The organism is Pseudomonas delhiensis, from assembly GCF_900187975.1.
GTDB classification, from domain to species: domain Bacteria; phylum Pseudomonadota; class Gammaproteobacteria; order Pseudomonadales; family Pseudomonadaceae; genus Pseudomonas; species Pseudomonas delhiensis.
Window position 1 is genome coordinate 1 of sequence record NZ_FZPC01000026.1, and the last position, 55,990, is coordinate 55,990.

Annotated in this window: 48 protein-coding genes and 1 pseudogene (1 of these 49 cut by a window edge); 22 read left to right on the top strand and 27 right to left on the bottom strand. The window is 69.6% G+C overall.

Features of this window, described 5'->3' with window-relative positions:
• From CHC02_RS22145 to CHC02_RS22160, 4 genes and pseudogenes are all read right to left on the bottom strand, one after another.
• Positions 1-575: pseudogene (locus CHC02_RS22145) on the bottom strand (RHS repeat protein); the annotation flags it as partial.
• Between the two features lie 14 nt (positions 576-589).
• Positions 590-2,053: a DUF6531 domain-containing protein gene (locus CHC02_RS22150; protein WP_167364818.1), complete on the bottom strand. Its 1,464-nt coding sequence runs from the start codon at positions 2,051-2,053 to the stop codon at positions 590-592.
• Positions 2,054-2,254: 201 nt separating this feature from the next.
• Positions 2,255-6,586: a DEAD/DEAH box helicase gene (locus tag CHC02_RS22155; RefSeq protein WP_089393566.1), complete on the bottom strand. Its 4,332-nt coding sequence runs from the start codon at positions 6,584-6,586 to the stop codon at positions 2,255-2,257.
• A 358-nt stretch (positions 6,587-6,944) separates the two neighbouring features.
• The gene (locus tag CHC02_RS22160; RefSeq protein ID WP_089393567.1) at positions 6,945-8,507 is read right to left on the bottom strand and encodes a sigma-54-dependent transcriptional regulator; all 1,563 of its coding nucleotides are present in this window, start codon (positions 8,505-8,507) and stop codon (positions 6,945-6,947) included.
• Positions 8,508-8,768: 261 nt separating this feature from the next.
• Here CHC02_RS22160 and phhA point away from each other — a divergent pair, with 261 nt between their 5' ends.
• The 3 genes from phhA (at position 8,769) to CHC02_RS22175 (ending at position 11,243) form a co-directional block, all read left to right on the top strand.
• Positions 8,769-9,557 (top strand): phenylalanine 4-monooxygenase, encoded by a 789-nt coding sequence (gene phhA / locus CHC02_RS22165; RefSeq protein WP_089393568.1) that lies wholly within the window; start codon positions 8,769-8,771, stop codon positions 9,555-9,557.
• Positions 9,558-9,693: 136 nt separating this feature from the next.
• On the top strand, positions 9,694-10,050 hold the full coding sequence (locus CHC02_RS22170) for a 4a-hydroxytetrahydrobiopterin dehydratase (protein WP_089393569.1): 357 nt from the start codon (positions 9,694-9,696) through the stop codon (positions 10,048-10,050).
• Entirely contained in the window at positions 10,047-11,243 is a 1,197-nt protein-coding gene (locus tag CHC02_RS22175; RefSeq protein ID WP_089393570.1) for an amino acid aminotransferase, read from the top strand. The genes CHC02_RS22170 and CHC02_RS22175 overlap by 4 nt, the downstream gene beginning before the upstream one ends.
• Before the next feature lie 55 nt (positions 11,244-11,298).
• Here CHC02_RS22175 and CHC02_RS22180 read toward each other — a convergent pair whose 3' ends face one another.
• Positions 11,299-12,330, bottom strand: a complete 1,032-nt coding sequence (locus CHC02_RS22180; protein ID WP_089393571.1) for an AraC family transcriptional regulator — start codon at positions 12,328-12,330, stop codon at positions 11,299-11,301.
• 114 nt (positions 12,331-12,444) lie between these two features.
• Between CHC02_RS22180 and CHC02_RS22185 the strand changes: the two genes are divergently transcribed.
• Positions 12,445-13,338, top strand: coding sequence for a TauD/TfdA dioxygenase family protein (locus CHC02_RS22185; RefSeq protein ID WP_089393572.1), 894 nt, complete (start codon positions 12,445-12,447; stop codon positions 13,336-13,338).
• A 312-nt stretch (positions 13,339-13,650) separates the two neighbouring features.
• Here CHC02_RS22185 and CHC02_RS22190 read toward each other — a convergent pair whose 3' ends face one another.
• Positions 13,651-14,550, bottom strand: coding sequence for a LysR family transcriptional regulator (locus tag CHC02_RS22190; protein WP_089393657.1), 900 nt, complete (start codon positions 14,548-14,550; stop codon positions 13,651-13,653).
• 109 nt (positions 14,551-14,659) lie between these two features.
• Between CHC02_RS22190 and CHC02_RS22195 the strand changes: the two genes are divergently transcribed.
• Both CHC02_RS22195 and CHC02_RS22200 read left to right on the top strand, forming a co-directional pair.
• A complete protein-coding gene (locus CHC02_RS22195; RefSeq protein WP_089393573.1) occupies positions 14,660-15,730 on the top strand; it encodes an AbrB family transcriptional regulator in 1,071 nt (356 codons plus the stop codon).
• Positions 15,731-15,803: 73 nt separating this feature from the next.
• Positions 15,804-17,027, top strand: a complete 1,224-nt coding sequence (locus CHC02_RS22200; protein WP_089393574.1) for a flavin monoamine oxidase family protein — start codon at positions 15,804-15,806, stop codon at positions 17,025-17,027.
• Between the two features lie 55 nt (positions 17,028-17,082).
• On the opposite strand, the gene arfB is transcribed toward CHC02_RS22200, so the two are convergent.
• Positions 17,083-17,496: an alternative ribosome rescue aminoacyl-tRNA hydrolase ArfB gene (gene arfB, locus CHC02_RS22205; RefSeq protein ID WP_089393575.1), complete on the bottom strand. Its 414-nt coding sequence runs from the start codon at positions 17,494-17,496 to the stop codon at positions 17,083-17,085.
• A 236-nt stretch (positions 17,497-17,732) separates the two neighbouring features.
• Here arfB and CHC02_RS22210 point away from each other — a divergent pair, with 236 nt between their 5' ends.
• The gene (locus CHC02_RS22210) at positions 17,733-18,656 is read left to right on the top strand and encodes a nucleoside-binding protein (RefSeq protein WP_089393576.1); all 924 of its coding nucleotides are present in this window, start codon (positions 17,733-17,735) and stop codon (positions 18,654-18,656) included.
• A gap of 169 nt (positions 18,657-18,825) precedes the next feature.
• Here CHC02_RS22210 and CHC02_RS22215 read toward each other — a convergent pair whose 3' ends face one another.
• Complete coding sequence (locus tag CHC02_RS22215) at positions 18,826-19,203, bottom strand: MliC family protein (protein WP_089393577.1); 378 nt, start codon at positions 19,201-19,203, stop codon at positions 18,826-18,828.
• Between the two features lie 102 nt (positions 19,204-19,305).
• Positions 19,306-20,715, bottom strand: a complete 1,410-nt coding sequence (locus CHC02_RS22220) for an amino acid permease (RefSeq protein ID WP_089393578.1) — start codon at positions 20,713-20,715, stop codon at positions 19,306-19,308.
• Positions 20,716-21,055: 340 nt separating this feature from the next.
• On the opposite strand from CHC02_RS22220, the gene CHC02_RS22225 reads away from it, so the two are divergent.
• The 3 genes from CHC02_RS22225 to CHC02_RS22235 all read left to right on the top strand — a co-directional run bounded on the left by CHC02_RS22225 (position 21,056) and on the right by CHC02_RS22235 (position 23,430).
• Complete coding sequence (locus CHC02_RS22225) at positions 21,056-21,841, top strand: AraC family transcriptional regulator (RefSeq protein WP_089393579.1); 786 nt, start codon at positions 21,056-21,058, stop codon at positions 21,839-21,841.
• A gap of 436 nt (positions 21,842-22,277) precedes the next feature.
• Complete coding sequence (locus CHC02_RS22230) at positions 22,278-22,451, top strand: DUF1427 family protein (protein WP_074977117.1); 174 nt, start codon at positions 22,278-22,280, stop codon at positions 22,449-22,451.
• Between the two features lie 22 nt (positions 22,452-22,473).
• Positions 22,474-23,430: a quinone oxidoreductase family protein gene (locus tag CHC02_RS22235; protein WP_089393580.1), complete on the top strand. Its 957-nt coding sequence runs from the start codon at positions 22,474-22,476 to the stop codon at positions 23,428-23,430.
• Between the two features lie 8 nt (positions 23,431-23,438).
• Here the strand turns inward: CHC02_RS22235 and CHC02_RS22240 are convergent, their stop codons facing one another.
• The 6 genes from CHC02_RS22240 to CHC02_RS22265 form a co-directional block, all read right to left on the bottom strand.
• Positions 23,439-24,224 carry an iron-containing redox enzyme family protein gene (locus CHC02_RS22240; RefSeq protein ID WP_089393581.1) on the bottom strand — a complete coding sequence of 262 codons (786 nt, stop codon included), beginning with the start codon at positions 24,222-24,224 and terminating at the stop codon, positions 23,439-23,441.
• Between the two features lie 62 nt (positions 24,225-24,286).
• The gene (locus tag CHC02_RS22245; protein WP_089393582.1) at positions 24,287-26,743 is read right to left on the bottom strand and encodes an EAL domain-containing protein; all 2,457 of its coding nucleotides are present in this window, start codon (positions 26,741-26,743) and stop codon (positions 24,287-24,289) included.
• A 511-nt stretch (positions 26,744-27,254) separates the two neighbouring features.
• The gene (locus tag CHC02_RS22250) at positions 27,255-27,857 is read right to left on the bottom strand and encodes a DsbA family protein (protein ID WP_167364819.1); all 603 of its coding nucleotides are present in this window, start codon (positions 27,855-27,857) and stop codon (positions 27,255-27,257) included.
• 39 nt (positions 27,858-27,896) lie between these two features.
• Positions 27,897-28,838 (bottom strand): oxygen-dependent tRNA uridine(34) hydroxylase TrhO, encoded by a 942-nt coding sequence (trhO, locus tag CHC02_RS22255; RefSeq protein ID WP_089393583.1) that lies wholly within the window; start codon positions 28,836-28,838, stop codon positions 27,897-27,899.
• 110 nt (positions 28,839-28,948) lie between these two features.
• Positions 28,949-29,257 carry a BolA family protein gene (locus CHC02_RS22260; RefSeq protein WP_089393584.1) on the bottom strand — a complete coding sequence of 103 codons (309 nt, stop codon included), beginning with the start codon at positions 29,255-29,257 and terminating at the stop codon, positions 28,949-28,951.
• Between the two features lie 13 nt (positions 29,258-29,270).
• On the bottom strand, positions 29,271-29,816 hold the full coding sequence (locus CHC02_RS22265) for a DUF2059 domain-containing protein (RefSeq protein WP_089393585.1): 546 nt from the start codon (positions 29,814-29,816) through the stop codon (positions 29,271-29,273).
• Between the two features lie 152 nt (positions 29,817-29,968).
• Between CHC02_RS22265 and CHC02_RS22270 the strand changes: the two genes are divergently transcribed.
• From CHC02_RS22270 to aqpZ, 4 genes are all read left to right on the top strand, one after another.
• Positions 29,969-30,982 (top strand): DUF2804 domain-containing protein, encoded by a 1,014-nt coding sequence (locus CHC02_RS22270; RefSeq protein WP_089393586.1) that lies wholly within the window; start codon positions 29,969-29,971, stop codon positions 30,980-30,982.
• Between the two features lie 97 nt (positions 30,983-31,079).
• On the top strand, positions 31,080-32,474 hold the full coding sequence (locus CHC02_RS22275) for a class II fumarate hydratase (protein WP_089393587.1): 1,395 nt from the start codon (positions 31,080-31,082) through the stop codon (positions 32,472-32,474).
• Complete coding sequence (locus tag CHC02_RS22280) at positions 32,467-33,090, top strand: NAD(P)H-dependent oxidoreductase (RefSeq protein WP_089393588.1); 624 nt, start codon at positions 32,467-32,469, stop codon at positions 33,088-33,090. The genes CHC02_RS22275 and CHC02_RS22280 overlap by 8 nt, the downstream gene beginning before the upstream one ends.
• 176 nt (positions 33,091-33,266) lie before the next feature.
• Positions 33,267-33,953: an aquaporin Z gene (gene aqpZ / locus CHC02_RS22285; RefSeq protein ID WP_089393589.1), complete on the top strand. Its 687-nt coding sequence runs from the start codon at positions 33,267-33,269 to the stop codon at positions 33,951-33,953.
• 371 nt (positions 33,954-34,324) lie between these two features.
• Here the strand turns inward: aqpZ and CHC02_RS22290 are convergent, their stop codons facing one another.
• From CHC02_RS22290 to CHC02_RS22305, 4 genes are all read right to left on the bottom strand, one after another.
• A complete protein-coding gene (locus CHC02_RS22290; RefSeq protein WP_089393590.1) occupies positions 34,325-36,883 on the bottom strand; it encodes a TonB-dependent receptor in 2,559 nt (852 codons plus the stop codon).
• 109 nt (positions 36,884-36,992) lie between these two features.
• On the bottom strand, positions 36,993-37,934 hold the full coding sequence (locus tag CHC02_RS22295; protein WP_089393591.1) for a FecR family protein: 942 nt from the start codon (positions 37,932-37,934) through the stop codon (positions 36,993-36,995).
• The gene (locus CHC02_RS22300) at positions 37,931-38,455 is read right to left on the bottom strand and encodes an RNA polymerase sigma factor (protein WP_089393592.1); all 525 of its coding nucleotides are present in this window, start codon (positions 38,453-38,455) and stop codon (positions 37,931-37,933) included. Before CHC02_RS22300 ends, CHC02_RS22295 begins: the two co-directional genes overlap by 4 nt.
• Before the next feature lie 145 nt (positions 38,456-38,600).
• Complete coding sequence (locus CHC02_RS22305; RefSeq protein WP_089393593.1) at positions 38,601-39,563, bottom strand: DMT family transporter; 963 nt, start codon at positions 39,561-39,563, stop codon at positions 38,601-38,603.
• A 221-nt stretch (positions 39,564-39,784) separates the two neighbouring features.
• Here CHC02_RS22305 and CHC02_RS22310 point away from each other — a divergent pair, with 221 nt between their 5' ends.
• Positions 39,785-40,744, top strand: coding sequence for a threonine dehydratase (locus CHC02_RS22310; RefSeq protein ID WP_089393594.1), 960 nt, complete (start codon positions 39,785-39,787; stop codon positions 40,742-40,744).
• Here the strand turns inward: CHC02_RS22310 and soxR are convergent.
• Complete coding sequence (soxR, locus tag CHC02_RS22315; RefSeq protein ID WP_089393595.1) at positions 40,717-41,205, bottom strand: redox-sensitive transcriptional activator SoxR; 489 nt, start codon at positions 41,203-41,205, stop codon at positions 40,717-40,719. The genes CHC02_RS22310 and soxR overlap by 28 nt on opposite strands.
• 72 nt (positions 41,206-41,277) lie before the next feature.
• Here soxR and CHC02_RS22320 point away from each other — a divergent pair, with 72 nt between their 5' ends.
• On the top strand, positions 41,278-41,646 hold the full coding sequence (locus CHC02_RS22320; protein WP_089393596.1) for an antibiotic biosynthesis monooxygenase family protein: 369 nt from the start codon (positions 41,278-41,280) through the stop codon (positions 41,644-41,646).
• 286 nt (positions 41,647-41,932) lie between these two features.
• Here the strand turns inward: CHC02_RS22320 and CHC02_RS22325 are convergent, their stop codons facing one another.
• The 4 genes from CHC02_RS22325 to CHC02_RS22340 form a co-directional block, all read right to left on the bottom strand.
• Positions 41,933-43,540, bottom strand: a complete 1,608-nt coding sequence (locus tag CHC02_RS22325) for an ABC-F family ATP-binding cassette domain-containing protein (protein ID WP_089393597.1) — start codon at positions 43,538-43,540, stop codon at positions 41,933-41,935.
• A gap of 495 nt (positions 43,541-44,035) precedes the next feature.
• Positions 44,036-44,467: an acetyltransferase gene (locus CHC02_RS22330; protein WP_089393598.1), complete on the bottom strand. Its 432-nt coding sequence runs from the start codon at positions 44,465-44,467 to the stop codon at positions 44,036-44,038.
• 141 nt (positions 44,468-44,608) lie between these two features.
• Entirely contained in the window at positions 44,609-45,220 is a 612-nt protein-coding gene (locus tag CHC02_RS22335; RefSeq protein ID WP_089393599.1) for a tRNA-uridine aminocarboxypropyltransferase, read from the bottom strand.
• On the bottom strand, positions 45,217-46,113 hold the full coding sequence (locus CHC02_RS22340; RefSeq protein ID WP_089393600.1) for a LysR family transcriptional regulator: 897 nt from the start codon (positions 46,111-46,113) through the stop codon (positions 45,217-45,219). Before CHC02_RS22340 ends, CHC02_RS22335 begins: the two co-directional genes overlap by 4 nt.
• A gap of 286 nt (positions 46,114-46,399) precedes the next feature.
• Here CHC02_RS22340 and speB point away from each other — a divergent pair, with 286 nt between their 5' ends.
• The 6 genes from speB to CHC02_RS22370 all read left to right on the top strand — a co-directional run bounded on the left by speB (position 46,400) and on the right by CHC02_RS22370 (position 53,555).
• Positions 46,400-47,359 carry an agmatinase gene (speB, locus tag CHC02_RS22345; protein WP_089393601.1) on the top strand — a complete coding sequence of 320 codons (960 nt, stop codon included), beginning with the start codon at positions 46,400-46,402 and terminating at the stop codon, positions 47,357-47,359.
• Between the two features lie 9 nt (positions 47,360-47,368).
• The gene (locus CHC02_RS22350; protein WP_089393602.1) at positions 47,369-47,773 is read left to right on the top strand and encodes a YybH family protein; all 405 of its coding nucleotides are present in this window, start codon (positions 47,369-47,371) and stop codon (positions 47,771-47,773) included.
• A gap of 25 nt (positions 47,774-47,798) precedes the next feature.
• The gene (locus CHC02_RS22355; protein ID WP_089393603.1) at positions 47,799-49,313 is read left to right on the top strand and encodes a purine-cytosine permease family protein; all 1,515 of its coding nucleotides are present in this window, start codon (positions 47,799-47,801) and stop codon (positions 49,311-49,313) included.
• Between the two features lie 139 nt (positions 49,314-49,452).
• Entirely contained in the window at positions 49,453-50,832 is a 1,380-nt protein-coding gene (locus CHC02_RS22360) for a sodium:solute symporter family protein (protein ID WP_089393604.1), read from the top strand.
• A 93-nt stretch (positions 50,833-50,925) separates the two neighbouring features.
• Positions 50,926-52,527, top strand: coding sequence for a 5-guanidino-2-oxopentanoate decarboxylase (locus CHC02_RS22365; RefSeq protein ID WP_089393605.1), 1,602 nt, complete (start codon positions 50,926-50,928; stop codon positions 52,525-52,527).
• A 302-nt stretch (positions 52,528-52,829) separates the two neighbouring features.
• Positions 52,830-53,555: an MBL fold metallo-hydrolase gene (locus CHC02_RS22370; RefSeq protein ID WP_089393606.1), complete on the top strand. Its 726-nt coding sequence runs from the start codon at positions 52,830-52,832 to the stop codon at positions 53,553-53,555.
• A 76-nt stretch (positions 53,556-53,631) separates the two neighbouring features.
• Here CHC02_RS22370 and CHC02_RS30780 read toward each other — a convergent pair whose 3' ends face one another.
• From CHC02_RS30780 to CHC02_RS22380, 3 genes are all read right to left on the bottom strand, one after another.
• Complete coding sequence (locus CHC02_RS30780; RefSeq protein WP_256595960.1) at positions 53,632-53,763, bottom strand: PA1414 family protein; 132 nt, start codon at positions 53,761-53,763, stop codon at positions 53,632-53,634.
• Positions 53,764-53,921: 158 nt separating this feature from the next.
• The gene (locus tag CHC02_RS22375) at positions 53,922-54,854 is read right to left on the bottom strand and encodes a DMT family transporter (protein WP_089393607.1); all 933 of its coding nucleotides are present in this window, start codon (positions 54,852-54,854) and stop codon (positions 53,922-53,924) included.
• Positions 54,855-55,049: 195 nt separating this feature from the next.
• Positions 55,050-55,990, bottom strand: the 3' portion of a protein-coding gene (locus CHC02_RS22380; protein ID WP_089393608.1) for an extracellular solute-binding protein. 160 nt of this gene lie beyond the right edge of the window; only the last 941 of its 1,101 coding nucleotides appear in the window; its start codon lies beyond the right edge, outside the window; its stop codon occupies positions 55,050-55,052.

Consider the following 55,990-nt stretch of genomic DNA (forward strand, 5'->3'; position numbering starts at 1 on the left):
AGCCGGCCGAGTTCGTCGTACACCCACTGCTGCTGGCGCACCAGGCTGCCGCTGGCGTCCTTCAGCCGTTGCGCCGTGCGGTTGCCCTGGGCGTCGACGTCGTATTCCAGGCGTTCGCCGAGGTTGTTGGCGATGGCCACCAGGCGCCGCGCATCGTCGTAGGTGTAGGCCAGCCAGCTGCCGTCGCCGCGGGTCAGGCGGGTGATCTGCCCAACTGCGTCGTAGTCGAAGCGGGTGGTGCTGCCGGCGCGGCTGATGGAGGCCAGGCGCGCGTCGATGCCGCTGTAGGTCAGGGTGCTGACCGCGCCGTTGGCGTCGGTGAGGGTACCGGGGTTGCCGCGCTCGTCGTGCCCGCCCAGGCGGGTGACGTGGCCCAGGGCATTGGTCACCGCGGTGAGGTTACCCTTGGCGTCGTAGCTGTAGCGGGTGACATCCTGCACGTCGGTGCGCGGACCGTCGGCGCTCTCGACCAGGCCCAGGGCGTTGTAGCTATAGGACCAGCTGCGCTCGGCGGCCTGGCCGGGCTGGGCCAGCAGCACCGCCAGGGACAGGGCGCCGAATAGTTTCGTCTTCATGACTGCCTCCTTGCTCAAAGCGCCTCGGTGGTTTGTGCGATGACGCGCCCACGCCCGTCGTACTGGTAGCGGGTGACCCGCCCCGCCTCGGTGATGCTCAGCGGCAGGGCCAGGGTGGGATGCCAGGTGGTGCTGATGGTGCGAGCCTGCTCAGTGCCGGCAGCTTCGGTACGGGAGGTTTCCAGGCCGCGCGCGTCGTACTGGTAGGTGGTCAGGTTGCCGTTCCAGTCGGTTCGGCTGGCCGGCAGCCCATTGGCCAGGTAGGTGACCTCTTGGCTGGCGGCCGGGCAGTGGGCGCTGGCTTCGCCGTCGCGGCGGGTGACCAGGCGGCGCTGGTCGAAGGTCTGGTAGTGGTAGAGCGTCGACTTGCCCAGCGGGTTGGTGATTCGCACGCGGTTGGCATCGAGGTAGGCGAACTGCACGCTGCCGGCCTCGCCGGCATGGCTGCTGGAGGTGGCGCGCCCCTGGGCGTCGTAGGTCCAGGTGGCGAAGCGCAGGCCGCGGGCATCGGTGATCCCCGTGAGCAGGTGCGGGCGCTCGGCGACTTCGTAGTGGTAGCGCTGCTCCTCGTCACCCCGCATGACGCTGGCGAGGCGGCCGCGGTCGTCGTAGCGGTAGCTGACGCTCCAGTCGCCGAACTGCAGGCTCGCCAGCCGTTCGCCGTCGTAGCCGAGGCTGATCTGGCGGCCGCCGGCATCGCTGATCCGCACCAGGCGGCCGCCGGTATCCCGGGTGAACTGCAGGCTGCTGCCGATCACCGGGTCGAGGCGCCGCAGTTGCCCGAGCGCATCGTAGGTTTCGACGCTGGCGTCGGCGCCGGTGAGGCTCCAGCCGCCCTGTTCGGGCAGTTCGACCAGCGTGAGTCGCTCGTCGGCACTGGCTGTCCACTTGCCCGCCACGCGGGTGAAGGCGACTGCCCGGCCGTCTTCGCGATAGGCCTTGAGCGTGTCGGCCGTGAGCTTGGCGATGCGCTGGTTCCAGCCATGGCTCCAGCCGACTCCGAGGTCGCCGGCCTGGTTACGGCTGCTCCAGTAATTGCGGCTGAACCCCAGCCTGGAGCCGGGCACGCTCAGATCGACCTCGACCTGCACCTTCTGCCCGGTGGCGCCGAGGATGGGGTTGCTGTCGTTGCACTCGTTGCTCTGGCATTGCGCGCAGCATTGGCCGCTGCCATCCAGCACGCCGCTGGGGCAAAGGTCCGCCTCGCCGGAACGGTAGACGGAGGAAAGGTGGTAGGTGTCGGGTAGCCAGAGGCCGAACAGCCGGCGCTCGACCACGAAGCGGCAAAGGGACTCCGTGCCGTCGAGGTCGGTGAGCGAGTAGTTGTTGATGCGCCACTGCTGGCCGGGGCTCTGCTCGCGCTTCTGGAGCAGCTTGCGAAGGCTTTCGCCCTGCTCGCAGGCGGCTTCGGCCGAGGGCCAGGGGGTACGGGTCGCGTCGCGCCACTGGTATTCCGCCAGGCAGGCCTGGCTGATCAACAGGGCTCCCACTCCTGGGAGCAGGCAATGCAGAAATGGACGAGGGTGCATGCTGGGTCCTCCATGAACAGTGGAGGCTCCAGTCAAGCGATGGCGGCAGGCGAAAAACGTTAACGCCTAGCCACTCCGGGCATCAGCAAAGCATCCCACGCCAATCGAGGATTCCGCCTACCGGCAGAACTCCCTCGCTGACGAATGCGCCTAAAGGCGTCGGATCAGCGACTCCCGCGCCTTCGCCATTTCCTCCGCCGGCAGCTCCGCCCAGAGCACCGGCTTGCCGGCGATGAGCGCGCCCAGGGCGACGCCGTCGCGGTAGAGCACGCGGTTGCCGGCCACCGCCGGGACCTTGCTGCCCGGCAGCAGGGTGCCGGCGAGGTTGAGCGGGTCCACCGCCGAGAGCACCAGGTATTCGCCGTCCTTCTCGCGCCGGCGCACTTCGCGCAGCAGGCCCACGGCCTCGGGCAGGGCGAACTGTTCGCCGGTGAGGCCGGCGACGAAGCGCCCGCCGCGGATTTCCCCGCGGGCTTCCAGGCGGTGGTAGACGCGCAGCAGGTCGCGCCAGGGCGGCAGCCAGTCGGCCTCGCGTTCCAGCACGCGCCAGCAGACCACGCCATAGCGGCGCAGCAGGGTCATGGCGACGTGCTCCAGCACTTCGGCCTGCAGGCGTGGCGGCTGACCCTCCAGCAGTTCGTTGCGCGGGCGGCGCAGCAGCGCCCAGCGGCCGGCGTCGGCCATGCCGAACAGCGGCGTGCGGGCCCGGCGCTCCTGGCGGCTGCGCTTGGCCGCCGGCAGCAGCAGCGCGCGCAGGCCGGCGAAGCTGTCGGCGTTCACCCGGCCCACCGCCACCAGTTCGCCGAGGGCCATTTCCAGTTCGCTGCGCAGCAGGTGCGCCTCGCTGGAAAGTTCGTCGAAGAAGAGCGCGCCCTGCTCCTGCAAGGCCTGCAGCACCTTCTGCGCCCTGGAGGACAGCTCGGGCTCCGGCGCGTCGGCGCACAGCGCGCCCCACAGCGGCAGTTGGCGGCGCGGCAGCAGGACGATGGGGGTGCTGCGCAGCGGCCCGGCGCCGCTGCGCCCGCGCGCCGTGCTCCGGCTCGGCAGGCGCGCCCAGACCAGGCGGCCGGCGCGGCACAGGTCGTCCAGCCAGTTGATGCCGTAGTCGGCCACCCGCGCCGGCAGCAGGTCGCTTTCCCAGGCCCCGGCGGCGGCCTGGAAGCCTTCCAGCTGGCTCAGCACGCCGGCCAGGGCCTCGGCGCCGCGCACCCGCGTGGCCCGGGACACCCGCTGCCAGTCGAACAGGAAGCGCATGAAGTCGGCGCGCTCCACCGGCTCGATCTCGCGGCGCAGGCGGCGCACCGTGTAGCGGTGGATGCGCGCCAGCAGGTGGCGCTCGCACCATTGCTCGCCGTCGGCGTCGGGGCTGAAGCGGCCGCGCAGCACATAGCCCTCACGCTCCAGGCCGGCCAGGGCGAAGGCGACGTCGGCGGCCGGCAGGTCGAGGTCGGTGGCCAGTTGCGCCTGGGTGCGCGGGCCGAAGCCGGTCAGGCGCGCGCGCAGCAGTTCCAGGCGCGCGTCCTCGGCGGACCAGCCTTCCTGCAGCGCCGCCGGCAGTTGCAGCGCCGGCGACAAGCGCGCCTGTGGATAGACCGCCAGCAACTGGCTGAGGCGTTCGGCAGCCACCCAGAGGTCAGCCTCGCCACTGCGCAGGCGCGTTGCCCGCCCGGCCTTGGCCAGGCGCCCCAGCAGCAGCTCCCAGCCCAGGTTGGCGCGGGCTTCCTCGGCGAGGATGCAGCCCAGGCCGGTCAGCGCCTCGTGCATCTCGTCGGGGTCGCGGGCCTGCGGCCAGGCTTCGGCGCGCACCGCGGCGATGGCTTCGGGGTCCAGCGCGCCCAGGTCGTCGGCCGATTCCGGGTCGCTCCAGCGCCGGCTCAGCACGGCCTGGGTGCGGCGCTCTTCCAGCGGGGCGTCGTCGAGGTAGGCGTAGGGGCTGGCGCTGAGCACTTCCGCCGCCAGCGGCGAAGGGGCCGGCAGGTCGCGGGCATGCAGCGCCACCTCGCCGGCCTCCATGCGCCGCAGCAGGGCCAGCCAGCCCTCGCAGTCCATGGCCTCGTGCAGGCAGTCGTCGAGGGTCTGGGCGACCAGCGGATGGTCGGGAATCTGCCGCTCGCCGACGATGTTCTCCAGGCACGCCACCTGGTCGGGGAACACCGCCGCCAGCAGGTCCTCGCTGCGCATGCGCTGCAGTTGCGGCGCCACCTTGCGCCCGCCGCGGAAGCGCGGCAGGGCCAGCGAGGTGGTGGCGTTCCAGCGCCAGCGCACGCCGAACAGCGGGGCGTCGAGCAGGGCCTGGACGAGGACGTGCTCGGCGTTCTTCGCGTTCAGGTAGCGCCACACCTCGTCCAGCGGGAAGCTGTGGCTGGTGGACAGCGAGAGGATGATGGCGTCTTCGGTGGCCGCCGCCTGCAGCTCGAAGTTGAAGGTGCGGCAGAAGCGCTTGCGCAGGGCCAGGCCCCAGGCGCGGTTGATGCGGCTGCCGTAGGGCGAGTGCAGCACCAGCTGCATGCCGCCGGATTCGTCGAAGAAGCGCTCCAGCACCAGCGCCGACTGGCTCGGCAGCACGCCGAGAGCGGCGCGGGCACGGGCCAGGTATTCCACCAGCTGGCGCGCCGCGGCTTCCTGCAGGCCGAGGTCGTCCTCCAGCCAGCGCAGCGCCGGGGCCAGGGGTTCGGCACTGCCCTGCCCTTCGGCCAGCAGGTCATCCAGGCGCTCGCGCAGGCGCGACACGCTGACCGACAGCTCGTCGCTGCGCCCCGGCGCCTCGCCCAGCCAGAACGGGATGTTCGGCGGCAGGCCCTGGGCGTCCTCGACGCGCACCTTGCCCGGTTCCACGCGGAGGATGCGGTAGGACACGTTGCCCAGCTGGAACACGTCGCCGGCCAGGCTCTCCACGGCGAAGTCCTCGTTCACCGTGCCCACGGCCAGGCCCCGGGGCTCCAGCAGCACCTGGTAGTCGCCGGCGTCGGGGATGGTGCCGCCGGAGGTCACCGCGGTCAGCCGCGCGCCGCGCCGGCCGCGCAGCAGGCCGTGGACGCCGTCGCGGTGCAGGTAGGCGCCGCGCTGGCCGTTGCGGCTGGCGTAGCCCTCGGCGAGCATGCGCAGCACGGCGTCGAAGCGCTCGCGCGGCAGGCCGGCGTAGGGCTGGGCATGGGTCAGCAGTTGGTAGAGTTCGTCCTCGCGCCATTCGCGGCAGGCCACTTCCGCGACTATCTGCTGGGCCAGCACGTCCAGCGGCGCGCGGGGGATCGCCAGGGCGTCCAGTTCGTCGCGGCGCACGCTGTCGAGCAGCGCCACGCATTCGATCAGTTCGTCCCGCGAGGTCGGGAACAGCCGGCCCTTGGGCGTGCCGCCGACGCTGTGCCCGGAACGCCCGACGCGCTGCAGGAAGGCGGCGATGGAGCGCGGCGAGGCGACCTGGCAGACCAGTTCGACGTCGCCGATGTCGATGCCCAGTTCCAGCGAGGCGGTGGCCACCAGCACCTTCAGGCGCCCGGCCTTGAGCCGCTGTTCGGCGCCCAGGCGCTGTTCCTTGGACAGGCTGCCGTGGTGCGCGGCGACCTTGTCGATGCCCAGGCGCTCGCCCAGGTGGCGGGTGATGCGCTCGGCCAGGCGCCGGGTATTCACGAAGACCAGGGTGGTGCGGTGTTCCTCGGCCAGCGCGGCGAGGCGGTCGTAGACGCTGTCCCAGACCTCGTGGGACATCACCGCCTCCAGCGGCGCCGGCGGCACCTCGATGCCCAGGTCGCGGGCGCGGCTGTAGCCGATGTCGACGATGCGGCAGTCCGCGTGGCCGCAGAGGAACTCCGCCACCGCCTCGATAGGCTTCTGCGTGGCCGACAGGCCGATGCGCACCAGCGGTTCGGCGCACAGCGCCTGCAGGCGTTCCAGGGACAGCGCCAGGTGGCTGCCGCGCTTGCTGCCGGCCAGGGCGTGGATCTCGTCGACGATGACGCTGCGCGCGCCGGCCAGCATCTGCCGCCCGGAGTCGGAGCCGAGCAGCACGTAGAGGGATTCGGGGGTGGTCACCAGGATGTGCGGCGGCCGCCGGCGCATGGCCTCGCGCTCGCCCTGGCTGGTGTCGCCGGTGCGTACCGCGCTGCGGATGTCCACGGCCGGCAGGCCCAGGCGCTCCAGCTCGGCGCGGATGCCGGCCAGGGGCTCCTCGAGGTTGATGCGGATGTCGTTGGACAGCGCCTTGAGCGGCGAGACGTAGACCACGCAGGTGCGGTCCGGCAGCTCGCCGCCATTGGCCAGGCCCTCGTGCACCAACTGGTCGATGGCCGAGAGGAAGGCGGTGAGGGTCTTGCCCGAACCGGTGGGCGCGGCGACCAGGGTCGAGCGCCCGGCGCGGATCGACGGCCAGGCCTGCGCCTGGGCCGGGGTGGGCGCGGCGAAATGGCGGGCGAACCAGGCGGCGACGGCGGGGTGGAAACCCTGGAGGACGTCGCTGGGGGGCGCGCTGCTGGCGAGTCGGTTCATGGGCACCAATATGGTGGCAGCGCGCGAAGCCCTCAAGGGCCGCCGATCGCGGCTAGGGGCTAGGCGGTGGCCAGGTTCAACCCTGGCGCGGATTGCCGCCTGGTTGTGGCGGCGTATAACCGCGAACGGTTATACGCCCTACGTCACGGTCAAGCCTGGCGTGGGGCGAACAACGCTCCTACAGGTTGACGCCGAACCTCCCGCCCCTGCCGGACGGCTCCCTCTCCCGCTTGCGGGAGAGGGCTGGGGAGAGGGGGCGGAGTCAATCCGAAGCACAGTTGCCGCCTGGTGTGGCGGCGTATAACCGCGAACGGTTATACGCCCTACGTCACGGTCGAGCCTGGCGTAGGGCGGCCCCCTACGACTCCCCACCCTGCCCCAGGCCGTGCTGGCGCAGCTTGTTGGCGATGGTGGTGTGCGAGACGCCCAGGCGCTTGCCCAGCAGGCGGCTGCTGGGGTGCTCGCGGTACAGGCGCTCCAGCACCGCGCGCTCGAAGCGGCCGACGATGGCGTCCAGGCCGCCTTCCAGGGAGAAGTCGCCCAAGGGGTGCGGCGCGCCGTAGTCCGGCAGGCGGATGTGCTCGGCCTTGATGGTGCCGCCCTCGCACAGCGAGACGGCCTGGAACAGCACGTTCTCCAGCTGGCGCACGTTGCCCGGCCAGTGGTAGCGGCCCAGGCGGTCCATGGCCTGGGCCGCCAGCTGCGGCAGCGGGCAGCCGATCTGCCGGCTGGCCTGGTCGAGGAAGTGCTCCACCAGCGGCGCCAGGCCATCGAGGCATTCGCGCAGCGGCGGGATGTGCAGCGAGAGCACGTTGAGGCGGTGGTAGAGGTCCTGGCGGAACTCGCCCTTGGCGCACAGCTCGGACAGGTCGACCTGGGTGGCGCAGATCACCCGCACGTCCAGGTACACCTCCTCGTCGCTGCCCACCCGGCGGAAGCAGCCGTCCTGCAGGAAGCGCAGCAGCTTGGCCTGCAGGCGCGGGCTCATCTCGCCGACGCCGTCGAGGAACAGGGTGCCGCCGGCGGTGAGTTCGAGCAGGCCGAGCTTGCCTTCCGGGCGCGCGCCCTCGAAGGCGCCGGGGCCGTAGCCGAACAGCTCGGTCTCGGCCATGGATTCGGGCAGCCCGGCGCAGTTCAGCGCCATGAACGGCGCCTGGCCGCGCGGGCTGGCCAGGTGGCAGGCGCGGGCCAGCAGCTCCTTGCCGGTGCCGGTCTCGCCCTCGATCAGCAGCGGCGCGTCCAGCGGCGCCATGCGCCGCGCCTCGCGCACCACCGCGGCCATCACCCGCGAGCTCTGGAAGATGCTGTCGAAGCCGCGCAGCTCGTGCTTGCGCACGTTGTAGATGCGCTCGCCGACGCGGTCGGCGCGGTGCAGGGTGAGCACGGCGCCGGCCAGGGCCTCGCTTTCGTCGTGCTCGGCCTGCAGCGGGGCGATGTCGGCGAGGAACACGTCGCCCTTGATCTTCACCCGCAGGCCGTTGATCCGCGCCTTGTTGGCGCGCACCAGCTCCGGCAGGTCGAGGTCCTCGGCGTAGCGCGCCAGGGGGATGCCCGGCACCTCGTCGACGCGCACCCCGAGCAGCTGCGCGGCGGCGCGGTTGCCGGCGACTATCTGCCCGGCCATGTCGATGGACAGCACCGGGAAGTCCAGCGCCGCCAGCAGTGCGTTCAGCTCCAGGTGGCGGCGCTCGCTGGGCATCAGGCCGACGCGCTTGACGCCGAACACCCCGGGGATGACCTCCAGCTTGGGCTTGAGCGACTGGAACTGCAGGTTGATCAGGTTCGGGCAGAGCAGGTAGATGGCGTTGCCCTGCTCGCCGCCGACCTCGCCGCGGTTGACGTTGATGCCGTAGTCGACCAGCAGGTTGAGGATGTCGCGCAGGATGCCGACGCGGTTCTGGCAGTGGACTTTGATACGCATGGCGAGCCCGGTGATTGTCGTTGTGCGGGGCGGCGCCCGGCCGGATTTCGCCGACAGGGCGGAAATTTCCGTCAAGAATATGTGACAGCCGGCGTCATCAGCAAGTCGATGCCTGGCGATTCGCCGCGATTCGTAACCTTTTCTTTACAGGCGAAGGGGATTTGCAGCCCTCGCCCACGGCAGGCAGGGGCTGCATGGGCACGCCGACGCGGCTATTGATTGAGGCATCAAAACAACAAAGGCCTCGAAGCCGGAGGACCCATGAAGACAACGCAGTACGTGGCCCGCCAACCTGACGAAGACGGTTTCATCCACTACCCCGAAGCCGAGCACCAGGTGTGGAACACCCTGATCACCCGCCAGTTGAAGGTGATCGAAGGCCGCGCCTGCCAGGAATACCTGGACGGCATCGAGCAACTCGCCCTGCCCCACGAGCGCATCCCGCAGCTGGGCGAGATCAACCGCGTACTGCAAGGCGCCACCGGCTGGCGCGTGGCCCGCGTCCCGGCGCTGATCCCCTTCCAGACCTTCTTCGAGCTGCTGGCCAGCCAGCAGTTCCCGGTGGCCACCTTCATCCGCACCCCGGAGGAACTGGACTACCTGCAGGAGCCGGACATCTTCCACGAGATCTTCGGCCACTGCCCGCTGCTGACCAACCCCTGGTTCGCCGAGTTCACCCACACCTACGGCAAGCTCGGCCTGGCCGCCAGCAAGGAAGAACGCGTGTACCTGGCGCGGCTGTACTGGATGACCATCGAGTTCGGCCTGCTCGACACCCCGCAGGGCCGGCGCATCTACGGCGGCGGCATCCTCTCCTCGCCGAAGGAGACGGTCTACAGCCTCTCCGGCGAGCCCGAGCACCAGGCCTTCGACCCCGTGGAAGCCATGCGCACGCCCTACCGCATCGACATCCTGCAGCCGCTGTATTTCGTGCTGCCGGAGCTCAAGCGCCTGTTCGAGCTGGCCCACCAGGACATCATGGCGCTGGTCCGCCAGGCCATGCAGCTGGGCCTGCACGCACCGAAGTTCCCGCCGAAGCAGGCGGCCTGAACCCCCGAGGCCTGCCCGACATCTTTTCGTAGGAGCGAGCTTGCTCGCGAACCGTCGATGCATACCCGTTCGCGAGCAAGCTCGCTCCTACAATCCTAAGCTCAATGCCTTGCCCGCGAACTACAAGGAGAACCCCATGACCGCCCTCAACCAAGCCCATTGCGAAGCCTGCCGCGCCGACGCCCCCCATGTTTCCGACGAGGAACTGGCGGAACTGATCAAGCAGATCCCGGACTGGAACATCGAGGTGCGCGACGGCCACATGGAGCTGGAGCGCGTGTACCTGTTCAAGAACTTCCGCCACGCCCTGGCCTTCACCAATGCCGTCGGCGCCATCGCCGAGGAGGAAGGCCACCACCCGGACCTGCTGACCCAGTGGGGCAAGGTCACCGTCACCTGGTGGAGCCACGAGCTCAAGGGCCTGCACCGCAACGACTTCATCATGGCCGCGCGCACCGACGCGCTGGCCAAGGTCGCCGAGGGCCGCAAATGAGCCATTTCGCCCAGGTGCCCCGGGTGCCCGGGGACCCCATCCTCGGCCTGCTCGATGCCTACCGCGCCGACCCCAACCCGGCCAAGCTGGACCTGGGCGTGGGCGTCTACAAGGACGCCCAGGGCCTGACGCCGATCCCCCGCGCGGTGAAGCTCGCCGAACAGCGGCTGGTGGAGCGCGAGACCACCAAGAGCTACGTCGGCGGCCACGGCGACGCGCTGTTCGCCGCGCGCCTGTGCGAGCTGGTGCTGGGCGCCGATTCGCGCCTACTGGCCAGCCAGCGCGCCGACGCCAGCCAGACGCCCGGCGGCACCGGCGCCCTGCGCCTGGCCGCGGACTTCATCGCCCGTTGCCTGCCCGGCCGCGGCATCTGGGTCAGCGACCCGACCTGGCCGATCCACGAGACGCTGTTCGCCGCCGCCGGCCTGAAGGTGCACCACTACCCCTACGTCGGCGCCGACAACCACCTGGACGTGGAGGGCATGCTCGCCACCCTGGAAAAGGTGCCCCACGGCGACGTGGTGCTGCTGCACGCCTGCTGCCACAACCCCAGCGGCTTCGACCTGGCCTACAACGACTGGCAGAAGGTGCTGGAAGTGGTGCGCCGCCGCGAGCTGCTGCCGCTGATCGACTTCGCCTACCAGGGCTTCGGCGACGGCCTGGAGGAGGACGCCCGCGCCGTGCGGCTGTTCGCCGAGAGCCTGCCGGAGCTGCTGGTGACCAGCTCCTGCTCGAAGAACTTCGGCCTCTACCGCGACCGCGTCGGCGCCCTGCTCGTCTGCGCCGCCAACGCCGAACAGCTGGGCAACGTGCGCAGCCAGCTGGCCAGCCTGGCACGCAACCTCTGGTCCACGCCGCCGGCCCACGGCGCCGAGGTGGTGGCGACCATCCTCGGCGATCCCGAGCTGAAGCAGGCCTGGCTGGAGGAAGTGACCGCCATGCGCACCCGCATCGCGGCGCTGCGCCTGGGCCTGGTCGAAGCCCTGCAGCCCCATGGCCTGGCCGAGCGCTTCGCGCACATTGCCATCCAGCGCGGCATGTTCTCCTACACCGGGCTGAGCCCGGAGCAGGTGCGCCGCCTGCGCGAGGAACACAGCGTGTACCTGGTCGGCAGCGGCCGCGCCAACGTCGCCGGGCTGGACGCCAACCGCCTGGACGACCTGGCCCGGGCCATCGCCGCGGTCTGCGCCTGAAAGTTTTTTCCACCCTCGCTCGACCGGCCGCTGGCCGGTCTTTTTTTGCCCGCGCTCAGCCTGCCGGCAACGGCCCGGCCTGGCGCTTCCAGCGCCCCGGGGTGGTCCCGGTCCAGCGCTGGAAGGCCCGGCAGAAGCTGGCCGCCTCGGCGTAGCCCAGGCACTGGGCGACGCCGTTCAGGTCCATGCGCGACTCCAGCAGCAGGCGCTCGGCCAGGCGCAGGCGGATGGCGTCGCTCAGCGGCTGGAAGCGCTGGCCTTCGGCGGCCAGGCGGCGCTGCAGGGTGCGTTCGGAAAGCCCCAGGCGCTGCGCCACCTCGCGGCAGCCGGGCAGGCTCGCGGCGTCGCGCACCAGCAGGCGCTGCACCGCCCGCGCGGTGGGCGTGGCGGCCAGGGGCAGCGCCAGTTCCTCGCAGAGCTTCTCGCACAACTGCTCGCCGCTGCTGCGGCTGTCCGGGTTGGCCTGCGGCAGGCTGGCCTCCAGGTCGGCGCGGGCGAACAGCAGGGCGTTGCGGGTGGCGCCGAAGCGCACCGGGTAGGGCCAGGCGCGGGCATAGGCGTCGAGGTCGCCCGGCGCCTCGGCGCGCAGTTCCAGGGCCAGCGGCTGCACCGGGCGCTGCAGCAACTCGCCCGCCAGTTGCAGGCAGCCGGCGATGCCGCGCTCGACCACGAAGGCGCGGGCGTCCGGCGGCAGCACCTGATCGTCGAAGATCATCCAGTGCCCGCGCGGCTCGGCCTCGCTGCTCACCGGGCAGAGCGTCAGGGCCAGGCCCTGGTAGCGGCCGAAGGTCTCGAAGGCCTCCCGCAGGCTGCGGCAGGCGAGCATGGTGAAGCCCAGCAGCCCCAGCGAGGTGAGGTGGTAGCGGCGCCCGGCGGCGAAGCCCAGGCCGGGGCGGGCGCCCTGCTGCAGCAGGTTGCGGATCACCGCCAGTTCCTGCCAGGCCTGGATCTGCGCATGGCGCCCGGCCAGTTCGCGCGGCTCGATGGCGCTGCCCACCAGGCAGGCCTCCGCGGCCAGGCCCTCGCTGCGGGCGCAGTCCAGCAGGTGGCGCACGCCGGTGATGTCGCGGGTCTGTCGCCAGTCCATGGGGGGCTCCTGCAGGTGGCGGGAATCATCAATTTCTGGCGCCGATCATCATGGCGCAAGCGCGCCGCGGCGACCATCCTCAACAGGCCGACAACACCAACAAGAGGGCACCCCATGTTCGAGTTCTTCTATGCCTTGCCGAGCCAGAACCGCGCCGCCAGCTACCGCCACTTCCAGATCGTCCCCGCCACCGGCGCCATAGGCGCGGACGTCAGCGGCGTCGACCTGCGCAGCCTGGGCGAGGAAAGCTTCGCCGAACTGCGCCAGGCCCTGCTGGCGCACAAGGTGCTGTTCATCCGCGGGCAGTCGCTGGCCATCGAGGACCTGGAGGCGGTCACCCTGCGCTTCGGCGAGTTCGGCCGCGAGCCCTACGTCCAGGGCCTGCCCGACCACCCCCACGTGGTGCGGGTGGTCAAGGAGGCCGACGAGAAGACCCCGGTGGTATTCGGCGGCGCCTGGCACAGCGACTGGTCGTTCCAGGAGCGCCCGCCGGCCTTCACCCTGCTCTACGGCCACGACATCCCGCCGTTCGGCGGCGACACCCTGTACGCCAACATGGCGCTGGCCTACGAATGGCTGTCGCCCAAGCTGCGCGCGCAACTGGAGAGCCTGGACGCCATCCACAGCCCGGAACGCGCCTATGGCGCCGAGGCCAAGCACAACGACCTGATGGAGAACATGGCGGTGCGCTACGGCAACGCCGACGGCGAGACCCGCTCGCACCCGCTGGTGACGCGCCACCCGGAGACCGGCAAGAAGATACTCTTCATCAACCCGGCCTACACCAGCGGCATCAAGGGCATGCGCCCGGCCGAGGCGCAGCCGCTGCTGGACTACCTCTACGGTATAGCCACCCAGCCGGCCTTCACCTGCCGCATGCGCTGGAGCCAGGGCACCCTGGCGATCTGGGACAACCGCAGCACCTGGCACTACCCGGTGTCGGACTACCATGGGATGCGGCGTGAGATGTACCGCACCACGGTGGTGGGTGAGGTGCCTAGCCGGTAAGAGATGGCTGCTTTGCTGCTCTTCGTAGGAGCGAGCTTGCTCGCGAACTGAGTTTGCCGGTGGCATTGGTGCGTCAGATTGACTCCGCCCCTCTCCCCAGCCCTCTCCCTGAAGGGAGAGGGGGCTTGTCCGTGCCGAAAAGGGTTCTGGTTTCAGCCGGAGACTCGATGCAAGCCGGCTAACATCGAAGTATCAGCACACACCGAACGGTCCCCTCTCCCTTCAGGGAGAGGGAGCAGCGGTGGGCCCGGCAGCGGAGTCCCTGGGGAGCTCGTTCGCGAGTCCCCTCGCTCCTACGAAACCCCCTGCCCCCTACCCGCCGAACCGCCCCGCATGCTCCCGCAGCATCCCCCGCAACAACTGCGCCGCCGGCGACAGGTAGGCGCCCTGGCGCACCGCCAGGCCCATGGTGCGCGTCAGGGTGGTTTCCGCCAGCCTCACCTCGCGCAACTGGCCCATCCCATGCAGCCCGCCGTCCAGCGTTTCGCGGGCGACGAAGCTGAGCAGCCGGGTGCGGGCGATCAGGTTGGGCAGCATGGGGATGGCGTTGGTCTCGATCTGCACCTGCGGCGGCGGCAGGCCGTGGGCCTGGAAGGTGGCGTCCATCCAGCGCCGCGACGACACCCCGGGCGCCGGCAGCACCCAGCGGTAGCGGCACAGGTCGGCGATGGCCACCGGGCCGTCGAACAGCGGGTGCTCGCGGCTGGCCACCACCACCACCTGGTCCTGCAGCAGCGGCTCGCTGGCCAGGTGCGGGTCGTCGAGGATGCGCGAGCAGATCGCCATGTCCAGGCGCCCACCGCGCAAGGCCTCGCGCAGCACGTCATCCTGGCCCAGGGACAGGCTGATGGTCACCTCCGGGGCGCGCTGCAGCAGTTCTTCCACCAGCGGCGGCAGCAGGTACTCGGCCATGGTCGCGGCACAGCCCAGGCGGATGTTGCCCACCAGGCCGCTGGCGAAGTCGCGCACCTCGCGGCGGGTCTCCTCGATGTCCTGGCGCAGCTGGCGGGCGCGCCGCAGCATCAGCTCGCCGGCGGGGGTCAGGCGGATACGCCGGCCCTCGCGCTGGAACAGGCTGGTGCCCAGGGACTGCTCCAGGCGCTGGATGCTCTTGGTCAGCGCCGGCTGGCTGCGCCCCAGGCGCTCCGCCGCGCGGCCCAGGTGGCCGAGCTCGGCGATGGTTTCGAAGTAGGCGAGATCGCGCAGGTCCATGGCGGCCATCCGATAAACTTCAGGAATGAATTCATGACTATTAGAAAATGGACTTGATGGATCGCGCTATCGATAATTTTCCGCGTTGTCCGCAGTCCGGAGTCCTCGCGTGTCCAGCCGTCCAGCCCAGCGCCCCAGCCGCATCCCCGCCAGCCTGCAATGGCCGGCCCTGATCCTGGCGGCCGGCGGCGCCGGGCAACTGCTCGCCTGGCTGGGCATCCCCGCCGCGCTCTTCCTCGGCCCCATGCTGGTGGCCATCGCCTTCGGCGTCGGCGGCGCCGGCATCCGCCTGCCGCGCCAGGCCTTCCGCCTCAGCCAGGGCTGCATCGGCCTGCTGGTGGCCCACGCCATCAACTGGTCGGTGCTGCAGGCCATGGCCGCGTCCTGGCCGCTGATGCTCTGCGCCACCCTGCTCACCCTGCTGCTCAGCGCCGTGGTCAGCTACGCCATGGTGCGTTTCGGCGGCATCCCCGGCAGCACCGCCGCCTGGGGCACCGCGCCGGGCGGCGCGGCGGCCATGGTGGCGATGGCCGAGTCCCACGGCGCCGATCCGCGGGTGGTGGCCACCATGCAGTACGTGCGGGTGGTCTGCGTGGTCATGGCCGGCGCCCTGGTCGGCCGCCTGCTGGGCATCGAGGGTGGCGCCTCGGCGGCCCACAGCACGCCGCTGGACGACGCCGGGCACCTGCCCGGCCTGGTCAACTGCCTGCTGCTGATCTTCGTCGGCGCCAGCCTGGGCGCGCGCCTGCCGGCCGGCCCGCTGCTGGTGCCGCTGGTGGCCGGCGCGGCGCTGCAGCTGGGCGGGCTGCTGCAGATCACCCTGCCGCACTGGCTGCTGGTGCTGGCCTACGGGGTGATCGGCTGCTACATCGGCCTGCGCTTCGACCGCGCCAGCCTGGCCTACGTCGGCCGCCACCTGCCGGCCATGCTGGTCAGCGCCATCGCCCTGATCCTCAGCTGCGCGCTCTTCGCCTGGGCCCTGGCGGCCATCACCGGCATGGACTTCCTGTCCCTCTACCTGGCCACCAGCCCCGGCGGCCTGGACGCCATGGCGATCATCGCGGTGGACACCCACTCCGACGTCGGCCTGGTGCTGGCCATGCAGACCCTGCGGCTGTTCGTGGTGCTGTTCAGCGGCGTCTCCATCGCCCGCCTGGTGATCCGCCTGAGCCACGCCTGAGGCCCGGCGCCTTGTGCGTACGGCGCAGGGGGTTCAGGATCGGAAGCCCTACGAACCGGCCAAGGACAGCCCCATGCACCAGCCCACCGCCTGGCACGTCACCCACTGGAGCGACGACCCCTTCAGCCTCGGCGCCTACAGCGTCCTGCTGCCCGGCGGCACGCCGGCGCACCGCGCCACCCTCGGCGCCTGCCTGGCCGGGCGCCTGGTACTCGCCGGCGAAGCCTGCAACCCGCGGGCGCCAGCCATGACCCACGGCGCCTGGGACGATGGTTTGCGCGCCGCCAAACTGGCCCTGGGCGCGGGTGCCCGCCGGGTGATCGTCATCGGCGCCGGATGCGCCGGCCTGGCCGCCGCGCGGCGCCTGCGCGGGCAAGGCGTCGACTGCGTGGTGCTGGAAGCCCGTAAGCGCATCGGCGGGCGCACCCACAGCATCCGCCTGGGCGCGGTGACCCTGGACGTCGGCGCCGCCTGGCTGCAGCAGTTCGCCGACAACGCCCTGGCCGGCGAAGCCCTGCGCCTGGGGCTGAGGCTGGTGGAAACCGACTTCGCCAAGCCGCTGGCCGCCGCCAGCGATGGCCCGCTGCCGGACATAGACGCGGCCTGGCAGGCCCTGCGCAGCGGGCTGGACCGGCAACTGCCGCTGGCCGAGGGCATCGAGCGCTACCTGGCCGGCCTGGACAGCGCGCAGGCCCGCGCCACGCGCTTCGCCATCGACGCCAACCTGATCCTCGAAGCCTGCCTGCCGCTGGCGCAACTGTCGGCAGACGCCCTGGACGAGGATGGCGTGGGCAATGGCGACCGCTTCCTGCCCGGCGGCTACGGCCAGCTCATCGAGCACCTGGCGCAGGGCCTGGACATCCGCCTGGGCCAGCCGGTGACGCACATCGACTGGTCGGGCGAGCAGGTCCGGGTGAACGACGAGCGGGGCGACTTCTGCATCTGCAGCGTGCCGCTGGGCGTGCTCAAGACGCTGCGTTTCACCCCGGCGCTGCCGGCGGCGCAGCAGGAGGCCCTGGCCCACCTGGGCATGGGCCGCCTGGAGAAGGTGGTGCTGCAGTTCGAACGGCGCTGGTGGCCGCGTTCACCCTCGGGCTACCTGCGCTGGTACGACAGCCCGGCGAGCTGGGGCGAATGGCTGGACCTCACCGATGCCGTGGGCACGCCGACGGTCGCCGGGCTGATCGCCGCCGACGCGGTGGAGCGCCAGTTCGCCGGGCGCAGCGACGAACAGATCGCCCTCGCCGCCCGCAACGCCCTGCGGGCCTGGGCCGCCGCGGTGGAAGATTCGCGCTAGACCGCCCATAGTCCGTTCGCGAACAAGCTCGCGCCTACGAAGCGCGGTGGCCCCTTCAGTAATCCACCTTGCCGCGCCCGGCCTTGATCGCCCCGCGCTTGCTCTTGCCTTCCAGGCGGCGGGTCTTGGAGCCGAGGGTCGGGCGCGTCGGCTTGCGCTTCTTCTGCACCTTGGCCACCGAGCGGATCAGCTCGGCCAGGCGCTCCAGCGCGTCCTCGCGGTTCTGTTCCTGGGTGCGGTACTGCTGGGCCTTGATCACCACCACGCCGTCGCCGCTGATGCGCTGGTCGCTCAGCGCCAGCAGGCGTTCCTTGTAGAAATCCGGCAGCGACGAGGCGCGGATATCGAAGCGCAGGTGCACCGCGCTGGACACCTTGTTGACGTTCTGCCCGCCAGCGCCCTGGGCGCGGATGGCGCTCAGCTCGATTTCGGCGTCGGGCAGTTGCACGGTGTTGGAGATGACGAGCATGGCGGGGGATTCGGGCGAAAGGAAAGCACAGCATAACGCGCAATCCCGGGCCGGCACAGAACGCGGGCCAGCGCGGCGCAAGGCCGATTCCTGACTCGCGGATCAATTTTTGAATACACTTGTGTATACAAAAATCTCTTGCAATGAATCCAACAGACCTTTAGAACCGTCCCTGTCCGGCCGCGGGCAGTCACGCGGCAGCCGGCCCCATAACAACAACAAGATCGAGGTGCAGCATGTTCCGCCCGGTATCATCCGTGCCGGCGCCCAGCGCCGTCCGCCACCATCCGCGTACGTCCCGCCGCCTGAGCAGCGGCAGCCGTATCGCCCTGAGCGCCGCGCTGCTGGCCGGCCTCCCCCTGGATGCGGCCGTCGCCGACGACGACCGCTTCTTCGAGTGGACCAGCAACACGCTGGGCTTCCGCTACGGCCAGCAGTTCACCAACCCGAACAACCCGGACAAGTTCGCCAAGCGCATCTACAGCTTCAGCCACGCCGACGGCTACCGCTACGGCAGCAACTTCTTCCACCTGGACGTGTTCCTCTCCGACAGCCGCGACCCGCGCAAGGGCACCGACCACGGCGGCAGCGAGGTCTACGCGGTGTACCGCCACCAGCTGTACGCCTCGCGGGTGTTCGACCTGCCGCTGGGCAAGGGCCTGGTGAAGGACCACGCGCTCACCTTCGGCTTCGACGCCAGCCGCAACAACAACCTGGCCTCGGCGAAGAAGCGCGCCCTGGTGATCGGCCCCACGGTGAAGTTCAACGGCGCCGGGGTGCTCGACCTGAGCCTGATGTACTACCGCGAGAAGAACCACTTCGGCGTGCCCGGCGCGCGCCACCCGGACCACACCTTCGACGGCACCTACATGGTCAACCTGACCTGGCTGAAACCCTTCCAGCTGGGCGAGCGCATGGCCAAGTTCCAGGGTTTCCTCAACCACGTCGGCGAGAAGGGCGAGGACTACAACGACAAGGACACCGCCGCCGAGACGCTGGTGCGCACCTCGCTGATGGTGGCGGCCCTGCCGGGCGCCAGGCGCCAGCCGAACCTCTGGCTCGGCGTGGGCTACGAGTACTGGCACAACAAGTTCGGCGTGGACGGCGGCACCGGCAGCCGCACCTCGACGCCGACGGTGAACCTGGAGTTCAGTTTCTGAAGTTCGTGCCGCCGGTTGGCCCTGAGCGGTTGGCGGGGTGATCGCGGACGGAGTCCGCTCCTACAAACCGTGCTTCCCTGGAACTGTAGGAGCGGGCCCTGCCCGCGAATCGCGCGCAGGGCGCGCTCCTACAGGGGAATGGCACGACTCGGGCTGCGTAGGAGCGAACTCAGCGCTCCTTGCAGGAAACCCCGTCGGCGGGCTCGCCGCCCTTCCAGTCCTTGTACAGGGTGGCTTCCTCGCCCTTGGTCCACCACACGTACTGGCCGGCGGCGTACCTGGCGCCGGAGGCGGAGATGACGTTGGCGAACACCAGGCTGGAGCTGTCGCTGACCGGCACCACCGCCAGGTGGTTGTCGCCCTTGTTCAGGTACTGGACGCTGAACTTGCGGCCGTCGTCGCACTTGTAGTCGACGCTGCGCGAATCCAGCTTGGCGTCGCCGGGCAGGACCAGCGCGTCCACCGGCGGCGCCTTCTTCTCCTCGCCGCCACAGGCGACCAGCAGCACGGGAACGGCGGCGGCCAGCAGCCAGAATGCTTTTTTCATGGGTGTCCCTCTGACGAAAAATGGCCCGGACACTCTAGCCAAGGTTCGCCGCCGGCGGCAACGCCGCGCGCCCCGGCGAAAAGTCGGGCGCGCGGCGGGCCTTCACTCCGCCAGGGCCAGTGCCGGCTGCGCGGCGCGCGAACGGTTGAGGCGGTAGCAGGCGAACATCACCAGCAGCCACAGCGGGATCACGTACACCGAGACCTGGATGCCCGGGATCAGCGCCATCACCCCGAGGATGAACAGCACGAAGGCCAGGCACAGCCAGTTGCCGTAGGGGTAGAAGATGGCGCGGAAGGCGGTGCGCACGCCGTCGCGGTCCATGCGCTGGCGGAACTTCAGGTGCGCGTAGCTGATCATCGCCCAGTTGATCACCAGCGCCGCCACCACCAGCGACATCAGCAGCTCCAGCGCCTGGTGCGGGATCACGTAGTTGACCACCACCGCGAGGAAGGTCACCAGCGCCGACACCAGCAGCGCGCGTACCGGCACGCCGCGCTTGTCCACCTGCGCCAGGGCGCGGGGCGCGTCGCCCTGCTCGGCCAGGCCGACCAGCATGCGGCCGTTGCAGTAGGTGCCGCTGTTGTAGACCGACAGCGCCGCGGTGAGCACCACGAAGTTGAGGATGTGCGCGGCGGTGTCGCTGCCCAGCAGCGCGAAGACCTTCACGAAGGGGCTGCCGCTGTAGTCGTCGCCGGCCGCGCTGATGCTCTGCAGCAGGCTGTCCCAGGGCGTCAGCGCGAGCAGCACGGCCAGGGCGCCGACGTAGAAGATCAGGATGCGCCAGAGCACCTGGTTGATCGCCCTGGGGATCACCGTCTTCGGCTGGTCGGCCTCGGCGGCGGTGAAACCGAGCATTTCCAGGCCGCCGAAGGAGAACATGATGAAGGCCATGGCCATCACCAGCCCGCTGGCGCCGTTGGGGAAGAAGCCGCCGTGGCTCCACAGGTTGCTCACGCTCGCCTGCTCGCCTCCGTGGCCGGAGAACAGCAGCCAGCAGCCGAGCAGGATCATGCCGACCACGGCGCTGACCTTGATCATCGCGAACCAGAACTCGGCCTCGCCGAACAGCTTGACGTTGGCCAGGTTGATGAGGTTCACCAGCACGAAGAACACCGCGGCGCTGGCCCAGGTGGGCACGTCCGGCCACCAGTAGTGCACGTACTTGCCCACCGCGGTGAGCTCGGACATGCCGACCAGGATGTACAGCACCCAGCAGTTCCAGCCGGAGAGGAAGCCGGCGAAACCGCCCCAGTACTTGTGGGCGAAGTGGCTGAAGGAGCCGGCCACCGGTTCCTCGACGATCATCTCGCCGAGCTGGCGCATGATCAGGAAGGCGATCAGCCCGGCGATGGCGTAGCCGAGCAGCATCGACGGCCCGGCCGACTTGAGCACCCCGGCCGAGCCGAGGAACAGGCCGGTGCCGATGGCGCCGCCGAGGGCGATCAGCTGGATGTGGCGATTCTTCAGGCCGCGCTGCAACTGGCCTGCGTGCTGGGTATCACGCGTCATTGCGTCACCTTTTGTTGTTATCTGTGACGGATGGGACCCCGCGGTTCGTGGCCGCGCGGCATGCAAGGCTCATCGCGCCGCGGCGAATTGCCGCCGGGCGCTGGGCTGGCGCCATATCAGCCGCTGCGGCCAATGGGAACAAGTCCGAAGCCCTTGTGGGAAAGCGCCCCGCGACCACCTCGGCCGGCAGCTTTTCGTTACAGCCATGGCGGACCGCGCATCGCGTCGGCGCCCGCGTAAAGCCTTCGTTACACCACGGTTCGCCAGCTTTCCAGGGCAGATGCAAGGCGCCGGCGGCGCCGCTACCATGCGCGGCATCGACCTTCGTTTCCGGTGAGCCATGGCCCGCGCCGCCCCGCCCGACCTCAGCGATACCCAGGTGCCCCTGCGCGGCCTGGCGCGCAGCTACCCGCGCGGGCTGTACATCGAGCCCCACGAGCACGAGTGGGGCCAGGTGCTCTACGCCATGTCCGGGCTGATGTGGCTGGAAACCCCGCAGGAAGCCCTGCTGCTGCCGCCGCAACGGGCGGTCTGGCTGCCGCCCGGGGTGCCCCACGGCATCCGCGTGGTCAGCGAGCTGCAGATGCGCAACATCTACCTGCGCCCGAGCCTGGCCGGGGTGCTGGAGGAGCGCGTGCAGGTGTTCGAGGTGGACACCCTGCTGCGCGAGCTGATCCTGCGCCTGGTGGAACAGGAACAACAGCCCGACGCCGAGTACTACCGCGCCCTCTCCGACCTCTGCGTGCTGGAGCTGCGCCGCGCCCGCAGCAGCCTGCCGCGCATCCCCCTGCCGGAAGACGACGACCGCCGCCTGCTCGCCCTGTGCCGGGCGGTGATGGCCACCCCCAGCGCGGAAATCCCCGTGGAACGGCACGCCGCCGACGTCGGCGCCAGCGTGCGCACCCTCGCCCGCCTGTTCCAGCGCAGCCTGGGCATGGGCTTCGCCGCCTGGCGCCGCCAGGTGCAGCTGGCCACCGCGGTGGCCGCCCTGGCCGCCGGCACCCCGGTGAACCGCATCGCCCACGAGCTGGGCTACACACCGGGGGCGTTCAGCGAGATGTTCCGCCGCGAGCTGGGGGTGGTGCCTTCGGCGTGGGCGGCGGGACCTGGTCCGATCGGCGGATAACGCTTCGCGTTATTCGCCCTACGCGCCCCGGCACTTCCCGTAGGAGCGGGCCCTGCCCGCGATTCGCGCGCAGGGCGCGCTCCTACAGGAGAATGGCGCGGATGGGGCAAGGAGCAACTGTCTTGCAGGCCGTGCCGGGGTGCTCTTCGTAGGAGCGAGCTTGCTCGCGAATGGGCCCGCAGCGGAGTGTGTTCGCGAGCAAGCTCGCTCCTACGAGAAGCCATGCTCGCCTGCAATGTAGGAGCGGATCTTGTCCGCGAATCGCGCCGATACCTCCGGCCATCGCGGGCAGGGCCCGCTCCTACAGGCACCGGCAACCCCATCGCCACGGATGCATGGGTGGCGCAACCTGTCCGAAATTCCGAAGTCCTTGACCGATCCCCCTCCGCCACCCGCCCTAGACTGCCTCCACCCAGCCGAACATCCCGGAGGCCCCATGAACTACCTGATCTCGCTGGCCATCGGCGTCGCCGTCGGCGTGCTCTACAACCTGCTCGACTTCCGCTCGCCGGCGCCGCCGCTGGTGGCGCTGGTCGGCCTGCTCGGCATGCAGCTGGGCGAGAGCCTGCTGCCGGTCGGCCGCGAGCTGGTGTTGCGCTGGTTCCACTGATCCCCTTCCGACGGAGACTCCCATGCAAGCCCTGCAATTCGCCCGTACCGGCGACCTCGATGCCCTCCAGCGGGTCGAACTGGCCGACCCCGTTCCCGCCGCCGACGAGGTGCTGGTGGAGGTGCGCGCCGCCGGCCTCAACCCCAGCGACGTGAAGAACGTGCTCGGGCGCTTCCCCTACACCACCCTGCCCCGCGTGCCCGGCCGCGACTTCGCCGGCGTCGTGGTCAAGGGCCCGCAGGCGCTGCTTGGCCAGGCCGTGTGGGGCACCGGCAAGGAACTCGGTTTCCTCCGCGACGGCAGCCATGCCGGCCTGCTGGCCCTGCCGGCGCGCGGCGTGGCGTTGATGCCCAAGCGCCTGGGCTTCGCCCAGGCCGCCAGTTGCGGGGTGCCCTACACCACGGCCTGGGATGCCCTGGAGCGCAGCGGCGTGAAGGCCGGCACCCGGTTGCTGGTGATCGGCGCCGGCGCGGTCGGCTCGGCCGCGCTGGACCTGGCCCGCGCCCGCGGCGCCGAGGTGCTGGCCGGGGTGCGCCGCGCCGGGCAGGCCGCCGCGCTGCAGGCCCGCGGCATCGCCAGCCTGGTGCTGGAGCAGCCGGAAAGCCTGGCCGGGCAGGTCGACGCGGTGTTCCCCGGCGGCGCCGAGGTGATCTTCGACACCACCGGCTTCTGGCTGCCGGCGTCGGTCGCCGCCCTGGCCACCTTCGGCCGCATCGCCATCATCGCCGCGCCGGCGGACGGCCACGTGCAGTTGCCGGCGCTGGCGCTGTACCGCCGCGGGGGAACGCTGGTGGGGGTCAATTCGCTGCTGTACGACAGCGTGGCCTGCGCCCGCATGCTCGAGCAATTCGGCCGCGGGTTCGACGAGGGCAGCCTGCCGCTGCCCGGGGAACTGCGCGAATCGCCGCTGGCCGAGGGCCTGCAGCGCTACCGCGAGGTGAACGAGGGCAGCAGCGACAAGCACATCCTGCTGCCCTGAGGCGGGCTTCAGCCGGCCACGCGCACCTGCGGGCGGCGCGTGCCGCCGGCCAGTTCCCGGGCCAGGCAATGGTCCAGGAACAGCTCCATGTAGCGGAAGCTCTTGCAGACGGCCGCGCGCAGCGCATCCCAGCGCTCGGCGGAGACTTCCTGGCCGCACAGGGTGCAGATGATCTCCAGGGCCTCCCAGGGGTGGTCGTCGTCATAGTGGGCGTGCAGGCGCAGCCACTTCATCGCGCTCTTGCGCAGTTCCGCCGGCAGCGTCTGCTCGTAGGCATCGCTGGAGCAGACCAGCGCCGACCAGTCGCCGGTCACCCCTTCCACCGCGTAGTTGGTGGCCGCCATGGCCACCGCCAGGTCGTCCGAGGCGCTGCTGTGCCAGCACCAGTGGCCGAGGGCATGCAGCGCCTCGGGCACGTCCTGCGCGCGCAGCGCCGCCAGGCCCACGCCATAGGCTTCGGCCCAGCGCAGCCAGTGGTCGGCATGGTTCAGCTCGACGCGGATGTTGCGCATCAGCCAGCGCCGCGCCATGTCCTCGCCGGGGGAGCGGCCGAAACGCGTCTTCAGCAGGTTCTGCGACATGTACAGGGGGAACTGCTCGACCACCGGCCATCCGCCGATGAGGTAGGTGCGCATGCTCGCGGCGGACACCTGGCCGTCGCGCAGGCGCCGGTAGAACTCGTGCCCGGACACCGCGCGGCGGGCGCCTTCGCAGGCGGCCACCAGGTCCTGTGCCCACTGCGGGTAGCTGGTCAGGTCCTTCAGGGGCCCGACGCGGAGAAATGCTTCGTTCATGCTTGCCCATCCCTGTGCATCGATGAAATCGACCGCCAGCCTAGATGACAACCTGCCGGCTGTCACCGTCCGGAGGTCGTGTCCGGCTCCGCCAGGGCCGGCTCCGCCTGCCCGGAATAGTGGCGGCTGAACGGCTGCGGGCGGCCCACGGCGTAGCCCTGGGCATAATCGATACCGATTTCCCGCAGCACGTCGAGGATTTCCTTAGACTCGACGAACTCCGCCACCGTGCGCTTGCCCATGACGTGGCCGATCTGGTTGATCACCTGGACCATGGCGCGGTCGATGGGGTCCTCGAGCATGTCCTTGATGAAGCTGCCGTCGATCTTCAGGTAGTCCACCGGCAGGTGCTTGAGGTAGACGAAGGAGGACATGCCGGCGCAGAAGTCGTCGAGGGAGAAGCGGTAGCCCATGGCCTTGAGTTCGTGGATGAACTGGGTGGCGCTGACCAGGTTGGCGATGGCGCTGGTCTCGGTGACCTCGAAGCAGATGTTCTCCGGCGCCAGGCCGTAGGTCGGCTGCAGCTCGCGGAGCATCTGGATGAAGCTGGCGTCGCCGATGGTGGCCCCGGACAGGTTGATGGCGCAGGTGGCGATCGGCTCGCAGCCGGCCTCGCGGCGTTCGGCGAGGATCTCGAAGGCGCGGTTGGCCACCCAGCGGTCGATCAGCGGCATCAGGCCATAGCGTTCGGCCGCCGGGATGAAGTCGTTCGGCGGCACCAGACGGCCGTTCTCGTCCAGCACGCGCAGCAGCAGCTCGACGTGCAAGCCTTCCTCGGCCTGCGGGTCGACCGCCCGGATGGGCTGCGCGAACAGGCGGAAGCGATCCTCGTCCAGGGCCTGGCGGATGCGCTGGACCCAGGCCATCTCGCCGAAGCGCATGGACAGCTCGCTGTCGTCCGGGCTGAACACCTGGGCGCGGTTGCGGCCCTTTTCCTTGGCCAGGTAGCAGGCCATGTCGGCGCAGCGCAGCGCCTCCTCCACCGACACCAGCATGGCCGAGACGTGCACCACGCCAATGCTGACGGTGATGTTGAAGGGCCGCCGGTCCCAGATGAAGTGCAGACCCTCGACGCCCTGGCGGAGGTTCTCGGCGACCTGCTCGGCGACCTCCGGCGAGCAGTTCTCCAGCAATACGCCGAACTCGTCGCCGCCCAGGCGCGCCAGGGTGTCGCCTTCGCGCAGGCAGCCCTCGAGGATGCTGCAGGTCTGGCGCAGCAGTTCGTCGCCGGCGGCGTGCCCGCAGGTGTCGTTGACCAGCTTGAACTGGTCCAGGTCGAGGTACATCAGGCTGTGGCGGTCGTTGCGCTGCGCCGAGCGCTCCAGCGCCTGCTCCAGGCGGTATTCGAACTCGCGGCGGTTGCTCAGGCCGGTCAGGGAGTCGTGGGTGGCCTGCCAGGACAGGCTTTCCATGTACTGCCGCTCGCGGGTCATGTCGTGCAGCACCAGCGCCGCGCCGACGATGCGGCCGTCGACGCGGATCGGCGTGCCCACCAGGGTCACCACCACGCCGCTGCCGTCCAGGCGCTGCAGCAGCTTGCTGACTTCGCTGCCGGCCTCCACCTCGCCGCGCAGGACCTGCCCGACCAGCGCCAGGTCCTCTTCCTCGGAGGCCTCGTCGAGCATGCGCAGCAGCGACTTCAGCGGCAGGCCCAGGGCCATTTCGCTGTCCCAGCCGATCATGCGTTCGGCGGCCGGGTTGAGGTAGGCGATGTTGGCGTTCTCGTCGATGGTGATGACCGCGTCGCCGATCGCCGCCAGGGTCGTCTGGGCCCTCTCGCGCTCGCTGTCCAGGGCGTTCTGGAAGGCGCGCTGGGCCAGCAGCAGCTTGCGCGTGCGCCAGGCCGCCAGGAGGATCAGGGCCAGGCCGCTGGCGATGTTGGCCGCCAGCAGCAGGCGCATCACCATCCGCGAACCCTGGGCGAGCGCGGCGCTGAAGGCCATGGAGGCGGGGGTCACGCCTTCGTTGATGGCCTGGATGCGCTGGTCCCAGTAGCTGATGTCGCCGGGACCGACCTGGCCGGCCTGGATGCGCTGGTGCATCTCCTGGGCGATGGCTTCGAGCTGGTCGAGGTAGCGGTCGCCTTCCTTCCAGTGGCGCACCGCCTCGCTGAAGTAGCTGAAGCCGTGGAAGTAGCGGTAGAGCCAGATGATGGCGTCGACGTCGTCGGGATGGTTGCCGCCGGCCAGGATGCCCTTGCGCGCCAGTTCGTAGTCCGGCTGCGGGCTGTCCAGGGCGGTGCGCAGCAGGCGGTCGCCGAGGGGAATGGCGATGGCTTCCCGGTAGCGCCGGTAGTCGTCGGCGTCACGCGTCTCGCCGTAGCGCTGCAGGTAATGGATGGCGTCTTTCTGGCCCTTGGACCAGAGGCTTTCGCCGCCGACGTAGGCGCGCACGCCCGAAATCAGGTAAAGGCTGCCTACGCCGAGCAATCCCTGCAGCAGGACCACGGCGATGAACGGCCATACCAGCTTCCACAGCCGGGAATCATGGCGAATGCGGCTCTGCCCAGTTGCACCCATGGATATTGTCGGATTCCTTTCGAGTCCCTACCGCTGCGGCAGCCCGCCGTAGCCGGACTGGAGCGCAACGGCCCCTCCTTACTCTTAGTGCATGGTAGCCATTCCACAAGGCGGGGGTACAGGGCCCGCACCGAGGAAAATCGCAAAATTGTCCGACAAGATACCGGCGGCCGCCGCCTCCGCGGCCGCCAACCCCTGCGCCAGAGCCGTCGGTCAGCCGACGGGCGACAGTGCCGCACTTCGTCGGTGGTGGGCGTGCCGTTGCCGCAGGGCAATTCCGTTCGCGAACGCGAAGCGCAGCGATACGGATTCAGGATGTCGCCGAGCGATCAGGCCACGCCGGACGGCCCCCTCTCCCGCTTGCGGGAGAGGGCTGGGGTGAGGACGCGGGGTCGCCGGTGTGTCGTTGCCGCCGGGGAGTGCCGTTCGCGAGCAAGCTCGCTCCTACATTCTCCGGCAGGCACCATGCCCGTAGGATGGTGTTGAGCGAAGCGATACCCATCACCAGGCGTCAGCCCTGGCGGCCGCGCTCCAGCCAGCGCTCCAGCATCGGCGCCAGCTCCTCCAGCGGCTGGTAGCCGTTGGTCAGCAGGGCCAACTGGCCGTTGCGCTCGGCCAGCAGCGTGGGGAAGCCGGCGATGCCCAGGTCGCGGGCCCAGGAGAAGTCGGCCTGGGTCGCCAGGTGGTTCTCCTGGCTGTCGAACAGCTCGGCGAACTCGATGCGCGGCAGGCCGGCGCCTTCGGCCAGCTGCGCCAGGGTGGCGGCCTCGGTGACGTCACGGCCGTCGACGTAGAAGGCCTGCTGGATGGCCTTGACCAGCGCCCAAGCGGCGGCCTCGTCCAGGTGCCGGGCGGCGACCACCGCGCGGCAGGCCGGCTCGGTGTCGTAGACGAAGCCTTCGGGCAGCGCGCCCTCGAAGCGGAACGGCTGGCCGGTGGCCAGGTGCACCGCCTGCCAGTGCTCGAGGATGTAGCGCCGGGTGGCCGGCTCCAGCGCCGCGCCGTGGCCGGTGCGCAGCCCGCCCATGACCAGGGCCAGGGGCACGCCGGCGGCGCCCGCCTGCTCGATCAGCGCCTGGGCCACCGGGGCGAAGCCCCAGCACCAGGAGCACATGGGGTCCATCACGTAGAGCAGGCGGGCGTTGGCCACGGGTCAGTCCTCCAGGGCGACCTGCCGCGGGTCGCGGCCGATGGGGTGGGGCTGGTTGCGCAGCCTGGCCAGCTCGATCTGCTTCTGCCGCTCGCGGGCGCTGGCGCGGGTCTTCTCCGGCAGCGAGTCCCAGCAGTGCGGGCAGCTGATGCCCGGCGCGTAGTGCTCGCTGGCGCGGTCCTCGCTGGAGATCGGGTTGCGGCAGGCGTGGCACTGGTCGTAGTCGCCCTCGGAGAGGTCGTGGCGCACGGTCACCCGGTTGTCGAACACGAAGCAGTCGCCGCGCCACAGGCTCTGCGCCTCGGGCACTTCCTCCAGGTACTTGAGGATGCCGCCCTTGAGGTGGAAGACCTCCTCGAAGCCCTCGCCGAGCATGTAGCTGGAGGCCTTCTCGCAGCGGATGCCGCCGGTGCAGAACATGGCGACCTTCTTGTGCTTGGCCGGGTCGTAGTGGGTCTTCACGTATTCGGGGAAGTCGCGGAACGACTTGGTGCGCGGGTCGACGGCGCCCTCGAAGGTGCCGATGGCCACCTCGTAGTCGTTGCGGGTGTCGATCAGCAGCACTTCGGGGTCGCTGATCAGGGCGTTCCAGTCCTGCGGCTCGACGTAGGTGCCGACGCGGCGGTTGGGGTCGACGCCGGGCACGCCCAGGGTGACGATCTCTTTCTTCAGCTTGACCTTGGTGCGGTAGAACGGCTGCTCGTCGCAGTAGGACTCCTTGTGGTCGACGTCGGCCAGGCGCGGGTCGCCGCGCAGCCAGGCGAGCAGGCCATCGATGCCCTCGCGGGTGCCGGACACGGTGCCGTTGATGCCTTCCTCGGCGAGCAGCAGGGTGCCCTTGATGCCGTTGTCCAGCAGGGTCTGCAGCAGGGGTTCGCGCAGCGCGACGTAGTCCGGCAGGGAAACGAACTTGTACAGCGCCGCCACGACGATGGAGCGGGTCATGGGGTACATCCTCCAGTGGTCGCCCGCGTAAAGGGCGGACCGGGTCGGAAAAGACAACGCCGGCATCGGTTGCCGGCGTTGGCGCATTCTACCGCAAGCCGCGGGCAGCGTCAGTGGTCGTGCTTGCTGCCGCCGCGGCAGGTCGGCGAGTCGGGCGCGGCGCCCTGCTCGGCCCATTCCTCGGGGGTGTAGGTGTGCAGCGCGAGGGCGTGGAACTGGCCCATCAGCTCGCCGAGGGTGGCGTAGACCTTCTGGTGCCGCTTGACCGAATTCAGCCCGGCGAACGCCGGGCTGACGATCACCGCCTTGTAGTGCGTTTCCTGGCCGCGGCTGTGCATGTGGCTCTCGTCCAGCACCTGCAGGTGCTGCGGTTCGAGGCCGGCGGCCAGGGCGGACTGGATACGTTCCTGCATGCTCATGTCGCGGTTTCCGTCACTTCTTGGCCGGGGCCTTCACGCCCAGTTCCTTGTCCATGTCGGCCAGCAGCTTGTTCACCGGGTCGACGGCGGTCTGCAGCTTGGCCTGGGTCAGTTGGGCGGACTGCGCGGTCAGGCGCGGCATCTTCTGCAGGACCTTCTGGCCCAGCGGCGAGGCATAGAAGTCGTTCAGCTGCTTGAGCTCGGACTCGGTGAAGTTGTCGGAGTAGAGCTTGACCAGCTCCGGCTTGATCTTGTTCCAGCCCACCGCGCGGTCCAGCTCGGCGTTGGCCTTGGCCTGGTAGCGGTCGAGCACCGCCTTCTTGCTGTCCGGCGCCTTCGACTGGGCGAAGTGCTGGGCGAACATCTGCTGCACCTGGGCGTAGACCGGCACCGTGAGCTTGTCGGCGTGGACCTGCTTGAGGAACTTCTCGGCCTCGGCGGCCGAATCGGCCAGGGCCATGGAGCTGAAACCAACGAGGAGTGCGGCGGTGCAAAGCTTGCGAAGGGCGGTCATGGGCAGTCCTTGAGTCTGTCTGGTGTGTCCCTTGGGACCCGCCATTCTGCGCCTAAGTTCGGAATGCCCTCAAGCGGGAGTCGAGCAACGGCGTTTATGCCAGCCCGATGGCAGAAATGGCTGAAAGTTGCGGCCCGCTCTTGTCCTGCCAGCGGCGAATCGGCATGCTGGGTCAGATTGTCACATGGACGTGTTCGATGACCTCCCAGGCCCGCCTCACGCTGCCTCCCGCCCTACCGATGCTGTGCGATGCACGGGGCCACCTGGACCCGGGCGCCATCGGCTGGTCTTCGCGGCCGCTGCTGGACTGCGCCCTGCCCGGCCAGCGCGGCCGGCGCAAGCGCTGGAACCACTGGTGCCTGATCAGCCCCGGCTGGATGCTCTCGCTGACCATCGCCGACCTCGACTACCTCGGCTACGGCGCCCTCTACTTCCTCGACCTGGACACCGGCAAGGCCTACGCCCGCACGCAAATCTGCCCGCTGGGCCTGCGCTGCGAGCTGCCCGACCACCCCAACCAGAGCCATGCCTTCCACCACGAGCGCCTCAACCTGGGCTTCGACGACCAGGGCGCGCGCCTGCGCATCCACGCCGACGCCAGCGACCTGGGCGGCCTGCCGCTGTCCCTGGCGCTGGACGTGCAGCGTCCGGCGCACCTGGACTCGGTCAACCTGGTGGTGCCCATGGGCGGCAACCATTTCCACGCCTGCAGCCGGCAGATGGGCCTGCCCTTCACCGGCACCCTGCAGCTGGGCGACGAGACCTACCAGGCCCAGGCCGGGCAGAGCTTCGCCGCGCTGGACTTCGGCCGCGGCGTCTGGCCCTTCCGCAGCTTCTGGACGCGCGCCGCCTTCGCCGCCCCCGGCGGCATCGCCGGCAACTTCGGCTCGGGCTGGACCGACCACAGCGAGCACAAGGAGAACGCCCTGTGGTTCGGCGGCGAGTTGCAGCGCCTGCGCGGCGAGGTGGACATCCGCCAGGAGCCCAACGACCCGCTCGCCCCCTGGCGCCTGACCACGCAAGACCAGCGGGTGGACCTCGCCTTCACCCCGCTCAAGCTGCACGAGGCCTCGCCGCGCCTGGGCCTGCTCTACGCCCACACCAGCCAGTGGTTCGGCCACTACGACGGCTTCCTGCGCAGCGCCGCCGGCGAGCAGGTGCCGGTCAAGCGCGCCCTGGGCTGGATAGGCGCCACCCACGCCCGCTGGTAGGCCCGCCGGCAAGCTATCGGCGCCATTGACGCAGCGCGGAACCCGAACCCCGGTACAAGGCCTAAACTCCCTCAGACCATTGTGGGAGGACGCCTTCATGAAACGGACCGAAACCGACAGCCTGGGGCCCATCGAGGTCGACGAGCAGGCCTACTGGGGCGCGCAGACGCAGCGCTCGCTGGAGAACTTCGCCATCGGCGGGCAGCGCATGCCGCTGGCCGTGGTGTATGGCCTGGCGCTGATCAAGAAGGCCGCCGCGCGCATCAACGTGCGCCTGGGCGAGCTGCCGGCGGAGATCGGCCAGTTGATCGAACAGGCCGCCGACGAGATCCTCGCCGGCCAGCACGACGACCAGTTCCCCCTGGTGGTCTGGCAGACCGGCAGCGGCACCCAGAGCAACATGAACGTCAACGAGGTGATCGCCGGCCGCGCCAACGAACTGGCCGGCAACGCCCGTGGCGGCAAGGCCCCGGTGCACCCCAACGACCACGTCAACCGCGCGCAGAGCTCCAACGACAGCTTCCCCACCGCCATGCACCTGGCCGCCGCCCGCGCCGTGCACGAGGACCTGCTGCCGGCCATCGCCGAGCTGGTCGGCGGCATCGCCGCGCAGTCGGCGCGCCACGCCGACCTGGTGAAGACCGGGCGCACCCACCTGATGGACGCCACGCCCATCACCTTCGGTCAGGAGCTGTCGGCCTTCGTCGCCCAGCTCGACTACGCCGAGCGCGCCATCCGCGCCACGCTGCCGGCGGTCTACGAACTGGCCCAGGGCGGCACCGCGGTGGGCACCGGGCTGAACGCCCCGGCGGGCTTCGCCGAGGACATCGCCGCCGAGCTGGCCAGCCTCACCGGCCTGCCTTTCGTCTCGGCGCCGAACAAGTTCGCCGCCCTCGCCGGCCACGAGCCGCTGGTGACCCTCGCCGGCGCCCTGAAGACCCTCGCCGTGGCGCTGATGAAGATCGCCAACGACCTGCGCCTGCTGGGCTCCGGCCCGCGCGCGGGCATCGCCGAGGTGCGCCTGCCGGCCAACGAGCCGGGCAGCTCGATCATGCCCGGCAAGGTCAACCCGACGCAGTGCGAGGCGCTGTCGATGCTGGCCTGCCAGGTCATGGGCAACGACGCCGCCCTCAGCTTCGCCGCCAGCCAGGGCCACCTGCAGCTGAACGTGTTCAAGCCGGTGATCATCCACAACCTGCTGGAGTCCATCCGCCTGCTGGCCGACGGCTGCCGCAACTTCAACAGCCACTGCATCGCCGGCCTGCAGCCGGACGCCGAACGCATGGCCGAGCACCTGGAGCGCGGCCTGATGCTGGTCACCGCGCTGAACACCCACATCGGCTACGACAAGGCCGCGGAGATCGCCAAGAAGGCCTACAAGGAAGGCACCTCGCTGCGCGAGGCGGCGCTGGCGCTGGGCTACCTGACCGACCAGCAGTTCGACGAATGGGTCCGCCCGCAGGACATGCTGGAGGCCGGGCAGCATGGTTGAATCCGGCAAATCCGGCGCCACGCCCCTGGAGGGCGACGGCAAGCGCATCCTGGTGATCCTCGGCACGCCCAAGGCCGACGGCTTCTGCCATGCCCTGGCCGACGCCTACCAGCACGGCGCGCGCAGCCGCGACCACGTGGTGCGCACCCTGAAACTCGGCGAACTGCGCTTCGACCCGGTGCTGCGCGGCGGCTACGAGCGCAGCCAGGACCTGGAGCCGGACCTGCTCGAGGCCCAGCGCCAGGTGCACTGGGCCCAGCACCTGGCGTTCGTCTACCCGATCTGGTGGGGCGGCCTGCCGGCGCTGCTGCAGGGCTTCTTCGACCGGGTGTTCCTGCCCGGCTTCGCCTTCCGCTACCGCACCCCGCAGGACCGCGAGTGGGAACCGCTGCTGGGCGGGCGCAGCGCCGACCTGCTGGTGACCCACGACCAGACGCACTGGCGCTACCGCCTGCGCCAGGGCGCCCCGGCGCACCGCCAGATGGTGCGCTGCATCCTCGGCCCGTGCGGCATCGCCACCCGCCACCTGGAGGAGTTCAGCCCCATGCGCGGCGCCAGCGAAGAGCAGCGCCAGGCGTGGCTCAAGCGCGCCGAGCAGTTGGGCGCGCAGGTGTGAAAGCCTGGGCCGGCGGCCTGTCTGGCCGCCGGCCCGAGGTGTACTATCTGATCGCTACAGCCTGGTTCCAGGGCTTTTTAGGACCTCTCCTAAAGCCATCCCCGCCCGTCCTCCCTAGCATGCCAGCCCGCGGCGTCGCCCAATCCCGGCGCCACGCCGATTCCTGGGAGGGAAACATGTTTCGCAAACTCGGTGCCGAACTCGTCGGCACGTTCTGGCTGGTCTTCGGCGGCTGCGGCAGCGCCGTGCTGGCCGCGCAATTCGGCAATGTCGGCATCGGCCTGCTCGGCGTATCGCTGGCCTTCGGCCTGACCGTGGTGACCATGGCCTACGCCGTGGGGCCGGTCTCCGGCGGCCACTTCAACCCGGCGGTGAGCCTGGGGCTGTGCGTCGGCGGCCGCTTCCCCGCCCATCAACTGCTGCCCTACGTGCTGGCCCAGGTGGCCGGCGGCCTGCTGGCGGGCGCTGCGCTCTACTGCATCGCCAGCGGCGCCGCCGGCTTCGACCCGCTCAAGGGCTTCGCCGCCAACGGCTACGCCGAGCACTCGCCGGGCGGCTACAGCCTGCAGGCGGTGCTGCTGTGCGAGGTGCTGATGAGCGCGGTCTTCCTGTTCATCATCATGGGCGCCACCGACCGCGACGCCCCGGCCGGCTTCGCGCCGCTGGCCATCGGCCTGGCCCTGACGCTGATCCACCTGGTCAGCATCCCGGTCAGCAACACCTCGGTGAACCCCGCGCGCAGCCTGGGCGTGGCCCCCTTCACCGATCCCTGGGCGCTGCAGCAGCTGTGGGCGTTCTGGGTCGCGCCGCTGGCCGGCGGGGTGCTGGGCGCGCTGGCCTGGCGGCTGATCCGCGGGCGTTGAGCGCCCCTGGACGGAGTCCGCTCCTATAGGAGAAATACGGCATTCCCAGCGAATGTAGGAGCGCGCCCTGCCCGCGATTCGCGCGCAGGGCGCGCTCCTACAGGGAATGACATCGGCGCTCGGGCTTTCCCCTCTCCCCAGCCCTCTCCCTGAAGGGAGAGGGGGCTAGTCCGTGCCGAGAAGGGAAATGGAGTCAGTTGGGAATCCCGCAGTTGCCGGCTAACGCCGAAACACCCGCGCACGCCAAACGGTCCCCTCTCCCTTCAGGGAGAGGGTTAGGGAGAGGGTGCTCTTCGGAACTCACCTCCCCCGGCAAACACAACGCCCCATAGGACGGGCCGAGCAAAGCGATCCCCATCGCCACCACAACCTCAGAAGTACTGAGTCACACTGAACTTCGCATTACGCCCCTGGCTGTACACGTTGTCCCCCGACAGCGCCGGGTGGTAGTCGCGGTTGAACAGGTTGTCCACCGTGAGGTTCAGCTCGGTGTTCTCCAGGCCCAGGCGGCGCGGCTTCCAGCTGGCGAAGACGCGCTGGGTGTCGTAGCTGTCGTTGGCCGTCTGGTCCCAGTAGCTGTCGCCGGCCAGGGTGCCCATGCCGCCGGAATACTTGTCGCTGGGCAGGCGGTCGGTCTGGCGGACGAACTCGCCCTGCCAGCCCATCTGCGCATCCCAGTCGGGGAACTTCACGCCGAGGGTCGCCACCCATTTGGCCGGCGGCACGTCGCGGGCCCAGACGTTGGGACCCCAGGGGTTGCTGTAGGCGCCGTCGTGCCTGCCTTCCACCCAGCTGTACGACAGCCCGGCGAACAGCCGCTCGCTGTCGTAGAAGCTCTCGATCTCGAAACCCTTGTAGGTCGCCCCCGGCAGGTTGCGGTAGTTGCTCAGCGGCAGCATGCCGGCGCAGCTGCCGCCGATGCTGCCGTCGTCGATGGACTGCTGCTCGCAGGCCACGCTGCGGGTGCGGAAGATCTCGTCCTTGATCTTGTTCTGGAACAGCGTGGTGCGCACCTGCAGGTTGTCGCCGGCGACGAACAGGTCCGGCAGGTTGACGATGTTGCCCAGGCGCAGGGCGTGGATGCGCTCGGCGTCGAGGCCGCGGCTGGTGGCGCTGATGGTGCTGCTGTTCTGCACCTCATATTGCTCGTCGATCACCGGCGCGCGCCAGGTGCGCGAGTAGTCGGCGAAGAAGGCCACGCGCTCGGTGGCGGTCCAGAACAGCGACAGGCGCGGCGACCAACCGCTGTAGGTCTGCGCGCTGTAGTCGTGGCCCTGGGCCGGGTTGTCGTAGAGCGGCGCGTCATTGGCCTTGCCGGCGTTGCGCACCTGGTCGAAGCGCAGCGACGGGGTGACGGTCACGCTGCCCCAGGTCAGCGCGTCCTGCACGTAGGCGCTGCGGGCGAGCTGCTTGCCGCTGGGCATGAAGGCCGGCTGGAAGCGGCCGTAGTTGTAGCGCGCGGTGTCGTAGGTGGAGCCGGGGATGTACATCTGCGTGTCGCGGGTGTGCTTGTGCAGCTGCGCGCCGACGGTGAAGGCGTGTTGCAGCGGCCCGGTGTCGAACAGGCTGGTGTTGCGCAGCTCCAGCACCTTGTCGCGGTAGTCGGTGTCCATCTTCTGCCCGCCGGTGGCGACCTGGAAGAAGGCATCCGGGTTGCGCTCGTCGGTCTGCTCGACGTGGGACTCGGAATACTGCAGCAGCAGGTCCACCAGCGGGTTGTCGATGGGGTGGTACTGGTACTTGCCGGACCAGGTGGTGTCGGTGGTGTCGCGGTGCGCCAGCAGGCGCTTGAGCGCCGCCTCGTAGCCGTACTTGTCGATGCTCGACTGGGTCGGCGGGGTCGGGTAGCTGGCCGAGGAGAACGGCGTCCAGCGGGTGCTTTGCGAACGGCTGTAGGCGAAGCCCAGGTCGTTGTCGGGGTTGGGGTGCAGGTTCAGCTTGAACAGCCCGGCGTCCAGGTCCTGGGCGCTGTTGGGCAGGCGCTGCGGGTTGATCGGGTAGCGCCCCTCCGGGTCGGGGATGTGCCCGGCCAGCTTGATGTCGCGGCCGTCGCGCGCGGTGTAGTAGGCCAGGGCGTCGACCTTGCGGTCCTCGCTGCGGCCGTAGACGGCGCCGCTGTAGATCTTCTGCTGGTCGTTGGAGTGGTAGCCGTACTTGAGCATGGCGCCGACGTCCTTGCCGTCGCGCAGCAGGTCGCCGGCGTCCTTGGTCTTCATGTGCACGGTGCCGCCGAAGCCGCCGTTGCCGTTGAACACCGAGTGCGGGCCCTTCTCCACCTCGATGCGCTTGATCAGCTCCGGCTCGATGAACACGGTGCCCTGCTGGTAGCGCTCGAAGCCGCTCTTGGGCGCGCCGTCGAGGGTGAAGGGCACGTCCTCGGCGTCGCCCAGGCCCCAGATGTTGACGGTCTGCCCGCCGGGCTTGGGCGAGCCGCCCAGGCTCACCCCGGGCAGGGTGTCGAGCAGGCTGGGGATGTTGTCGGCCTGGATGCGCTCGATGTCCTTGCGCGTCAGGGTCGAGCGCCCGACGCTGCTGGCGTCCACCGACTGGCCGGTGCCGACGATGGTCTGCGCGTCCAGTTGCAGGGCGTTGTCCTGGAAGGCATCGACCTTGCCGCGGCGGCGCACCACGAAGCCCTGGCCGGCCTCCACCAGCTCCAGCGAGGTGCCCTGCAGCAGGCGCTCCAGGGCTTCGCGCACGCCGTAGCGGCCCTGCACCGCCGGCGCCTGCAGGCCCTGCAGCTGGGCCTCGTCGAACAGCACCTGGACCTGCGCCTGCTCGGCCAGCTGGCCCAGCGCCGCGCTCAGCGGCTGCGCCGGCAGCGCCAGCTGCAGGTCGGCGCCGCGGCTGTATTCGGCCAGCAGCAGGCCGCCGAGCAGCGCCGCGCAGGCCAGTGGGCGGGAAAGCGGAAGGGTGAAGCGAGACAACATGACGAGTCCTCCCCGGGGACGATAGGGCCGCATGATCGCGGCGAACGACGGGGAAGACGCGAAAATGCGAAGAACCCACACCTGCGAATGAAAATATTTCTCCTTTCCGTCAGCGCGGCAGGACCAGGGCGCTGCCGTCGGCCTGCCGGCGTACGCGCACGTCCGCCAGCGCCGGCAAGGCGGCGAGGAAGTCGTCCAGGCGGGCGATGCGCACGCTGCCGGACAACCGCCGCTGCGCCAGGCGCGGGTCGCCCAGGCGGATGGGCGACCCGCGGTAGCGCGAGAGTTCCTCCACCAGCTCGCCCAGCGGCCGCTCGCGGAAACGCAGCAGGCCGTCGCGCCAGTCGGCGACCCGGTTCGGGTCGATGCGTTCGACTTGCAGCGCGCCGTCGGCGGCCACCCGCGCCAGGTCGCCGCGCACCAGGGGCTGTTCCCGCGCCTGGTCCAGCCGCGGCTGCAGGGCCACCTTGCCGTCGTTGACCGCCACCTGCAGGCCGTCCTCCGCCAGGCGCAGGTCGAAGCGCGTGCCCACCACGCGCACGCGACTGTCGCCGGCGCGCACGCGGAACGGCCGGGCGCTGTCATGGGCTACCTCGAAATAGGCTTCGCCGCGCAGCAGCCGCACCTCGCGATAGGCGCCGCTGAAATCCACCCGCACTGCGGAGTCGCCGGCCAGGAACAACTGCGAGCCGTCGGCCAGGCGCAGCTCGCGCTGTTCCCCGGGGGCGCTGGCCTGGCTCAGTTGCGGGTCCACCAGCGGCCGGCCCCAGGGCATGGCGCCGAGCAGCACGGCAGCCAGCACCGCCGCGGCAGTCGCCAGGCCGCGCCAGTGCGGCATACGGCGAGCCGGCGCCAGGGCCGGGCGCGGCAGCAGATCGAAGTCGTCCCACAGGCTTTCGATGGCGCGGTAGGCGCGCTCGTGCGCCGCGTCCTCGGCCAGCCACTGGCGCCAGGCCTGGCGCTCGCGCTCGTCGGCACCGGCACGCAGGCGGCTGAACCATTTGGCGGCCAGTTCGTCGATGATCCTCTGTCGCTCCTGCTGCGGGCTCATGCCTCGTCCTCTCCTTGCATCTGCCGCTTGCAATGCAGCAGGGCAGCAGCCACGTGCTTCTCCACCATGCTCAGGGATATCCCCATGCGCTGCGCCACCTCGGCCTGGGACAGGCCGTCGAACTTGTGCAGCACGAAGGCCTCGCGGCGGCGCGGCGGCAGGCTGTCCAGGGCCGTGGCCAGGTGGCGCAGGTAGCGCTGGCGCTCCAGTTGCTGCATGGGTTCGCGGCCCTCGCTGGCCGGCTCGGCGGTTTCCTGCGCCTGGCCGTCGGCGGCGGACGGGCGCCGGCCGTCCTGGCGGCGCCAGTGGTCGCGCAGCAGGTTACGGGCGATCTGGAAGAGGAACGCGCGCGGCTGCCGCACCTGCTGGCGCGAGGCGGACTTCAGCCACTGGGCGAAAGTGTCCTGGGCCAGGTCCGCGGCATCGGCCGAACTGCCCAGGTTGCGGTGCAGAAAGCGCAGCAACTCGCCATGGAAGGCCTGGTAGGCCTGCGCCACCGAGTGGCGGAAGCCTTCATCCACGGCCCCGCCCCCGCTGCCTCGCGGCCCTGTCGGCCGCCCTTCCCGCATTCACGATAACGTCCCCGCACCGGCTTCATCCGCGCCGGACCACTGCTGCAATTTCGCAAATGATAATGCATATCACTCGCAAAATTAAAGGGACGGCTCAGGACGACAGCGCCGCCCTCGCCCGCCGCGCCCGGTAGCTACGCAGCAGCGACGGCGCCAGCGCGGTCAGCGCCGAGCCCGAGACCACCAGCAGCGCCCCCAGGTAGGCCAGGCCGTTGAGGCTTTCCGGTTGCAGGTGCCCGGGCCACAGGCTGGCCGCCACGGCCACGCTGGCGATGGTCACCAGGGGCGTCAGCGCCAGGGTCGCGCTGACCCGCGAGGCTTCCCAGTGGGCCAGGGCCTCGGCGAAGGCGCCATAGGCCACCAGGGTGTTCAGGCAGCAGGCCAGCAGCAGCCAGGCCTGCACGCCGTTCAGCAGCAGCACCTGCTGCGGCTGCGCCCAGGGGCTGAGCAGCAGCGCACAGCCGAGGTAGATCACCATCATCACCTGCAGCGAGTTCCACTGCGTCAGCAGCTGCTTCTGCGCCAGGCCGTAGAAGGTCCAGACGAAGGCCGCCAGCAGGACGATGAGCACGCCCAGGGTGTAGTCGCCCAGCGAGCCGAACAGCTCCCCGAGACGCTGGTTGAAGAACAGCGCGAAGCCGCCCAGCAGCACCAGCAGGCCCAACCCCTGGCCGAGGCTGAAGCTCTCCTTGAAGACAAACAGGCTGCCGAGCAGCAACAGGATGGGCGCGATCTGGATCACCAGTTGGGTGGTCCCCGGGGTGAGCAGGCGCAGGCCGACCAGGTAGAACACGTAGTTGCCGGTCAGCCCCAGCACCGCCAGCAGCACCAGGCCGCCGCCGCGCCGGCCCAGCGGGCGGAAGCGCGGCAACTGCCCGCGCACGGCCAGCCAGACGAACAGCACGCCGCCGGCGGCCACCAGGCGGAACCAGGTGACGGTGACCGGGTCCATCACCTTCAGGACTTCCTTCAGCTTGATCGGCAGGATGCCCCAGAGCACGGCGGTGACCAGGGAGAGGAACAGGCCGAATTGCCAGCGGCCGGAGGAAACGTGCATGGAAGACAACCCTTCGCGTGTGCGGTCAGCCATGCTATGCCAGCGCCGGGGGCGCTCGACAGGAACAGTTCGGCGGCACAACTGTACCGGTCCGGCGGCACACTCGGACGCCCGCGGCCGGAAGCCCCGCTACGGGCCGGAAAAAAATCCTCTTCCCAGCTGTACCTGTCGCATCTTCGGCACGCCGCCCTAGACTGGCTTCTTCCCATAGGAGAACCCCCATGCCGCTCAGCCTGCCCGCCCTCGAAGCCGCTGCCGCCATCGTCCACCGCAGCCTGCCGCCCACCCCGCAGATCCGCTGGCCCCTGCTGGTGGAAGCCCTGGGCTGCGAAACCTGGGTCAAGCACGAGAACCATTCGCCGGTGGGCGCCTTCAAACTGCGCGGCGGGCTGGTCTACTTCCACCACCTGGCGGCCCAGGCCCCCTGCCCGGCCGGGGTGATCAGCGCCACCCGCGGCAACCACGGCCAGTCCATCGCCTTCGCCGCGGCGCGCCTGGGCATGCCGGCGACCATAGTCGTGCCCCACGGCAACAGCCGCGAGAAGAACGCCGCCATGCGCGCCCTGGGCGCCAACCTGATCGAGCACGGCGAGGACTTCCAGGCCGCCCGCGAATACGCCGGTGAACTGGCAGAGCGCGACGGCCTGCACCTGATCCCCTCGTTCCACCCCTGGCTGGTGGCCGGGGTGGCCAGCTACAGCCTGGAACTGCTGCGCGCCCTGCCCGGCCTGGACGTGTGCTACGTGCCGGTGGGCATGGGCTCGGGCATCTGCGGGATGATCGCCGCGCGCGACGCCCTGGGCCTGAAGACGCGCATCGTCGGCGTGGTCTCCAGCCACGCGCCGGCCTACGCGCTGTCTTTCGCCGCCGGCGAGCCGGTGTTCCACGCCACCGGCACGCAGCTGGCCGACGGCATGGCCTGCACCACGCCGGAGCCGAATGCGGTGGCGATGATCCGCGGCGGCGCCGACCATTTCGTCCAGGTCAGCGACGCGGAAGTCGGCGCGGCCATGCGCCTGCTGTTCACCGCCACCCACAACGTCGCCGAGGGCGCCGGCGCCGCTGCGCTGGCCGCCGCCCTGCAGGAGCGCGAGGCGCTGCGCGGGCTGAAGGTGGGCCTGGTGCTCAGCGGCGGCAACGTCGACCGCGAGGTCTACGCCCGGGAACTGTCCGGCGGCTGAGCCGGCCCCTGCCAGTGCGCCCCCGGTCCTTCCTGCGCCAGCCTGTCGCCGGGGTTGCGCAGCGGGCAGCTCTCCAGCGACAGGCAACCGCAACCGATGCAGCCGTTGAGCTGGTCGCGCAGCAGCACCAGCCTGGCGATGCGTTCGTCCAGGTCGTCGCGCCAGCGCGCCGACAGCCGCGCCCAGTCGGCGGCCATGGGCGCGCGAGCGCTGGGCAGGCTGGCCAGGGCCTCGGCGATCTCGTTCAGCGGAATGCCGACGCGCTGCGCCACCTTGATCACCGCCACCCGGCGCAGCACGTCGCGCGGGTAGCGGCGCTGGTTGCCGGCGTTGCGGGTGCTATGGATCAGCCCCCTGGCCTCGTAGAAATGCAGCGCGGACACGGCCACGCCGGCGCGCCTGGCCAGCTCGCCGACGCTCAGCTCATGGGGTACGTGCGGGTTCGAAGGTTTTCTCGGCATGGCGGGCTTGACCTCAAGTTAAGTTGAGGTTTTACCCTCGCCTGCGTCTGCCTTCAAGCCCAGGAGCCACCCATGATCATTCCCAGCGCCTACTGCAGCACCAACGCCGAACACGCCGAGAGCCCGGCGCATTTCGCCCTGCTGATCGACATCGAGGTGGCGACGGCGCAGCAGGCCGACATCGCCGAGCGCCTGGGGCGCTACCTGGAACAGCTGCGCGAGCTGTTCCACCAGGCCCCGGGCTACCTGGGCGCGGAACTGCGCGCCAGCGACGACGGCCGGCACCTGCTCGGCTGCGTGCACTGGCGCAGCCGCGAGGACTGGGAAGCCGCCTGGGACTGCGGCGCCACCCGCAGCGAGCTGTTCAGCGACAGCCTGCTGCGGCTGGGCGCCAGGAGCATCCACTTCGACAGCTTCCTGGTGGCGGAGCGATTGGCCTGAGGGCCGTCGTCCGTCCTACGCCGAGCTGCTTTTCGTAGGATGGGTTGAGCCTTGGCGAAACCCATGCGGCCATGGCGTTTCCCCTGTGGCGTATGCGGCCCATGGCCGCGAATCGCGCGCAGGGCGCGCTCCTACAGGTGAATCCGGGGGTGCTCTTCGTAGGAGCGAGCTTGCTCGCGAATGAGCCCCGCAGCGGAGTCTGTTCGCGAGCAAGCTCGCTCCTACGAGAAGCCGTGCTCGCCTGCAATGTAGTCCGCGAGCTGGCCACAGCGACCGGGTAGAGCCGCTAGGGCACCGCCCAGCACCAACCCTCGGCACCGGCCTGCAGTCGGCCGTCCAGCTCCAGGGCGGCGAGGAAGGCCTCGTCGTGGGAGACCACCAGCAACGCGCCACGGTACTGTCGCAGCAACGCTTCCAAGGCCTCCAGGGCCGGGAGGTCGAGGTGGTTGTCCGGCTCGTCGAGCAGCAGTAATTGCGCCGGCTGTTCGGCATACAACTCGCAGGCCAGCGCCGCCTTGACCCGCTCGCCGCCGCTGAGCATTGCCGCGGGTAGTTCGATGCGCGCGGCGCCCAGGCCCATCCGGGCCAGGCGCGTGCGCAGGTCGGAAGGCGCCATGCGGCGGTTGCGCTCCAGCAATGACTGCAACACCGAGCGATCCGCGCGCAGGCTGTGCAGATGTTGGTCCAGATAGGCCGTGTGCACCGTCGTCTCGCAGTAGCCGGCGAGCGGCGCCAGGTGGCCGGCCACGACCTTGAGCAGGGTCGACTTGCCGCAGCCATTCGCCCCGGTCAGGGCCAGCCGGCGAGGCCCGCAGAGCTGCAGGTCGAGCGGGGCACGGCAGGTGCCGAAGGGCAGGCGCAGCCCTTCCAGCACGAGCACCCCGCGTTGCGCCGGCAGCTCGCAATCCGGTGCATCCAGCACTACCTCGGCGTCCTGGCGCACCCGTGCGAAGGCTTCGCGCACCTCGTCGTCCAGTCGCTCGCGGCGCTCGCCGTGCTGGCCATGCAGCCTGGCAATGCTGGCCTGGCTTCGCTCCTTCTGGCGATCCACCAAGATGGCCGTCTGGTTGGCTTCGCGAGCCTGATGCCGCCCCCTGGCCTGGCGGCGCTCCTGGCGCTCGCGCTGGGCCTGCATTGCGCGTTGCTGGCGTTCACGCTCCAGCTTGCGCTGCTGCAACTCGCGCAGCGCGCCATCGCGCTCCAGGTGGTACGCCTCGCGATAGGCGGAATAGCCCCCGGCATAGCTGCGCAGCCCATCCGCCGACAGCTCCAGGATGCGCTGCATCCCTTCCAGCAACAGGCGGTCATGGCTGACCAGCAACAAACCGCCACGCCAGCGCTGCAATTGTTCGTGCAGAGCCTCGCGGGCGGGCCGGTCGAGGTGGTTGCTGGGTTCGTCGAGGATCAGGCAGTCGGCCTCGCTGAGCCAGGCACCGAGCAAAGCTACCCGCGTGGCTTCGCCACCGCTCAGGCGTGCCGCCGGGGTTTCCGCGTCCAGGTGGCCGAGACCGCTGGCGGCCAGCTCCGCCTCCAGGCGCTGACGGATGTCCCAGCGGCCATCGAGCGATTCGTAGTCCGCCGCCTCCACGCCACCGGCCTCGATACGTGCCAGGGCCTGCAAGGGAGCCGCCACGCCGGCAAGCTCCGCCACGCTGGCAGTGCTCGCCGGGTGCTGCGCCAGGTAATGCACACGCCCCCGGCGCAGGCAACGCCCGGCGCTGGGCGCCAGTTCGCCGGCGAGGATGCGCGCCAGCAGCGACTTGCCCACGCCGTTACGCCCCACCAGCCCGGTGCGGCGCTCGTCGAGGCTTTCGTCAATATCGCGGAAGAGGATTTCGCCAGTGGACAACTGGCAGGTGACGCCTTGCAGCGCCAGGGTGAAGGGGCTCGTCATACCGACTCCAATGGATGCCATGAATCCCCCAGGGCATAGAGCCTGGGACGGAAACGGGCCGTGCGGGCACGGCGGCATCAATTGCGCATCGGACGAACACCTCGCAAAAGGGAATGAAGTGCGCACTATAAAGAGCGACAGCCACGGCTGTCAGCCCCCAGCAAGACGAACGGAATCAGTGCGGGTACTGGCGCCGCCGGATTGGGAAGCCATCGGGGACTGCGGCACCTGGGAGACCAGGAGCATTCATTTCGACAGCTTCCGGGTGGCGAAGCGGTTGGCCTGAGGGCCGTCGTCCGTTACCGCGCCGAGGTCTTCGTAGGATGGGTTGAGCCTTGGCGAAACCCATGCGGCCATGGCGATGGGTATCGCTTCGCTCCACCCATCCTACGAGGGTGTTTCCCCTGCCCATGGGCGCGCTCCCACAGGGGAACAGCATGGGTGGGACGGCGTAGGAGCGGACTCCGTCCGCGATCCGGCCGCCAGGCCGGTCCCCTACAGGCTCATGTGCAGCAGCGGGAATGGCCGGCCCTGGCCATCGGTCTCGGAGCGGCCGGTGTCATGGAAGCCATAGCGCCGGTAGAAACTCACCGCCTGCAGGTTCTGTTCGTTGACGTCGACGCTGAGGCGGCCACGCAGTTCACGCGCGTAGTCGAGCAGGTACGTGCCTATGCCCTGGCCGCGTCGTTCGGGGGCGATGAAGAGCATTTCCACATGGGCCTGGTCCAGGCCGATGAAGCCCTGTGGGCAGTCCTCGCCGTCGACGGCGACCCACACTTCCACCGCCGGCAGGTAGAGGTCGCGCACCTGGGGCAGCAGTTCGGCGATGTCGGCTTCGCTGATGAAGTCGTGGGTGGCGCGCACCGCGCGCAGCCAGATGTCCAGCAGGGTCGGGTTGTCCGCGGCGAAGCGCTGGCGAATGAGCATGGTTGCGTCCTGTCTTGTAGGGCGCATAACGCCTGAGGCGTTATCCGCCGTTTGGCCTCGGTTCCCGGCGGCTCCGGGGCCGACCTTGGCGTTGGCTGTGGCCGCGGTGTGTCGGCGGATAACCGCGAACGGTTATGCGCCCTACGATTCATGCCGGGGTTTCAACTCGCGCTGGTGATTGCGCTGGAAAGTCTCCTCCCCCATCGCCGCGATCTGCCCGTCGATCAGCGCCTCGAACGGGCGCAGCAGCGCGTCGAAGGATTGCGGTGCATCCAGCGCGTTCAATGCATGTACCACCGCCTCGATGGTCGACAACGCGCCTTCGGCCGGCGCCTTGCGCAGGCGGTAGCGCGAGCTCAGGCCCTCGGGCAGGGCCACCCGCGGCAGGGCCGCCAGGTGCGGGTTGAGGTGCAGCAGCTTGCGCGCCTTGCGCCAGGTGCCGTCGGGCACCACCAGCAGGCGCGGCTGGATGGCCGGGCGGGTGGCCAGTTCGGCGAGGGGGATGGCGCTTTCGCCGGGGAACAGCAGCCAGGCGTCCTCGGCGGAGAGGTCGAGGCCGCTGAAATCCTCACCCACCCGCAGTTCGGCGTTGGCCAGGCCGAGGGCCGCCAGGCGCGCGGTGTTCAGGGCGTGGCCAACTTCGCTGGAGTGCTGCAGCAGGAGTATGCGGGTGCGGTTGTCCAGATGCGGGATCAGCGCGCACAGGCAATGGCCCTGCGGCCGCAGGCAGCGTTCGCAGCGGGCGCGGCTCATGGTTTGCCCGGCTGCGTGCGCAGCAGGTCGCGGAAGTTCTGGATCAGCGGCTCGCGGGAGCGGCCGCGGCGCAGGATCAGCGAGAACGGCGCCTGGTAGCCGAAGGTGGCCGGCAGCAGCGCGCGCAGCCTGCCCTGCTCCACCCAGGGGTGCGCATAGTGTTCGGGCAGGTAGCCGATGTAGCCGCCGGAGAGGATCAGGATCAGCTGCGCTTCCATACTTTCCACGGTCGCCGCGCTGTGCTTGAAGCCGTGGCGCGCCAGTTCCGCCTGGCTCCAGTAGCCGCGGCCGACCATGCGCTGCTGGGTGATCAGCTCGGCGGGGATGCGCCGGCCGTCGAACAGCGGGTGGCGGTCGCTGCAGTACAGCCAGTGCTGCTCGCGGTACAGCGGCTGGTAGACCAGGCCGTTCATGCGGCTGAAGAAGGAGCCGATGGCCAGGTCCAGGCGGTTGTCCAGCACCGCCAGCTGCAGTTCGTAGGGGCTCTGCACCTGCAGGTGCAGGTGCACCGCCGGGTGCAGGCCGCTGAAAGAGCCGATGACGTCGGCCAGCGGCAGCGCCGGGTCGCTCACGGTGGAGTCCAGCACGCCGAGGTTGAGGGTGCCGCGCAACTCGCCCTTGAGGGTGGCCGCATAGCGCTCGAAGCCTTCCAGTTCGCCGAGGATGCGCAGGGTTTCCTGGTGGAACAGCTCGCCCTTGCTGGTCAGGCCGAAGCCGCCGCGGCCGCGGTGGCAGAGCACGATGCCCAGCTGGTTCTCCAACTGGCTCATGTAGGTGCTGATGGCCGAGGTGGACAGGTTCAGCTCCTGCTGCGCCGAGGCGAAGCCCTGGTTGCGCACCACGCAGGCGAAAATCCGCAGAAGCTTGACGTCGGGCAGGGCGCTGGCGCTCATGAAGGGCTCCGGAATTCGGGGTGAAGAGGCTCCAGTTCAACCGTCCGTGGACTGGCACCGGGCCAGACCGTTCGTCGTCGCCCGACCTGCAGGTCACATGCGGCGGGCCCGGCGCCGAGGGCGCTGCGACAGGACAGCGCAGTCTAGCCGTGGAAGTAAGTTTAGAAAACTCTGAACTGATTATTTGTAGCCAGCGATTTTTCCCACTACCGGGCATGACCAGAATCCGGCCTCAGTATCAACAAGCCTGTTTCCACGAAAACAGCGAATCCCGTGAGGCCTACCCATGGACAAGAAACTCCACCAGCCCCTGGGCGGAAACGAAATGCCGCGCTTCGGCGGCATCGCCACCATGATGCGCCTGCCGCATATCCAGGCCCCCGAGGAGCTCAACGAGCTCGACGCCGCCTTCGTCGGCGTGCCCCTGGACATCGGCACCTCCCTGCGCTCCGGCACCCGTTTCGGGCCCCGCGAGATCCGCGCCGAATCGGTGATGATCCGCCCGTACAACATGGCCACCGGCGCTGCGCCCTTCGATTCGCTGAACATCGCCGACATCGGTGACGTGGCGATCAACACCTTCAACCTGCTGGAGGCCGTGCGCATCATCGAGGAGGCCTACGACAAGATCCTCGACCACGGCATCGTCCCGCTGACCCTCGGCGGCGACCACACCATCACCCTGCCGATCCTGCGCGCCATCCACAAGAAGCATGGCAAGGTCGGCCTGGTCCACATCGACGCCCACGCCGACGTCAACGACCACATGTTCGGCGAGAAGATCGCCCACGGCACCACCTTCCGCCGCGCCGTGGAAGAAGGCCTGCTGGACTGCGACCGCGTGGTGCAGATCGGCCTGCGCGCCCAGGGCTACACCGCCGAGGACTTCAACTGGAGCCGCAAGCAGGGCTTCCGCGTGGTGCAGGCCGAGGAGTGCTGGCACCAGTCGCTGGCCCCGCTGATGGCCGAGGTGCGCGAGAAGGTCGGCGGCGGCCCGGTGTACCTGTCCTTCGACATCGACGGCATCGACCCGGCCTGGGCGCCCGGCACCGGCACCCCGGAAATCGGCGGCCTGACCACCATCCAGGCGATGGAGATCGTGCGTGGCTGCCAGGGCCTGGACATCATCGGCTGCGACCTGGTCGAGGTCTCCCCGCCCTACGACACCACCGGCAACACCTCGTTGCTCGGCGCCAACCTGCTGTACGAAATGCTCTGCATCCTCCCGGGCGTACAGCGCCGCTGAGTGGCCCAAATGCATAACGACGCCTGCGTAGCACAGGTGCTGGAGGCTGCCCGCGCGCTCGTGGCAGCCTTCGCGCGCACCGACACCGAGGCCTACTTCGCGGCCTTCAGCGAAGACGCCAGCTTCATCTTCCACAACTGGCCGCAGCCGCTGCGCACCCGCGCGGCCTACCGCGAGGTGTGGGAGGGCTGGTTGCGTGACGACGGCTTCGAGGTCCTCGACTGCCAGTCCAGCAACGCTTTCGTCAGCCTGCAGGGCGAGGACGTGGCGATCTTCAGCCACGACGTCGCCACGCGGCTGCGCATCCAGGGAACGGAGAGCCTGAACCACGAGCGGGAGACCATCGTCTTCCGCCGTGAACAACAACAAGGCCGCTGGCTGGCCGTCCACGAGCACCTGTCGCCGACGCCATGAGGCAGGACTTTCCCGGGAGGAAGTCATGGATAATAAGAACAACGCACACGCAATCACGACCATCGAGACCTTCGGCGTCGAACAGATTCCCGACGCCGAGCGCAACGCCACGCCCACCGACCTGTTCCGCATGATCTTCGGTGGCGCCAACACCTTCGCCACCGCCGTGCTCGGCAGCTTCCCGGTGCTCTTCGGGCTGTCGTTCCAGGCCGGCGCCTGGGCCATCGTCCTGGGCGTGCTGGTCGGCGCGCTGATCCTGGCGCCCATGGGCCTGTTCGGCCCGATCAACGGCACCAACAACGCAGTCTCCTCGGGCGCGCACTTCGGCGTGCACGGGCGGATCGTCGGTTCGTTCCTCTCGCTGCTCACCGCCATCGCCTTCTTCTCGCTGTCCGTATGGAGCTCGGGCGACGCCCTGGTCGGCGGCGCCAAGCGCCTGTTCGGCCTGCCGGAAACCGACCTGACCCTGGGCCTGGCCTACGGCCTGTTCGCGGTGCTGGTGCTGACCGTGTGCATCTATGGCTTCCGCTTCATGCTGCTGGTCAACAAGATCGCCGTGTGGGCCGCCAGCCTGCTGTTCCTGCTGGGCGTGTTCGCCTTCGCCGGCCCCTTCGACGCCGGCTACGCCGGCAGCGTGCAACTGGGTGGCGAGGGCTTCTGGGCCGCCTTCATCGGCGCCACCCTGCTGGCCATGAGCAACCCGGTGTCCTTCGGCGCCTTCCTCGGCGACTGGGCCCGCTACATCCCGCGCCAGGCCTCCAAGCAGCGCATCATGCTGGCGGTGCTGCTGTCGCAGCTGGCCACGCTGATCCCGTTCTTCTTCGGCCTGGTCACCGCCACCATCGTGGCCGTCAAGGCACCGGACTACATCGCCGCGAACAACTACGTCGGTGGCCTGCTGGCCATCTCGCCGAGCTGGTTCTTCCTGCCGGTGTGCCTGATCGCCACCATCGGCGGCATGTCCACCGGCACCACCTCGCTGTACGGCACCGGCCTGGACATGTCCAGCGTGTTCCCGCGGCTGCTCAACCGCGTGCAGGCCACCCTGTTCATCGGCCTGCTGTCCATCGCCTTCATCTTCATCGGCCGCTTCGCCGCCAACCTGGTGCAGAGCGTGTCCACCTTCGCCGTGCTGATCATCACCTGCACCAGCCCCTGGATGGTGATCATGATCCTCGGCCTGATCACCCGCCGCGGCTTCTACCACGCCGACGACCTGCAGGTGTTCACCCGCGGCCAGCAAGGCGGCGCCTACTGGTTCCACCACGGCTGGAACTGGCGCGGCATGGGCGCCTGGATCCCCAGCGCTGTCCTCGGCCTGTGCTTCGTCAACCTGCCGGGCCAGTTCGTCGGCCCGCTGGGCGACCTGGCCGGCGGCATCGACATCAGCCTGCCGGTGACCCTCGGCCTGGCCGCCCTGCTCTACCTGACCCTGCTGCGCACCTTCCCGGAATCCGCCGGGGTGTACGGCCCGCAAGGCCCGCGCTGGGTCGGCAGCCACGACCGCCCGGTGCTCGGCATCAACGAGCCGGCGGCCTGAACCCGCGCCCCCCTGCCTGGGGCGCAGCACCAAGCAAGTACCTGTGAGACGCCGACGGGCCGGTTGCCACCGGTCCGCAGGCCTACCGTCCGCCACCCGCGGCCGGCAACAATGACAATTCGAGTGTGAGGAGCCGATCATGGCCTTGGATATAATCGTCGTTCTGATCTATGCCGCCGGCATGCTGGTACTGGGCTGGTACGGCATGCGCCGGGCGAAGACCCACGAGGACTTTCTGGTAGCGGGACGCAACCTTGGCCCGTCGTTCTACATGGGCACCATGGCCGCCACCGTGCTCGGCGGCGCCTCCACCGTTGGCACCGTGCGCCTGGGCTACGTCCACGGCATCTCCGGCTTCTGGCTGTGCGCCGCGCTGGGCGCCGGCATCATCGCGCTGAACCTGTTCCTGGCCAAGCCGCTGCTGAAGCTGCGCATCTTCACCGTCACCCAGGTCCTGGAGCGCCGCTACAACCCCATGGCGCGCCAGGCCAGCGCGGTGATCATGTTCGCCTACGCGCTGATGATCGGCACCGTCTCCACCCTGGCCATCGGCACCGTGATGCAGGTGCTGTTCGGCCTGCCGTTCTGGGTCTCGGTGCTGCTCGGCGGTGGCGTGGTGGTGGTCTATTCGACCATCGGCGGCATGTGGTCGCTGACCCTCACCGACATCGTCCAGTTCATCATCAAGACCGTCGGCCTGATGTTCCTGCTGCTGCCGATCTGCCTGTACCGCGTGGGCGGCTGGGACGAGCTGGTGGCCAAGCTGCCGGCCAGCGCCTTCAGCTTCCACACCATCGGCTACGACACCATCATCACCTACTTCCTGATCTACTTCTTCGGCATCCTCATCGGCCAGGACATCTGGCAGCGCGTTTTCACCGCGCGCAGCGAGGGCGTGGCCAAGTACGCCGGCACCGCCGCCGGCGTGTACTGCGTGATCTACGGCCTGGTCGGCGCGCTGATCGGCATGTGCGCCAAGGTCCTGCTGCCCAACCTGGACAACGTCAACAATGCCTTCGCCGCCATCGTCCAGGCCTCGCTGCCGGACGGCATCCGCGGCCTGGTGATCGCCGCCGCCCTGGCCGCGATGATGTCCACCGCCAGCGCCGGCCTGCTGGCCGCCTCCACCACCCTGACCGAGGACCTGCTGCCGAAACTGCGTGGCGGCAAGACCTCCAGCCTGGGCATCAACCGCCTCTTCACCGCCCTCACCGGCCTGGTGGTACTGGTCATTGCCCTGGTGGTGAACGACGTGATCAGCGCCCTGACCCTGGCCTACAACCTGCTGGTGGGCGGCATGCTGATCCCGCTGATCGGCGCCATCTACTGGAAGCGCGCCACCACCGCCGGCGCCATCAGCAGCATGAGCCTGGGCTTCGTCACCGCCCTGGTGTTCATGCTCAAGGATGGCTTCGACGCCAACACCCCGATCTACTACAGCCTGGCCATCGGCCTGGTGAGCTTCGTCGTGGTCAGCCTGCTGTCGCGCCGCCCGGCGGCGGCCGCCAGCGTCGCCTGACGCGCACGGTGCGATGAACAAGGGCGCGGCGAGTCGATCTCCGCGCCCTCTTCGTTTTCCCCACTTCCTCACCCACGAACAAAAGGAACTGCCATGACCACCTGCGGCGAATTCCTCGTCAAGCAACTCGAAGCCTGGGGCGTGGATACCGTCTTCGGCATCCCCGGCGTGCACACCGTCGAGCTGTACCGCGGCCTGCCGGGCAGCGCCATCCGCCACGTCACCCCGCGCCACGAGCAGGGCGCCGGCTTCATGGCCGACGGCTACGCCCGCGTCACCGGCAAGCCGGGCGTGTGCTTCATCATCACCGGCCCGGGCATGACCAACATCCTCACCGCCATGGGCCAGGCCTACGCCGACTCCATCCCGATGCTGGTGATTTCCAGCGTCAACGAGCGCTCGCGCCTGGCCCACGGCAACGGCTACCTGCACGAGCTGCCCAACCAGCGCGCCATGACCGCCGGGGTGAGCGCCTTCAGCCACACCCTGATGAGCGTCGAGGAACTGCCGGCGGTGCTGGCCCGCGCCTTCGCCGTGTTCGACAGCGAACGCCCGCGCCCGGTGCACATCGAGCTGCCGCTGGACATCATCACTGCCCCGGCCGACCACATGCAGGTACGCCCGCGGGTGCAACTGGCCCGCCCGGCCCCGGCGCGCTCGCCGCTGCACGAGGCGGCGGCCAAGCTGGCCAAGGCGCAGAAACCGCTGCTGCTGCTCGGAGGCGGCTGCGTGGAAGCCCAGGCCGAGGCCCGCGCCCTGGCCATTGCCCTGGATGCCCCCACCGCGCTGACCATCAACGCCAAGGGCCTGCTGCAGCCGGAGCACCCGCTGCTGATCGGCAGCAACCAGTCGCTGGTCCCGGTGCGTGAACTCGCGCAAGAGGCCGACGTGGTCCTGGCCATCGGCACCGAGCTGGGCGAGACCGACTACGACGTGGTGTTCGATGGCAACTTCCGCATCGGCGGCGAGCTGATCCGCATCGACATCGACCCGCAGCAGCTGATGCGCAACTACACGCCGAGCATCGCCATCCACGCCGACGCCCGCACCGCCATGCGCGCCCTGCTGGAGCTGCTGCCGGCCCGCGAGGCCAGCCCGGACAGCCCCGGCGCCCAGCGCGCGGCCAAGGTACGCGCGCAACTGGCCGAGGACTTCGGCGGCTGGGCGCACTACCGCACGCTGTTCGGCAAGATCCTCGAAGTGCTGCCGGACGCCCGCTTCGTCGGCGACTCCACGCAAACCGTGTACAGCGGCAACCACCTGGTGGAACTGGACGGCGGCCGCCGCTGGTTCAACGCCTCCACCGGCTACGGCACCCTCGGCTACGGCCTGCCGGCGGCCATCGGCGCCAAGCTGGGCGACCCGAGCCGCCCGGTGATCAGCCTGATGGGCGACGGCGGCCTGCAGTTCACCCTGACCGAACTGGCCAGCGCCGTGGAAGCCAAGGTGGGCATAGTGGTGCTGCTGTGGAACAACCACGGCTACGGCGAGATCAAGCGCTACATGGAACGCCGCGACATCACCCCGCTGGGTGTGGATATCTACACCCCGGACTTCCTCGCCATCGCCCGTGGCTTCGGCTGCGAAGCCGAACGCGCCCGCGACCACGGGCACCTGCAGGAACTGCTGCGCAATGCCCCGAGCGACCGCCCGTTGATCGTGGAAGTGATGGAGGCGGCGCCGTTCGCGCCTTGAGGTGATGGAGTGAGGCCCAGCAGCCCTCTCCCCCCGCCCTCTCCCTGAAGGGAGAGGGGGCTTGTCCGTGCCGAGAGAAGGCCAGGTTTCAGCCGGTAGATGTCGATGTTGCCGGCTGACTCCAGAGCACCAGCGTCTGCCCAACGGTCCCCTCTCCCTTCAGGGAGAGGGTTAGGGAGAGGGAAAGGCCTCCCCCCCAGCACCGCCCTCACAGATATGCCACCCTGTAGGAGCGGGCCCTGCCTGCGAAATCGCGCGCAGGGCGCGCTCCTACACAAAGCACAAAGACACCAGGCCCCACCATGAAAATCGTCACCCGCGACCGCTGGTTCGAAGTCCGCCACTGCTACGACGGCGTCAGCCTCATCCACGAACCCTGGGTGCGCCCCTTCTACCGCTGCAACATGTGGCACATCCAGGGCCGCGAGCGCGACCTGCTGGTGGACAGCGGTTCCGGCCTGGTCAGCCTGCGCGAGCAGTTGCCCTGGCTCACCGAGCGGCCGCTGCTGGCGGTGGCCAGCCACACCCACTTCGACCACATCGCCGGCCACCACGAGTTCGCCGAGCGCCTGTGCCACCCGGCCGAGGCCGACATCCTCGCCAGCCCCGACGGCGAGCGCACCCTGGCCACGGCCTTCGTCGGCGACGAGATGTTCGAGGCCCACCCGGACTGCCCGCTGTGCTACGCCGAGTACCGGGTGAAGGCGGCGCCGGCCACGCGCACCATCGACGAGGGCGACGTGCTGGACCTGGGCGACCGCGTGCTGGAAGTGCTGCACACCCCCGGCCATTCGCCGGGCGGCATCAGCCTGTGGGAAGCCGGCACGCAGACGCTGTTCTCCGGCGACATCGTCTATGACGGCCCGCTGATCGAGGATGCCTACCACTCCAACCTGGACGACTACGCCCGCAGCCTGGAGCGCCTGCGCCAGTTGCCGGTGCGCACCGTGCACGGCGAGCATTTCCCGAGCTTTTCCGGGGAACGCCTGCGCGTGATCATCGACGAGTGGTTCGCGGCCCACGGCTGAAACGCCGGGCGCGGAATGCAATCTGCCCGCACGAGGCGGGCAGAGGCTGTGTCGCAGCTGGAGCTTTCAGGAGCACTCAGCGCCGGCGTTGCTCCGTGTAACGCCTTTGCTCGTCGCTGGGAATGGGAATGGGTTGCAGGCGCGGAGGCTCGATGAGGCCGAGCGTTACACCCAGTTTCCATGCCAGGGTTTGCAGCCAGAATTTCATGGGATGCCTCCTTTGCGGTGGAAGAGGTCGGGCGGCCCACTGACCCGGGCCACCCTCAGAGTAGAGTAGCCCGGCGTCCCACTCTCCGCCCGTGCCACTCACTCCTTGCAACAAAGACTACGCGTCGGACGGCCTCCGGCCGCTGACCTGGATCAAGATCAGGCACGCTTGCCGCGCAATGTCCGGCGGATCCACGCCTCGCCGCTGACCAGGGAAATCCCCGCCAGCACCAGCACCGCGCCGGCGACGAAGTTCCAGGCCAGCGGCTCGTGCAGCAGCAGCACGCCGAAGGCGATGCCGAACACCGGCGTCATGAAGGAGAACACCGCCAGGTTCGAGGCCAGGTAGCGGCGCAGCAGCCAGAACCAGGTGAAATAGCTGAAGAAGGACACCACCACGCCCTGGAACAGCACGCTGCCCACGCCCACCGCGGTGAAGCGCACGTTGCCGAACTCGCCCAGGGCCAGGGCGAGGAACGGCAGCAACAGCGCGGCGGCGAACAGCTGGTAGAACAGCGTCAGGCTGGCCGGCGCCTCCGACAGGCGGGTGGTGCGCACCACCACCGTGGTGGCGCCCCACGCCGCCCCGGCCAGCACGCCGAAGAAGTCGCCCAGCAGCATGCGCGCGTCCATGTGCTGCAGGTCGAAGCCGCCGCCGAAGCACAGGGCGATGCCACCGAAGCACACCGCGATGCCCAGCCACTGCAGCGGCCGCAGGCGCTCGCTGGGCAGCAGGAAGTGCAGGCCCAGGGCGGAGAAGATCGGCGCCGTGTAGATGAACACCGCCATGTGCGAGGCGCTGGTGTACACCAGCCCCTGGGCGATGAACAGGAACTCCACGGCGAACAGCAGCCCGGCCAGCGCGCCGCCGGCCAGGGTGCCCTGGCCCATGGCCCTCCAGTCGCCGCGCCAGAGCACCAGCGCGCCCACCAGCAGCGCGGCCACCAGGTTGCGGCCGAAGGCCTGCATGATGGGGGCGATGTCGCCGGCGGCGAACTTCACCGCCACCTGCTGCATGCCCCAGATCAGGCACAGCCCCAGCATCGCCTGCAGGGCGAAGGCGTCGGCGCCCTTGCGCGTCGGCGGCGTCATGCGCACCCCCGCTGTCGGGACGAAGGAAGGGTGCAACGGCGGTCAGGCAGTTTCATGGCAGGCTCGGCAATGGCGAAACGGGTACCCACTCGCAAGGAAAACGGCGGTACTCAAAAGTAGTACCGCCGATTATTCCAGCCAAGCGACGAACGGCACCAGCACAAATCCGACACCGCCGGCCGTCACAGCGTCAACTCACCGCCCGGTCTTGACCTTGCTCCAGGTACGGGTGCGGATGCGCTCCAGCTTGGGCGGCAGCATCTCCACCGAGTACAGCCTGGCCTGCACCTCGGCCGGCGGGTAGACGTCGGGGTTGTCGCGCAGGTCGGCGGAGATCAGCTTGTCCGCCGCCAGGTTGGGGTTGGCGTAGGCCACGTAGTCGGAGATCGGCGCCACCACCTCCGGGCGCAGCAGGTAGTTGAGGAAGGCGTGGGCCTGCTCGACGTTCTGCGCGTCCTTCGGAATGGCCAGCACGTCGAACCAGGCCGCGGTGCCCTCCCTGGGAATGCGGTATTCGATGTGGATGCCGTTCTTCGCCTCCCTGGCGCGGTTGGCCGCCTGCATGGCGCCGCCGGACCAGGCCATGGCCACGCAGACGTCGCCGTTGGCCAGGTCAGTGACGAACTTCGAGGAACTGAAGTAGGTGATGTACGGGCGCAGGCTGCTCAGCAACGCCTCGGCCTTGGCGTAGTCCGCCGGGTCGTGGCTGTTCGGCGACAGCCCCAGGTAGTGCAGGGCCTCGGGGATCACCTCGGTGGGCGAGTCGAGGAAGGCCACGCCGCACTGCTTGAGCTTGGCGAGGTTCTCCGGCTTGAAGATCAGGTCCCAGGAATCCACCGGCGCGTTGTCGCCGAGCACCGCCTTCACCTTGTCGACGTTGTAGGCGATGCCGTTGGTGCCCCACATGTAGGGCATGGCGTACTGGTTGCCCGGGTCCTTGCTCTCCAGCACCTTGAGCAGCGCCGGGTTGAGGTTCTTCCAGTTCGGCAGCCTGCTCTTGTCCAGCGGCTGGAACACGCCGGCCTTGAGGTAATTGGGCAGGAAGCTGTCGCTGGGCACCACCAGGTCGTAGCCCGAATGCCCGGAGAGCAGCTTGGCCTCCAGCACCTCGTTGCTGTCGTAGACGTCGTACTTGG

Coding starts and splice junctions, on each gene's coding strand:
- CHC02_RS22155 (WP_089393566.1), bottom strand. CDS start 6,586: ATGAACCGACTCGCCAGCAGCGCGCCCCCCAGCGACGTCCTCCAGGGT.
- CHC02_RS22160 (WP_089393567.1), bottom strand. CDS start 8,507: ATGCGTATCAAAGTCCACTGCCAGAACCGCGTCGGCATCCTGCGCGAC.
- phhA (WP_089393568.1), top strand. CDS start 8,769: ATGAAGACAACGCAGTACGTGGCCCGCCAACCTGACGAAGACGGTTTC.
- CHC02_RS22170 (WP_089393569.1), top strand. CDS start 9,694: ATGACCGCCCTCAACCAAGCCCATTGCGAAGCCTGCCGCGCCGACGCC.
- CHC02_RS22175 (WP_089393570.1), top strand. CDS start 10,047: ATGAGCCATTTCGCCCAGGTGCCCCGGGTGCCCGGGGACCCCATCCTC.
- CHC02_RS22180 (WP_089393571.1), bottom strand. CDS start 12,330: ATGGACTGGCGACAGACCCGCGACATCACCGGCGTGCGCCACCTGCTG.
- CHC02_RS22185 (WP_089393572.1), top strand. CDS start 12,445: ATGTTCGAGTTCTTCTATGCCTTGCCGAGCCAGAACCGCGCCGCCAGC.
- CHC02_RS22190 (WP_089393657.1), bottom strand. CDS start 14,550: ATGGACCTGCGCGATCTCGCCTACTTCGAAACCATCGCCGAGCTCGGC.
- CHC02_RS22200 (WP_089393574.1), top strand. CDS start 15,804: ATGCACCAGCCCACCGCCTGGCACGTCACCCACTGGAGCGACGACCCC.
- arfB (WP_089393575.1), bottom strand. CDS start 17,496: ATGCTCGTCATCTCCAACACCGTGCAACTGCCCGACGCCGAAATCGAG.
- CHC02_RS22210 (WP_089393576.1), top strand. CDS start 17,733: ATGTTCCGCCCGGTATCATCCGTGCCGGCGCCCAGCGCCGTCCGCCAC.
- CHC02_RS22215 (WP_089393577.1), bottom strand. CDS start 19,203: ATGAAAAAAGCATTCTGGCTGCTGGCCGCCGCCGTTCCCGTGCTGCTG.
- CHC02_RS22220 (WP_089393578.1), bottom strand. CDS start 20,715: ATGACGCGTGATACCCAGCACGCAGGCCAGTTGCAGCGCGGCCTGAAG.
- CHC02_RS22225 (WP_089393579.1), top strand. CDS start 21,056: ATGGCCCGCGCCGCCCCGCCCGACCTCAGCGATACCCAGGTGCCCCTG.
- CHC02_RS22230 (WP_074977117.1), top strand. CDS start 22,278: ATGAACTACCTGATCTCGCTGGCCATCGGCGTCGCCGTCGGCGTGCTC.
- CHC02_RS22235 (WP_089393580.1), top strand. CDS start 22,474: ATGCAAGCCCTGCAATTCGCCCGTACCGGCGACCTCGATGCCCTCCAG.
- CHC02_RS22240 (WP_089393581.1), bottom strand. CDS start 24,224: ATGAACGAAGCATTTCTCCGCGTCGGGCCCCTGAAGGACCTGACCAGC.
- CHC02_RS22245 (WP_089393582.1), bottom strand. CDS start 26,743: ATGGGTGCAACTGGGCAGAGCCGCATTCGCCATGATTCCCGGCTGTGG.
- CHC02_RS22250 (WP_167364819.1), bottom strand. CDS start 27,857: ATGTGCTCCTGGTGCTGGGGCTTCGCCCCGGTGGCCCAGGCGCTGATC.
- trhO (WP_089393583.1), bottom strand. CDS start 28,838: ATGACCCGCTCCATCGTCGTGGCGGCGCTGTACAAGTTCGTTTCCCTG.
- CHC02_RS22260 (WP_089393584.1), bottom strand. CDS start 29,257: ATGAGCATGCAGGAACGTATCCAGTCCGCCCTGGCCGCCGGCCTCGAA.
- CHC02_RS22265 (WP_089393585.1), bottom strand. CDS start 29,816: ATGGCGGGTCCCAAGGGACACACCAGACAGACTCAAGGACTGCCCATG.
- CHC02_RS22270 (WP_089393586.1), top strand. CDS start 29,969: ATGACCTCCCAGGCCCGCCTCACGCTGCCTCCCGCCCTACCGATGCTG.
- CHC02_RS22275 (WP_089393587.1), top strand. CDS start 31,080: ATGAAACGGACCGAAACCGACAGCCTGGGGCCCATCGAGGTCGACGAG.
- CHC02_RS22280 (WP_089393588.1), top strand. CDS start 32,467: ATGGTTGAATCCGGCAAATCCGGCGCCACGCCCCTGGAGGGCGACGGC.
- aqpZ (WP_089393589.1), top strand. CDS start 33,267: ATGTTTCGCAAACTCGGTGCCGAACTCGTCGGCACGTTCTGGCTGGTC.
- CHC02_RS22290 (WP_089393590.1), bottom strand. CDS start 36,883: ATGTTGTCTCGCTTCACCCTTCCGCTTTCCCGCCCACTGGCCTGCGCG.
- CHC02_RS22295 (WP_089393591.1), bottom strand. CDS start 37,934: ATGAGCCCGCAGCAGGAGCGACAGAGGATCATCGACGAACTGGCCGCC.
- CHC02_RS22305 (WP_089393593.1), bottom strand. CDS start 39,563: ATGCACGTTTCCTCCGGCCGCTGGCAATTCGGCCTGTTCCTCTCCCTG.
- CHC02_RS22310 (WP_089393594.1), top strand. CDS start 39,785: ATGCCGCTCAGCCTGCCCGCCCTCGAAGCCGCTGCCGCCATCGTCCAC.
- soxR (WP_089393595.1), bottom strand. CDS start 41,205: ATGCCGAGAAAACCTTCGAACCCGCACGTACCCCATGAGCTGAGCGTC.
- CHC02_RS22320 (WP_089393596.1), top strand. CDS start 41,278: ATGATCATTCCCAGCGCCTACTGCAGCACCAACGCCGAACACGCCGAG.
- CHC02_RS22325 (WP_089393597.1), bottom strand. CDS start 43,540: ATGACGAGCCCCTTCACCCTGGCGCTGCAAGGCGTCACCTGCCAGTTG.
- CHC02_RS22330 (WP_089393598.1), bottom strand. CDS start 44,467: ATGCTCATTCGCCAGCGCTTCGCCGCGGACAACCCGACCCTGCTGGAC.
- CHC02_RS22335 (WP_089393599.1), bottom strand. CDS start 45,220: ATGAGCCGCGCCCGCTGCGAACGCTGCCTGCGGCCGCAGGGCCATTGC.
- CHC02_RS22340 (WP_089393600.1), bottom strand. CDS start 46,113: ATGAGCGCCAGCGCCCTGCCCGACGTCAAGCTTCTGCGGATTTTCGCC.
- speB (WP_089393601.1), top strand. CDS start 46,400: ATGGACAAGAAACTCCACCAGCCCCTGGGCGGAAACGAAATGCCGCGC.
- CHC02_RS22350 (WP_089393602.1), top strand. CDS start 47,369: ATGCATAACGACGCCTGCGTAGCACAGGTGCTGGAGGCTGCCCGCGCG.
- CHC02_RS22355 (WP_089393603.1), top strand. CDS start 47,799: ATGGATAATAAGAACAACGCACACGCAATCACGACCATCGAGACCTTC.
- CHC02_RS22360 (WP_089393604.1), top strand. CDS start 49,453: ATGGCCTTGGATATAATCGTCGTTCTGATCTATGCCGCCGGCATGCTG.
- CHC02_RS22365 (WP_089393605.1), top strand. CDS start 50,926: ATGACCACCTGCGGCGAATTCCTCGTCAAGCAACTCGAAGCCTGGGGC.
- CHC02_RS22370 (WP_089393606.1), top strand. CDS start 52,830: ATGAAAATCGTCACCCGCGACCGCTGGTTCGAAGTCCGCCACTGCTAC.
- CHC02_RS30780 (WP_256595960.1), bottom strand. CDS start 53,763: ATGAAATTCTGGCTGCAAACCCTGGCATGGAAACTGGGTGTAACGCTC.
- CHC02_RS22375 (WP_089393607.1), bottom strand. CDS start 54,854: ATGACGCCGCCGACGCGCAAGGGCGCCGACGCCTTCGCCCTGCAGGCG.